Source organism: Hafnia paralvei ATCC 29927 (assembly GCF_001655005.1).
Lineage (GTDB): Bacteria > Pseudomonadota > Gammaproteobacteria > Enterobacterales > Enterobacteriaceae > Hafnia > Hafnia paralvei.
Genome location: NZ_LXET01000010.1, coordinates 115343 through 173013 on the forward strand (window position 1 = coordinate 115343; position 57671 = coordinate 173013).

Consider the following 57671-nt stretch of genomic DNA (forward strand, 5'->3'; position numbering starts at 1 on the left):
GACGACCTTCGGGTTATGAGCCCGACGAGCTACCGGGCTGCTCCACCCCGCGTCCGATGAGGGCGAACTATACACTCGATAGAATTTGATGCAAGAATTTTTTGACAAACATCACTCATTTATCAATTTGATGCATGTTTTTTAATCATGCAGGGCTATTTTTAATCGATGTTGCCGACTTCTCGTTTTTTTAGTGGGGAGAATTCCTTTCGTGCGGCGGGTTTGTTATCGTGCGGCGGTGGTTATTTGGTTTCTAGAGAGCGTGAGATGAAAGGTCGTTGGGGACAATATGTAGTTGGTGGACTGTTGGTTGCGTTGCTGGCGGGGTGTTCGTCCCGTCCAACGGATAAAGGCCAGCAATATAAGGATGGGAAGATTAACGATCCGTTGGAGCTCGTTAATAGGCCGAACGCAAAAGGAAAACCGGTTAACGGAAAGGATTTCTCCGATCAGCTCACCGCAATCCAGCGTGCTTCGCCTTCTCTCTATAATAGAAACAACGATACTTTCCAAGCGGTCACTAACTGGCTACGTGCGGGAGCCGATACACGTCAGCTTTCCCAGTTTGGGTTGAACGCCTACCAGATGGAAGGTATGGATAATTTTGGTAACGTGCAGTTCACGGGCTATTACACGCCGGTGATTGAAGCGCGCTACACGCGTCAGGGCGAGTTCCAGTATCCGCTCTATCGTATGCCGAGCAAAGGTAAGAACCGCCGTTTACCGGAGCGCTCTGCTATTTATTCCGGCGCATTAGATAACCGAAATCTTGAAATCGGTTATAGCAATTCGATTATGGATAATTTCATGATGGAAGTGCAGGGGAGCGGTTATGTGGATTACGGCGATGGCCGTCCGTTAACTTTCTTTGGTTATTCCGGCAAAAACGGCCATGCCTATCGCAGTATTGGGAAGGTGTTGATTGACCGTGGCGAAGTTGCACGCGAAGAGATGTCGATGCAGGCAATTCGTAAATGGGCTGATAATCATTCTGCGGCTGAGGTTCGTGAGCTGCTGGAACAGAATCCTTCTTTCGTGTTCTTTAAGCCAGAAATGTATGCGCCAGTGAAAGGGGCGAGCGGTGTGCCTTTAGTCGCTAAGGCCTCCGTGGCTTCCGATCGTTCGCTTATTCCGGCAGGGTCTACGTTGCTGGCAGAAGTGCCACTATTGGATAACCAAGGCAAATTTACCGGAAAGTATGAAATGCGTTTGATGGTGGCTCTGGACGTGGGCGGGGCGATCAAAGGACAACACTTCGATATCTATCAAGGTATTGGACCAGAAGCAGGCCATGCGGCTGGTTTCTATAATCACTATGGCCGTGTCTGGGTGCTGAAAACGCCACAAAGCGGTGGACCGCTGTTCAGCGCGTATAATCGGTAATAAAATCATCTATCGTAATGACCCCCTCTTTCTCTGATAACGAGAAAGAGGGGGGGATCAAGAATTTCTAAGGTAATAAATCCAATGACAGCATCTTTTTCCGACGCTTATCTGCAGCGCTTTAGCGGTATCGCTCGTCTATATGGCCAGCATGCGTTGGGTGTTTTCTCTCAGGCGCACGTATGCGTTATCGGTATTGGTGGCGTGGGATCGTGGGCGGCAGAGGCGTTAGCGCGCACAGGGATTGGTGCTATTACGTTGATCGATATGGACGATGTCTGCGTGACGAATACCAATCGGCAGATCCACGCTTTACGTAGCAATGTTGGGCAGGCGAAAACGGAAGTGGTGGCTGCGCGCATTCGAGAAATTAACCCAGAGTGCCAAGTGACCTGTATCGACGATTTCATTACACCAGATAATGTTGATCAACTGATTGATAGTCGTTTTAGCTATGTCATTGATGCTATTGATAGCGTACGTCCTAAAGCTGCTCTTTTGGCCTATTGCCGCCGATTTAAGATCCCGATAGTCACCACCGGCGGTGCAGGTGGACAGATTGATCCTACGCGGATTGAAGTTGCCGATCTTGCCAAAACGATTCAGGATCCTTTGGCAGCTAAACTGCGTGAACGCTTGAAGAATGATTTCAACGTGGTGAAAAACAGCAAAGGAAAGCTGGGAATTGACTGCGTATTTTCGACGGAACCGCTGGTATACCCACAGCCTGACGGAAGCGTATGTGCTTCGCGTAGCACGGCTGAAGGGCCAAAACGGATGGATTGTGCTTCAGGTTTTGGTTCGGTCACGATGGTGACGGCAACGTTTGGTTTTGTTGCCGTCGCGCATGCGATTAAGAAGATGTTAGCGAAAGCTGAGCGTGAGGCCGCGTTATAGATAGTTTTTCGCGATACTTTTGATACCCGCTGCCAGCGAATTTAAACCGCTGGCGCGTGATGAGCTCAGCTGTTCCAAAATATTAAGCTGTTGGAATAGCGTCAGCGGATCGTTGTCTATGATTTGCTGTGGCGTTTTGCCTTCAGCGCCGGTCAGTAATATAGCCAACAGGCCTTTCACAATTCGGCCATCGCTATCGCCGTAGTAGTGCATCGTCCCATCTTCAAGCAACTCTCCGCCCAACCATACCTGATTTTCACAGCCGGCCAGTTCGGTCTTTTGTTGCTTCAACTCTGGCGGCAGTGGTGGTAATTCCCGTGCCAGCAGAATGATTTGGCGGTAGCGTTCTTCCCACAGCTTCAGCGCATCAAAACGTGCGATTAACATATCTGGGGTCAATATGCGGCCAAAAGAGTGTGGGGCGATCATGCGAGATCCTCGTCGTTCAAGATAGATAGTGCGTAGTTTACCGCTTTTACTAATGCAGTAACGTCTTCTGGCCGATTATAAGGCGCAAACGAGGCGCGCAGGGAACCCGTGATGCCTAATGCTTGAATCAATGGTTGAGCGCAGTGCTGGCCTGCACGAAGAGCGATACCTTGCTCTGCCACTAACGTGACCAAATCGCTGTGATGAACTCCCTCAATATTGAAAGCGAGCAGCGCAGAATTTGGGGCGCGGTAGCTGGTAAAACCGGTTATCTGCCTAAGCTGCCGTTCAGCGTCTTCTGCTAGCGCTACGCTGTAGGTTTCTGCGGCGTTTAAATCAAACTGCTGTAGCCACTCTAATACCGCTGAAAATCCGATAACTCCGGCGATATTTGGCGTTCCTGCTTCGAAACGGTGTGGAATTCTTTGCTCTGTAAAGCCCTCAAATCCGGCTTTAGTTAGCATTTTTCCGCCACCTTGCCATGCGTGCATCTGCTCGAGATATACCGTTTTTCCGTACAACACGCCGACGCCCGTCGGGCCATACATTTTATGAGCAGAAAAAGCATAGAAATCAACATCGAGTTCGCTGACGTTCAGTGGGTGATGAACCACCCCTTGAGCTCCATCGATCATCACCGGCGTACCATTCTGATGGGCGAGCTGTAACGCATAGGTAAGATCGGGGCAGCCGCCGGTAACGTTCGACATTTGCCCTAAGGCCATTAGCTTCGTGCGAGGTGAAAGCAGTGCGGGTAACAGGCTTAAGTCCGGCAAACCCTGCGCATTAACGGGAAGTTTGATGACGTTGGCATCGCACTGTTCAGCCACCATCAGCCAGGGGATCAGATTCGCGTGGTGCTCAGCTTCGCTCACCAAAATTTCGTCACCGGCACGTAGAATTGGGCGTAGGTAACTCTGCGCCACCAAATTAATCGCCTCGGTGGTACCTTTGGTCCAGACGATGTCATTGGCACTTGGCGCATGCAGTAGTTCGGCAACGTACTGACGTGCTGACTCATAGCGCTGAGTCAGTCTGAGAGCCGCTTGATGCTGGCTGCGGTGAACGGTAGCGGCACTACCAGCGTAATAGTCCTGACTCGCATTTATCAACGTCTGAGGCTTGAGAGCGGTGGCGGCGCTATCGAGATACACCGCGTGTTGCTGGCTATCGCTGGTGGCGAGAGCAGGAAAGTGGCCGCGAAAGGCTAAATAATCGAAGGATGTCATGCGGAATAATTCCTCGTTGCAGGCCGCTTTGTTATTGAGCCAGATGATGGTACAGCAAGATTAATCTGAATAATCCGACAGTTTTCTGGCAAAGCTGAAATAGCTTGTTATGCTTTTAACTACTGGCAAATGAATGTGCCGGAGATAAAAAGAGCGTTAGTAGCGCATTTTAAACTGCAAGGAGTAAATCATGAAGAAATTAGGTGCTGTTTTATCCGCCGTGATGTTTACCTTCGTACTGGCTGGGTGTTCAAGCAATTATGTCATGCACACCAACGATGGTCGCACCATTGTGAGCGATGGTAAACCTCAGGTGGATAACGAAACCGGAATGATTAGCTACAAAGATGCTAACGGCAATCAGCAGCAAATTAACCGTAACGACGTAAAAGAAATGACTGAGAGTAACTAATTAAATTTATCTAAATCAACGTCGTAGCAAGAAAAAACGCTGGCCTTGGCTGGCGTTTTTGCTAAAAAAAAGCACCGCAATTTGCGGTGCTACTAATCACTATGGACAGACAGGGTAAATGTACAGGAAGTGAAAAAAAGAGTAGCAGAGCTACTATGTCTGAAATCGTCAGACAACTTGCAAACACAACATCACAACCACAAAGCCAAAAGCATTCAGGAACTCAATCCACAAACACTTTTTCGTTCCGGCTCGGGAAGTGGCGCCACTATAGGTATTTGCTGGCCTATCCTCAACGGACAATTTATAATGGCTCGGATAAAAAAAACTAATGGGTAAATAAACGGTTAATTATCTGCAACCGTTTGATAAAAAGTGGCCAGCCATGTCTAAACGATTACCACCACTAAACTCACTGCGCGTGTTTGATGCGGCAGCCCGACATCTCAGCTTTACCAAGGCTGCAGAGGAGCTGTTTGTTACTCAGGCGGCGGTCAGTCATCAGATAAAATCATTGGAAGATTTCCTTGGGCTGAAGCTATTTCGCCGGCGTAATCGTTCGTTACTGCTAACGGAAGAGGGCCAAAGTTATTACCTCGATATCAAAGAAATTTTCTCATCTCTTAACGAAGCCACGCGCAAACTACAGGCACGCAGTGCAAAAGGCGCATTGACAGTCAGCTTGCCGCCAAGCTTCGCTATTCAGTGGCTTGTGCCACGCCTTTCAGGTTTTAATACGGCGTATCCTGGTATCGACGTGCGTATTCAAGCTGTAGATCGTGAAGAAGGTAAATTGGCTGACGACGTCGATGTCGCGATTTTTTATGGACGCGGGCATTGGCCAGGGCTGCGCGTAGAGCGTCTCTATGCTGAATATTTGCTCCCAGTTTGTTCACCACAGTTATTATTGAGCGAACATCCGCTAAAAGATCCGGCCGATATGGCTTATCATACACTTCTGCATGATACGTCACGTCGAGACTGGTTGGCTTACACCCGTCAATTAGGGTTACAGCATATTAATGTTCAGCAAGGCCCGATCTTTAGCCACAGTGCTATGGTCGTTCAGGCTGCGGTGCATGGCCAAGGTATTGCGTTGGTCAATAACGTGATGGCACAGACTGAAATTGAGGCAGGCCGGTTGGTTTGTCCATTTAACGATGTATTAATTAGCAAAAATTCGTTCTATTTGGTTTGTCAGGATAGTCAGGCGGAGCTCGGCAAAATTGCGGCCTTCCGTCAATGGATCCTTGCTCGTGCTGCCAGCGAGCAGGAAAAATTCCGTTTTCGTTATGAATCTTAGTTATTTTTTGCAGGCAGTTAAAAGCAGCGTACAGCGGCTTAATGTAAGGTAATCGGGATGAGTAGTCGTTCAATGATGATTTTTGCCGCGATTAGCGGTTTTGTTTTTGTCGCACTTGGGGCATTTGGCGCTCATGTATTGAGCCGCACCTTAGGCGTGGCGGAAATGGATTGGCTGCATACAGGATTGCAGTATCAGGGGATTCACACGTTGGCAATTCTTGGGTTGGCAGCCTTAATGCAGCGTCGTAAGAACCTATGGTTTTATTGGAGCAGCGCTTTATTAGCATTGGGCACTGTGTTGTTTTGTGGAAGTCTTTATTGTCTTGCGCTGTCGCATCTTAAATTGTGGGTGTATATCACGCCTATCGGCGGCGTTTGCTTTTTAGTCGGTTGGGCCTTGATGCTTGTTGGGGCTCTACGCATGAGGAAAAGGGCGGAACGCCATGAATAAATTAGCTTTATATTGCCGCCCAGGATTCGAAAAAGAATGTGCAGCAGAAATTACCGAGAAGGCTGCAGCTCTGGAAGTTTTTGGTTTTCCAAGAGTTAAAGAGAATAGTGGTTACGTAACTTTTGAATGCTATCAGCACGAAGATGCCGATAAGCTTGCTAAGAATCTGCCTTTTCGCGAGCTGATTTTTGCTCGCCAGATGATTGTAGTGGGCGAACTGCTGAAAGATCTGCCAACCGATGACCGCGTGTCGCCGATTGTTGGCATGCTGATGAATGTGGTTGAAGGTGCGGGCGAACTGCGCGTAGAAGTGCCTGATACCAACGAAAGTAAAGAGCTGATGAAGTTCTGCCGTAAGTTTACGGTTCCGCTGCGTGCTGCGCTGCGTGAGCAAAAGATCTTATTGAAGAATGAAAACGCGCATCGCCCTGTGGTACATGTGTTCTTTATTGCGCCAGGCTGTTGCTATGTGGGGTATTCCTACAGTAACAACAATTCGCCGTTCTATATGGGAATTCCTCGTTTGAAATTCCCCTCTGATGCGCCGAGCCGTTCTACGCTTAAGCTGGAAGAAGCGCTGCACGTATTTATTCCACACGATGAGTGGGATGAGCGGCTAGCTGGAGGCATGAAAGCCGTCGATTTGGGCGCCTGTCCAGGGGGCTGGACCTATCAGCTAGTGAAGCGCAGCATGTGGGTGCATTCTGTGGACAACGGCCCAATGGCACCTAGCTTGATGGATACCGGTCAAGTGACACATCATAAAGCCGATGGTTTTAAATTCGAACCACCGCACACTAATGGCGTTGATTGGCTGGTCTGTGACATGGTTGAGAAACCCGCGAAGGTTTCTAACTTAATGGCGCACTGGCTGGTTAATGGTTGGTGCCGTGAGGCGATCTTCAATCTTAAATTGCCTATGAAGAAGCGTTATGAAGAAGTGAGCCAAAATCTGGCGATACTTGCGCAAACGCTAAAAGATAATGGCATTAATGCGCAAATTGCAGCGAAGCAGCTCTATCATGATCGCGAAGAAATTACGGTACACGTGCGCCGAATTTGGGGCGCCATTCCTGGTCGTCGGGATGAGCGTGAACTTAATCGTCGTATGCAGCTTAAGAATAGCCATAACGGTTAAGTGATATATCCAGCATTTCTTTGATACACGAAAGGAGCCGAAAGGCTCCTTTTTGCTCGGTGAGCTGAAAACTACTGCTTTATGTGCAGGTGATAACTTAAGGTAATCTCAGTTGCTGCAAATTGCCGCTGATGGTGAGGTTAGTTTGCAACGTGGCCACTTTCTTGCAAAGTTCGGCTTGTTCGCGATGTTCTTCCAGCTTTTTTCGCCATTTACTTGGCACGTTTTCAATCTGTTCAAAAATCGCAGAGAGTGAACCAAACTCATTAAGTAGCGTAGCCGCTGCTTTAGGGCCTATACCGGGTATTCCTGATATCTTGCTGCTGCTGATCCCTGCTAGCCCCCAATAGTCTGTAAGCTGCTCGGGCTCCACGCCAAACTCTTTTTTTACGAAAGGTAAATCGAGCCAGCGTTTTTGAAAATAGTCGCGGATTTGAATCGTAGGCGCTAATAATTGGCAATAACCTTTATCCGTCGAAACAATAGTGACCTGATGCCCTGTTAACGCGATTTTATGAGCCAAAGTCGCTGCGAGATCGTCAGCTTCGTTACCAGCCGAGTGCCAACTCTGCACGCCAAGTTTAGCGAAGGCCTCACGGATGGCTGGCATTTCCGTTGCGAGGTTTTCAGGCATAGCACTGCGGCCCGCTTTGTAATCGGGTAATGCCTGATGACGCCAACTGTTATCCCGATCGTCCTCATCGAAAACCGCTACGGCATGTGTTGGTTGGCTATGAGCCAATAGCTGCTGTAACGCGTGCTGGCAGGCAACAACGCAGGGGGAGCCTTGAACGGCATGAATGCGGCGAATGAGATTTAAGGCATCAACGATCAGAAGGTGTATTTGCATGGTAATTACTGATGAACAGAGAAAATGGGCGGCATTCCACCGCCCAGAGTGTTAATGATGATTATTTGATAATCTCATAACAAGGTACATAGGCGGTTCCCGGCAGTTTCATACGATGCTGCGCGACAAAGCCTTGTAGCAGATGATCCATGTGCTGCATCATCTTAGCGTCACCGTGGATTTTAAACGGGCCATGTTTTTCAATTTCGGCGATGCCTATTTCTTTCACATTACCCGCCACAATCCCTGAGAATGCTCGACGTAACGATGCGGCTAGCTGCTCTGGAGGTTGATCTGGATACAGATTGAGATCGGCCATATTCGCGTGCGTTGGCTCAAACGGTAGCTGTAAGTCTGGAGCAATCTTTATCGACCAGTTGAAGCTGTAGAAGTCTCCGGTTTGACGACGATTCTCCTTCACCTTCGGCATCGCACGTTTCATCTGGCGGGCGACTTCAGCCGGATCGTCGATGATAATGGTGTAATGCTTACGCGCAGTTTCGCCTAGCGTGCTCATGATGAATTCATCCAGTACGCGGAAGTAATCTTCGCTCTCTTTTGGGCCGGTCAGGATCAGCGGCAATACCTGATCTTTGTTCTCCGGATTCATCAAAATGCCGAGCAGATAGAGTAATTCTTCCGCAGTACCTACGCCGCCAGGGAAGATGATGATCCCATGACCAAAGCGAACAAAGGCTTCTAGACGTTTTTCGATATCTGGCATGATCACCAGTTCATTCACCAAAGGATTTGGTGGCTCAGCCGCGATGATGGATGGCTCTGTCATACCGATAAAGCGACTATCTCTGTAGCGTTGCTGCGCGTGACCCACGGCGGCACCTTTCATTGGCGCTTCCATGGCGCCTGGCCCACAGCCTGTACAGATGTTTAATTCACGCAGTCCCAGTTGATTGCCGACTTTACGAGCATAGAGATACTCGATTTCGTTAATCGAGTGTCCGCCCCAGCACACAATCATATTGGGTTCTTCACCCACATGAAGCGCTCGGGCGTTGCGCAAGATAGAGAACACCATGTTCGTAATATGAACTGGATTTTTACTATCGAGATGTGGGTAGCGGCCATTACTGCTCATCTGTCCGTTAACGAACAAAATATCTCGCAGGACGGCAAACAGATTGGCCTGTAGAGAGCGGATGATTTGTCCATCAACAAAAGCATCTTCAGGTGGATTGACCAGCTCCAATTTTACGCCACGTTCGCGTTGTAATACGTTGATATCAAAACTTTCAAATCGCGATAGAAGCTCGGTGCTGTTATCGGTTTGTGCGCCAGAGTTAAGAACGGCGAGGGAGCAGTTGCGGAATAGACGGTATAAATCGCTGCTTGCTGTACGCTTTAGCATGTCAACTTCAAGCTGCGACAACAAATCCATAGACCCAAGTGGGCTGATATGTGTAATCAAAGTCACTCCTATACATCTACCGATGCGGTTACCGCGTTTGTATCAGGATTAGCATGTCTGTTCAGTGGCGAGGCCGTTGATTTCCGTTGTTCCTGACACGTTTTGCAATGGAATTAATGAGCTACTTTACCTTTTACATTATTCTTCAAAGCTGGCGTAAAACTAGCGTATCAACCAAGCAGGTATCTTGATTCATCAGTAGTTTATTGTGGTACAACGCGTTTTACGCCCCTCAATCACCTTACCGTTGTCTTTTGGATTTTGCCAATACTCTTACGTAAGAGTCGGTAAGCTTCTGCGATTTTTGCGAAGCTTATTGGCGAACCAGTCGGCTTTTTGGTGCAACGAACGGAGTATTTGTGCGCCAAGGGTTGATATCTAGGCCACCGCGACGGGTATAGCGAGCATATACGCTGAGCGTTTCTGGCTGACAGAAGCGCTGAATATCACAGAAAATGCGTTCAACACACTGTTCATGAAATTCGTTGTGATGACGAAATGACACCAAATAGCGTAGTAATGCTTCGCGATCGATTTTTGGACCACGATACTGAATCATCACGGAGCCCCAATCAGGCTGATGAGTAATAAGGCAGTTGGATTTTAACAGGTGGCTCACCAATGTTTCTTCAACGATAGCCTGCTTGTTGGCGGCGTTTTTAAGGAGTTCAGCGTTAAATTCGTAGTGGGTGATTTCAATATCTTGATGATCAATACATTCGCCGTCAAATGATGCGATGGCTTGGCCTTCGACGCTATCAAGCGACATTAACTGTACGCTAACGTTGCCCTGTGCACAGTGTGCCAGATCGCGCTGTAACGTGGTTTGTACTTCATTCCAGTCTGCAAAGCGCGTCTGGTTGAAGCTGTTGAGGTAAAGCTTAAAGCTTTTTGATTCAATCAGATTGTGGCTGAAGGCATCCAGTTCAACATCGGCAATGGCCACCTGAGGCAAGCCTTTGGCATTGAGCCATGACAGCTCATACAGCGTCCAAATATCGCCACCACGGAAAGGCAGAGTTTCTGGATAAAGTCCTAATGGCTCGCGGTTCATGCTGCGAGGAACCGGCTGGAGCAGGGTTGCGTCGTATTGATCGCGGTATTCGGTTTCTTTGCCAAGGGTTAAGCCGGAGAGCGCCTTGTGATCTTGGTATGACATTATGTGGCCTATGTTTGAATAAGAACGGTACAATCAGCAGATACTTTATAGTTTACCTTAGTGAGAGAAAACATGGTGCATGATGTTTCTGCCGCATTAGCGGAGTTTACCCACCGTTTTATCAATGTTTGGCAGAATGAAACCGGCGATTTTCCTTATAGTGAAGCGCTATACGGTGTCGCTTCGCCCTGCGTTGTACGCACCGAGAACGAGAAAGTCTATTGGAAAGCTCTGTTGGCGACAGCTCCCGACGGATTAAACGGTATTTCCCGTGCTTTAGATATTCAATTGCATAAAGATATTGTTCCCTTTTTTACCTCACAATACGCCGGTGATATGAGCGCCACGTTGGATGATCTGCATTTGGATTTAGTTCAGGTGTGGAGTGAAGATGATTTGCAGCGTTTGCAAGAGAATCAAATTGGACATCTTGTGACGCAACGCCGTTTGAAACTATCGCCAACGTTGTTTTTAGCGACTACAGATTCAGAGCTGCAGCTAGTTTCCCTCTGTAACCTCACGGGCAATGTTTTGCTGGAGCAGTTCGGTAGTAAACAGCGAGAAGTGCTGGCTGAATCATTGTCGGAGTTCCTTTCTCGTTTGCAGCCAGTCATCAAAAAGTAAGGTTGGCTTACACGGTTGCCCGTCGCCGTGTGAGAGATCTCTCACACGGCGTGTAGGATATATCGCTTATTTATGCAGAGTTTGCGTAAGTTGTATTTTACTTATTCTTATACATCAATGGATTACGTTTTTAATTTGATATTTTCCACCGTGTAAGCCATCTGTGAGCCTTAAAGCCTTATTGTTTTAAGGGAAAGAATCAGCGATATTAGTTTCACCGGAAGGGAAGACGGTTGGAGCAGGACACATCAGGATGATGTTGCTTCGGGAAGGAGCTAGGGACACACTCAGGAAGAGTGATAAAGGATGTGCCACAGGATGTTGGCCAAGGACACTTCAGGATTGAAGTAAAGGACACCTCCAGGACGGAGATTGAGAGCCGGTTAGGATAACAGGCGGGTCAGGAAGACTGAGGAACAGCATCTGGATGATGCAGGATGAAACGTCAGGACGAAAGTAGGACGAGTCGACGGATTGTTGGGAAATGGATAGCCATACGGAAAAGTTTTCATGGATGAGCAGGGAGCACAATGAGTAGCTGGATTGCTATAAAACGAACCGGGCGTACTGTGTAAACAGTACGCCCTTTTTCTTTGCCCATACAGAATCGTTATATCCCGCAGTACCCTATCAAGAGAGCCTATTGGGGGGAACTCCCTTCAATGCTATCCTTTGCCCCCATTTTGTATCCCGCCTGTAGAGATGAGTGAGAAAAGCATGAGCGAATACGCTAAAGTCAGACAACATTTGCTGCAAATAGAGCAACAGTTGGACAGTTTAAATCTGTCTCAGGAATGTGCGCCTGATGCTCAGGCATTTGAAAGCAAAGAACCTTTTTGTGTAGATACCATGGCGCCAGAACAATGGCTGCAGTGGATATTGCTACCACGCATGTTTGCTTTGCTCGATAGTCAATCGCCATTGCCACGTCGTTTTGCAATTGCCCCTTATTTTGAAGTTGCCTTTAAAGAGCGTCTGCAGGAGGTTCAGCCCTTAATCGTATTGCTTCAGCAGTTGGATGACATGCTGAATCAAGAAGATGCTAATTGATGCTTAATATTATTTATCAGGACGAGCATCTTGTTGCGGTCAATAAGCCTGCGGGCTGGTTAGTTCATCGCAGTTGGCTTGATCGCCATGAAACGGTATTTGTGATGCAAACGCTGCGTGATCAGATTGGTCAACATGTATTTCCCGTGCATCGTCTAGATCGGCCGACATCTGGCGTATTGCTGATGGCGCTATCCAGCGAGGTGGCACGTATGCTGTCTGAGCAGTTTGAGCAGCGTGAAATGAATAAAACGTATCATGCGGTGGTGCGAGGCTATTTAGAAGGTGAGGCGGTTATTGATTATGCCCTGACACCTGAGCTGGACAAGATTGCAGATAAGTTCAGCTCTCCTGATAAAGCACCACAAACGGCTGTTACTCACTATCGTTCTTTGGCTACGGTGGAAATGCCGGTTGCGGTAGGTAAGTATCAAACCGCGCGTTACAGCTTGATTGAGCTAAAACCGGAGACAGGCCGTAAACATCAGCTACGTCGTCATATGGCACATCTGCGCCACCCGATTATTGGCGATACCAAACATGGGGACCTACGCCAGAATCGCGCGATGTCTCAGCACTTTGCCTGTTCTGGTTTGATGTTGCACGCCAGTGAGCTGTGTTTAGAGCATCCGATTACCGAAGAGCCACTTTGCCTACAGGCTGGGCTTGACGATCGTTGGCAACGAATGATGGCGCATTTTGGTTGGGAAGAGTATCTCCCTGACCTTGAAAGGGTTGAGTTTCTCGTGAGTTACGGTCAGGATGAGTAAGACAACGTCGGCGTAAATTCTTACTAAAAGGGAAAGCATTATGGCGCAGGTTGGCATTTTTGTTGGAACGGTTTACGGCAACGCATTGATGGCTGCAGAGGACGCGGAGAATATCCTCAAGGCACAGGGCCACGATGTGAAATTGTTTGAGGAAGGAACGCTAGAAGAGTGGCAGTTCTACCGCAATCATTATGTATTGATCGTCACGTCAACAACGGGGCAAGGCGATTTACCTGATTCTATCGCACCGCTGTTTCATGCGGTGAGAGATAACGTTGGCTACCAACCAGAACTGCGCTACGGGTTGATCGCGCTAGGCGACAGTAGTTACACCCATTTCTGTGGTGCTGGCCACCAGTTTGATGAGTTGCTGCAAGAGCAAAAAGCGACGCGCATCGGCGAGCTTCTTGAAGTGGATGCACAGGTAGATGCAGAGCCCGAGGTCGTGACAGGGCCGTGGGTGGAGAAGTGGGGGTTGTTGGTTCAGTAGATTGTAGGTGGGGCTTGATTATGTTCCTACAGTGTAATATTTCGCCCGCCCGTCTATGCCGAGCTTCATTGATACACTGATGAAGGCGTACGTGCAGAGACCACCTGCGCGTGGTCTCTGCACTCGCGCGCTTTTATTCGAGATGCCATCTCCGCTCCGGTTTGGTATCGGCCATCCAGGCTGCCCCAAACTCCGCCGATACATCCTTGTATCGGCGGCTCTCCCTACCAAGACTTAAACAATTAAAAAGACACAAACAAAACAATATTGCTTTGTCTTTTTCGTGTTGAATGAAATGCATGATAGGACCGCTATCAGGAAGATGGCGGTAGGTCGAAGGCGCACAGGGATGTGCGCTCTGAGACCGGTCGGCCAAACGACGCGGTAAAAGTGCGAGAGTCGAGAGGTTGCGCGCTGGCAACCTCTCGTCGGACGACGCCTACACTAGCGGGTTCATAGAAACACAAATGCTGATGGGCGGACGAAACCCTTCACTGCTCTAGTATAGAAGTGTCGTCTTACTTGGATGCCTACTTCTGCGTCAACTTCTCCAGATCAGCCTCAATCTCGGCGATTTTATTCGCCACTACGCTTTCAAGATGACGTAGATCGTCCAAGATCTTATGTTTCAGATCGACTTCTACCTGATCGCGTTTGCAGATCTGATCGAGCTCATCAATGACATAGCGAAGGTTAGGATTAATTTCGTGGATCTCTTTGTAACCTTGCCCTGCATTATCGGCCACGATAGTTTTGCGTTGGCGTGGATATTTGAACTTCACGCTTTTGGCAAAAAACTCGCCTTTATCTTTACGGAAATAAATCTTCAGTATGTCGTTATTGGCCTCCTGACGAAGGCTGTAGCGGTCAATCTCTTCGGGTTGATTAATCCCCAAGCTTTTCAGGTTGTCATACATAGAGGCACCTTTGGTATCTTTCATGAGAAGATGAAATATAGACTAAATAACGGCATCCATTAAATCTGCGTGGCGTATCACTCTGTCAGTGCAAAGTGACAGATAAAAAAATAGCGGGCTGATGGCCCGCTATCAATGTTGTGTTAGTCGATACTGCGTAACAGCTCGTTAATACCGACTTTACCGCGAGTTTTCGCGTCTACTTTCTTCACGATAACTGCACAGTACAGGCTGTATTTGCCATCTTTAGACGGTAGGTTGCCAGAAACAACCACCGAGCCTGCCGGAACGCGCCCGTAATGAACTTCGCCAGTTTCACGGTCGTAGATCTTAGTGCTTTGGCCCAAGTAAACGCCCATGGAAATCACCGAGCCTTCTTCAACGATAACGCCTTCAACGACTTCGGAACGTGCGCCGATGAAGCAGTTATCTTCGATGATGGTAGGGTTAGCCTGTAAAGGCTCTAAAACGCCGCCAATACCTACGCCGCCAGACAGGTGAACATTCTTACCAATCTGCGCGCAAGAACCTACGGTTGCCCAAGTATCAACCATGGTGCCTTCGTCAACGTAAGCACCGATATTCACATAAGAAGGCATCAGCACGGTGTTGCGGGCGATAAATGCACCTTGGCGGACGCTTGCTGGTGGCACGACACGGAAGCCTTCGCGCTGGAAACGAGCTTCATCGTAGTCAGCAAACTTCATTGGAACTTTATCGTAAAAGCGAGTCTCAGCGCCTTCCATCAGCTTATTATCGTTGATGCGGAAAGAGAGCAGTACGGCTTTTTTCAGCCATTGATGAGTAACCCATTCACCGTTAATTTTCTCAGCGACGCGGAGTTCGCCAGAGTCTAATAGTGCAATAACCTGATTAACCGCTTCACGCGTGATGTTGTCTACGTTAGCCGGAGTGATATCCGCGCGGCGCTCGAAGGCATTTTCAATAAGAGTTTGCAACTGCTGCATATTTGTTCTATTCCCGAAGATTAATTGACGTATACCCTTGATACTTCAAGTTGTCGATGCGTTGTTCCCCAGTGACATCGTTAGCGATGCTGCTGGGGACTCACAAATTTGCCGTATCACTTCAACTCGAATTATTTAGGCATATATCACAAAAAATACATCATCCTTTATCGGTTGGATCGAGGGCCTCTGTCAACCGCTGAGCCAATTCTGACTGCATTTTAATGCTTAATGCTTTACGTTCGCCGTCTGCCAGAATAAATAAATCCTCAACCCGCTCGCCGATGGTGGTAATTCGAGCACTGTGTAGCGACAACCCCATTTCGGCAAATACTTCTCCCACCTGCGCCAATAATCCAGGCTGATCCAAAGCGACCAGCTCCATATAACTACGGCGCTCGTTGTGCATCGGCAGGAAACTGACCTCAGTAGGCACCGTAAAGTGACGGAGTTTTGGTGATGGGCGGCGCGTGCGCGGGTGGCGGTAATGTTGTTGAGTTAACGCCTGCTCTAGCGAGTGTTTGATGGTGGCGTGACGATCCTGTGCTAGAGGGCTACCGTCTGGCTCAAGCACGACGAAGGTGTCCATGGCAAAGTTATCGCGGTTAGTGAAGATCTGCGCGTCATGAACACTCAGGTTGCGGCGATCTAGCTCACCGGCAACGGCAGCAAACAGATAAGGGCGATCGGGGCTGTAGATAAAAATCTCGGTGCCGCCACGTGTGGCCAAATGGCTGACGAGGACCAGCGGCTTGCTAGCATCATGCTTGAGCAAATGACGAGCGTGCCACGCCAGTTGGTTGGGATTGTGGCGCAGGAAATAATCAGCGCGGCAGCGGCTCCAGATGTGGTGCAGTGCCTCCTCGTTAATATTGTCCATACGCAATAATGCCAGCGCCTGTAAGCGGTGATGGCGAACCCGCTCACGCATGTCTGGCGTATTTTGCATGCCGCGGCGTAGCTGTTTTTCGGTGGCGAAATAGAGCTCGCGCAACAGGCTTTGTTTCCAGCTATTCCATAGCGTTTCGTTGGTGGCACAAATGTCGGCCACGGTGAGACTCACCAAATAGCGCAGTCGGGTTTCACTCTGTACTTCAGCGCTAAATTGCTGGATGACCGCAGGATCTTGAATATCGCGGCGCTGAGCGGTGACCGACATGAGTAGGTGACAGCGTACCAGCCATGAAACCAACTGCGTTTCGCGAGAGTTTAGGCCGTGTAGTTGGGCAAATTCGAGCACGTCCTGTGCGCCGAGAATAGAGTGGTCGCCACCGCGTCCTTTGGCAATATCGTGGAAGAGCGCAGCGAGAAGTAACAATTCTGGCTGTGGTAAACGCGGATAAAGCTCTACGCACAGCGGATGGCGCTGGCGTGTATTTTCATCGGAGAAACTTTCTAGTTTGAGTAGCACGCGCATGGTGTGCTCGTCCACCGTATAGGCATGAAACAGATCGAACTGCATTTGACCGACGATTTTTCCCCACTGCGGCATATAAGCCCACAGTACGCTGTGGCGGTGCATTGGCAACAGAGCACGATTCACTGCCCCGGGATGACGCAGTATCGCCATAAACAGTTTGCGTGCCTCAGGTAAATCACACAGCGGCTGAGCAAGGTGACGACGGGCGTAACGCAGATGCCGCAGGGTTGTTGAATAAATCCCGGTTATCTCCTGATTTTTTGCCATCACGTAGAACATTTGTAAAATGGTGACAGGATTGCGCATGAAGGTTTCTGCATCGCGAAGATCGATAAGGTTGCCGCGTAGCTGGAAGTGATCATCGAGTGGGCGTGGTTTTTCATTGGTTTCCAGCGCGAGAATAGCTTCATCGAACAGCTGTAACAGCATTTGGTTGAGCTCGCCAACGCGACGCGTCATGCGATAAAAATCCTTCATCATGCGCTCAATGGGCGCATTACCTTCGCCTTCGTAGCCTAATAGCTGTGCGACGCTAAATTGGCGATCAAACAGCAGGCGGTTATCGTAGCGATTGAGAACCAAATGCAGGGCAAAACGGATGCGCCATAGAAAGCTTTGGCATTCGTTGAGCTCATCGCGCTCGGCTTCGGTGAGAAAACCGAAACCGACCATTTCATTCATGGAGGTCGCGCCGAAATGACGATGTGCAACCCACAGCAAAGTATGAATATCACGCAGCCCGCCGGGGCTGGTTTTGATATCCGGTTCAAGGTTATAGCTGGTGCCGTGGTAGCGCTGGTGGCGGTCTTTCTGCTCTTGAATTTTGGCATCGAAAAACTTAGGTGATGGCCAGAATTCGTCGCTGAAAATTTGTTTTTGCAATTGTAAGAATAACGCTACGTCGCCATAAACCAGCCGCGATTCAATCAGGTTGGTTGCCACCGTGAGGTCAGAAAGGCCTTCTTGCAGGCATTCATCTAGTGTACGTACGCTATGTCCGACCTCCAACTTGAGATCCCATAACAGCGTAATCAATTCGCTGATGCGCTGTGCGTCGGGGTCATCCAGTGAGGTTTGGCTCAGAATGAGAAGGTCAATATCAGAAAGTGGGTGTAATTCGCCGCGGCCATAACCCCCAACCGCGATCAGCGCTATGCCTTGGCGTTCTTTAAAACCGAGATGGATCCACAAACGTGTCAGTAGACGATCGATATAGAGAGTACGAGCGGCAATCAATGATTCCGCAGACTCTCCAGCCTGAAATGCGGCAGACATCCACTGCTGAAAACGCTCAAGCGATTGTTTTAGTGGTGCACACTCAAGGTCGGACGCCGCGAAGTTGTCAGGGGAGGGGGGCTGAATCAGTGGTTCAATCATGGGATCCAATAACGTTGGATGTGGAATGGGCATCGCATCTCCCCTAGTCGTCTTATTCGGGCTATAGAGTATAATAAGACGTCACAAATTATCTGTGTAGTCTTTTAAAAACAGAAGGTTATTAGCCTCATATTCAATACACTGCATTAAGCTGAATATAAAGCAAACTATAATATACTCGGTTTTAGCCCTCAGTGGACGCTGATTTAGTTCGCTACAAGACAAGATATAATGGTATCAATCTGAAGTCTGGTTTAGAGGATGATGCCAAAGCCGATGGGACTGTACGAGGGGCTCCAAATAGATGTGACACAATAAAAAACGCTCGAGGGCGATACGGAGCGTTTTAAGAGGTAAAAAGTTCAGCGCTAGCGGGATGTATTACATCACATGCTTGATGCCTTTTTTGCACAGTAATCCATTGACTGGGTAAGCGGTCATAAAGCCAAATATCATAGCAATCTGCATCATGAACCAATAAACGGCGCTGTCACGCGGCATCGTTGGTGTAAAAATACCGAACAGCACGATTGCCATCCAGATATACATCCCTATTTGCCAACTGATTAGTGACAAAATATCGGCCTGAATGGCTTTCTTCAACGCCGTTTTTGGCGCTAGCCCCATTTCCCTGCCTGGTAAATATTGAAAGAATATACCCAGTAGCAGCGCTAAAACGAAATCGAGCCCCCAGCTACCGAAAACGGCGCTGCCTGCCAGCGTCACGGGTATGAAGAATACGAGGACCTCACCGATAATATCGGCCAATGTACACCCCGCGCCGCAGTGGGTACTTACTGTGAATATGCCTTTCCAAGTAATGGGTTTGCTTGGCATATCCATATCCATCCCCTGCATATGATGTTCCATCATTGGCATCGTATGAGGTTTAGCACGCCCAAACCAAAAGTAAGCAACCAAAGCAATAACGCTGAAATACAAAGCATTAATTGACCATGCAAGCACCATTATTTTCATGGGTTGCGGGCGATTAAACGTAATGTCCAAATAAATAATAACTGACGAAATTAATGCGCTGAATAACCAAAATAGAGCTAATGATTGTAGCCAGTCAGGAAACATAAGTTTGCCCCTCCTAAATAAACATACAATAAAAGTAATCGGTTTAAATTGGTAAATCCACTCGCGACTTAATTTAAAGAATGGAATTAATTCTTTACGTATCAGTGAATTATAAATATTAGGTTTAATAATGTCAGTTTAGTGTTTTTTTTATGGGGGGATGTTTGGGATACAAAAAGATAAGCGTTTTTCTTTGGCTTTGATGGCGTATGGAATTATTTATCGATTTATTATAGACACAAAAAAAGCCGCTCTGAGGCTAACTCCGTTCGGTTGAGTGATCGAAATACACGGGGCTAGCACACCACGGGGCGGTTTACGCCGCTACGACCCCATCGGTGTGCTCCCCCTAAAATCGAGCTTAAGTGAACGGTGTTAGCTCTGTGACGGCAATTATTTGTCAGCGATTTTGTTTGAGCTGAATTTGACCCGTTGAGAGCTCGGCGAGTTATACGTTCTCGTGAACGATAACGCGTGGGAGATCGGTTTCTTCCTCGCGTAGGGTCAAAATCTCACAGCCATTATCTGTCACCACAATAGTATGCTCGTACTGTGCCGACAGGCTGCGATCTTTGGTTTTCACCGTCCAGCCATCTTTCATGGTACGGATGCGGTAATCACCAGCGTTAACCATCGGCTCAATGGTAAAGGTCATGCCTTTCTGTAGTACTACTCCGCCATCATCAGCATTGTAATGTAGAACCTGAGGCTCTTCATGGAACACTTCGCCGATGCCGTGGCCGCAGTATTCACGTACGACGGAGAAACCATGAGATTCAACAAACTTCTGGATCTCGGCACCGATGGTGCGCAGGCGGATACCTGGTTTAACCATTTTCAGCGCTAAATAAAGGCTTTCCAGCGTGATGCGGCATAGACGTTCACCAAGAATGGTTGGCTTGCCAACGATGAACATCTTGGAAGTATCACCATGCCAGCCGTCTTTAATAACGGTAACGTCGATGTTGACGATGTCACCGTCTTTCAAGATTTTTTCATCGCTAGGAATACCGTGGCAGACCACTTCGTTTACAGAGATACAAACGGATTTCGGATAGCCGTGATACCCCAAGCAGGCGGAGATCGCTTGCTGTTTTTGGGTAATGTAATCATCACAGATACGATCGAGTTCACCGGTGCTAACACCGGGAACCACGTATGGCTCGATAATTTCTAGAATTTCCGCCGCCAGTCGCCCAGCAACGCGCATTTTTTCGATTTGTTCAGGTGTTTTTATTGAGATTGCCATGAAATATATGTCCGCAGGTGTCGTGAAATCGACAATGAGAATCAATTGCTGAACATGGTAACAGTCCTCGTAACCGCTGCCAAATCCTACGATAACCGTGGGCTCAAAATGCAACAAAAGGTGGAGTCTGTGGCTGGTTTATGGTATAAAGCGCGCCGCAGTTCTTATATCTGTTTTCATTAATGAGGCCGATAGGGAAGCTGTAAATCTCAATTGTGTTATTTGTATTCTTTGCAAAGAAACGACAACAACACACACATATCGGCACGTGCGCCGGGGTGCCTTGCAGGATGAGTCTTCGGACAAATGCCTTGCTGGGTCGGCTCATGGGATATGTGGAGGCTTAACCCCAAACTTTATATAGAGGTTTAATCATGGCAACTGTTTCCATGCGCGACATGCTCAAGGCTGGTGTACACTTTGGTCACCAGACCCGTTACTGGAACCCGAAAATGAAGCCTTTCATCTTCGGTGCACGTAACAAAGTTCACATCATCAACCTTGAAAAAACTGTTCCAATGTTCAACGAAGCTTTGGCTGAGTTGCAGAAGATTTCTGCTCGTAAAGGCAAAATCCTGTTCGTTGGTACTAAGCGCGCTGCAAGCGAAGCGGTAAAAGAAGCTGCTAACAGCTGCGACCAGTTCTTCGTGAACCATCGCTGGTTGGGCGGTATGCTGACTAACTGGAAAACCGTTCGTCAGAGCATCAAGCGTCTGAAAGATCTGGAAACCCAGTCTCAGGATGGCACCTTCGAAAAACTGACCAAAAAAGAAGCGCTGATGCGCGCTCGTGAACTGGCCAAGCTGGAAAACAGCCTGGGCGGTATCAAGGACATGGGTGGCTTGCCAGACGCTCTGTTCGTAGTTGATGCCGATCACGAACACATCGCGATTAAAGAAGCCAACAACCTGGGTATCCCGGTATTCTCTATCGTTGATACCAACTCCGATCCGGACGGCGTTGACTTCGTTATCCCTGGTAACGATGACGCAATCCGTGCAGTAAGCCTGTACCTGAACGCTGTAGCGGCAACTGTTCGCGAAGGCCGTTCTCAGGATCTGGCTACCCAAGCGGAAGAAAGCTTCGTAGAAGCTGAATAATAAGGCAAGCGCAAGCTTATACCCAAGAGCTTTGGAGTTGCCGCCAACACAGCAGCAGCGCCAAATAAGAAGGTATAGCCCTTATTAACCAGGTATTGAAATATGTTGGTTAGGGGGCCTTTATGGCCCCCCCTTTCTTTGTAAAAATCGCCTTTTTATCACGGCGATATAAAGAACCAATCCCTAGATGAGAGAACCAGTCTCCGTGAGGTTCGCTCTTCACGACGAGACCACCGAGGAAAATACAATGGCTGAAATTACCGCCACCCTGGTAAAAGAACTGCGTGAACGTACTGGCGCAGGCATGATGGATTGTAAAAAAGCGCTGACCGAAGCCCAAGGCGACATCGAGCTGGCAATCGAGAATATGCGCAAATCTGGCGCAATCAAAGCTGCGAAAAAAGCAGGCAACGTCGCTGCTGACGGCGTGATCAAAACCAAGATCGTTGGCAACTACGGTGTGATTCTGGAAGTTAACTGCCAGACTGACTTCGTTGCTAAAGATGGTGGTTTCCAGGCATTCGCTGAGAAAGTGCTGGATGCTGCTGTTGCAGGCAAAATTACTGACGTTGAAGTTCTGAAAGCACAGTTCGAAGAAGAACGTGTAGCGCTGGTTGCGAAAATCGGTGAGAACATCAACATCCGTCGTGTTGCCTCTCTGGAAGGCGACGTACTGGCTAGCTACCTGCACGGTGCTCGCATCGGTGTTCTGGTTGCTGCTAAAGGCGCTGATGAAGAACTGGCTAAGCAATTGGCAATGCACGTTGCTGCAAGCAAGCCTGAATTCGTTAAGCCAGAAGACGTATCTGCTGAAGTGGTAGAAAAAGAGTACCAAGTTCAGTTAGACATCGCGATGCAGTCTGGTAAGCCGAAAGAAATCGCAGAGAAAATGGTTGAAGGCCGCATGAAGAAATTCACCGGTGAAGTTTCTCTGACGGGTCAAGCTTTCGTTATGGACCCAAGCAAAACTGTGGGCCAGTTGCTGAAAGAGCACAACGCTGACGTTACCAATTTCATCCGCTTCGAAGTGGGTGAAGGTATCGAAAAAGCGACCGTAGACTTTGCTGCAGAAGTTGCATCAATGACTAAAGGCGCTTAATCGCCTTCAAATGGAACCGCCGTGATGGTGGTTCCATTGTTTTATGTAACGTTGAATAAACCTGAAAACGTTCGACGAAGTTCAATGTAGAAAGGTTTACACTAGTAAGTATCCAGCCAGCACTAGAATGTATCCCAATGATCGGTTACGACCGTGCATTGAAATACCTCCGACAATTTATTGACTGCTTCTTAGGACAGAACACCATGGCAACCAACTCCAAACCCGTATATCAGCGTATCCTGCTCAAGCTTAGCGGTGAGGCCCTGCAAGGTGCAGAAGGTTTTGGCATCGATGCAAGCGTACTGGATCGTATGGCTCAGGAAGTGAAAGAGCTGGTCGAATTAGGAATTCAAGTCGGTGTTGTGATCGGCGGCGGTAATCTGTTCCGTGGTGCCGGTTTGGCTCAGGCGGGTATGAATCGCGTTGTTGGCGACCACATGGGGATGTTGGCAACGGTGATGAACGGTTTGGCAATGCGTGATGCGCTGCATCGTGCCTATGTTAACGCGCGTCTGATGTCTGCAATTCCGCTGAATGGCGTTTGTGATAACTACAGCTGGGCTGAAGCTATCAGTCTGTTGCGTAACAACCGAGTGGTCATATTCTCTGCCGGTACGGGAAATCCATTCTTTACAACTGACTCTGCTGCTTGCCTGCGTGGCATTGAAATTGAAGCTGACGTTGTACTGAAAGCGACAAAAGTTGATGGCGTATACTCAGCCGATCCGGTAACTAACCCAGACGCAACGCTGTTTGATCAGATGACCTATCAGGATGTCTTGGAAAAAGAACTGAAAGTCATGGATTTGGCAGCTTTCACTCTGGCTCGTGACCATAACCTGCCGATTCGTGTATTTAACATGAATAAGCCGGGAGCTTTGCGTCGCGTCGTCATGGGTGAGAAAGAAGGTACGCTGATTTCTAAATAATCGGTGTGACTTTTTAGCAGCATAACGGCGCTCTACGAACGAGGAAGGTTCGGTTTATAAGGCTCTCTGGCAGTTTTACTGTCATGAGCATTGTGCAGGACTTTCTTGCCAGTTACGCTGGATTGAAAATATATCGACGTTTCTCACGATGAAGCGTCAGTTTAATTAACCGTTTTCAAGGGTTCGCAACGTGATTAACGAAATCAAAAAAGATGCTGAAACACGCATGGATAAATGTGTTGAAGCATTTAAATCAAACATCAGTAAAATCCGCACCGGTCGTGCTCATCCGAACCTGCTGGATGGCATCTCTGTAGAATATTATGGTTCTGCGACACCTCTACGTCAGGTTGCTAACGTTGTCGCTGAAGACTCTCGCACATTGGCCATTACGGTGTTCGACCGTTCTCTGTCTGCTGCAGTAGAGAAAGCGATTATGGCATCTGATTTGGGCCTGAACCCAATGTCAGCGGGTGCAGTTATTCGTGTGCCATTGCCAGCACTGACTGAAGAGCGCCGTAAGGACCTGATTAAATTGGTTCGCGCTGAAGCAGAGCAGGGCCGCGTATCTGTACGTAACGTACGTCGTGACGCTAACGATAAAGTCAAAGTTCTGCTGAAAGATAAAGAAATCAGCGAAGACGAAGATCGCAAATCTCAGGACGAAGTGCAGAAAATGACTGACGTGATGATCAAAAAGATTGATTCCGCGTTAGCTGACAAAGAAAAAGAGTTGATGGAAGTTTAATTCTGCTCTGGCTTGAAAAAAGCGTCGCTCCGGCGGCGCTTTTGTTTTTTTGGCTATTCGGGAAATACCAGACTATTGCTGAAGACGGGCTAATTCTCATAGACAAGCCGCGACCTTCGTTTCAGACTGATGTATCTCCTGTTCTAAACAGTTATTCAGAAGACCCTCATGAAGCAACTGACTATTCTTGGTTCTACCGGTTCTATTGGCACTAGCACGTTGGCTGTAGTGCGAGCAAATCCCGATGATTTTAGCGTTACCGCGCTGGTAGCGGGTAAAAACGTTGATGTCATGTTCCAGCAGTGCGTCGAGTTTGCTCCGCGCTACGTATCGATGGCTGACGAAAATGCTGCTCAGGCTCTCCGTCTGCGTCTCATCGATGCAGGGTTAGGGGATATTGAGGTTAGCGCTGGCGAACAAGCTGCGTGCGATCTAGCCGCTCTGGATGATGTCGATCAGGTCATGGCTGCCATTGTGGGGGCTGCCGGTCTGATGCCGACGTTGGCTGCTATCAAAGCAAACAAGCAGGTTCTGCTTGCTAATAAAGAAGCCTTGGTAACCTGCGGTCGGCTGTTTATGGATGCGTTGAAGCAGAGTAAGGCTCAGCTTTTACCTATCGATAGCGAGCATAACGCTATTTTCCAAAGCCTGCCTGAAGGGGTACAGCACAATCTTGGCTTTGCTTCGTTAAGCGATCACGGTATTTCACGTATCGTTCTTACCGGATCTGGCGGCCCATTCCGTCAGTTACCGCTGAAGGACTTTGCAGCCGTTACTCCAGATCAAGCCTGTGCACACCCCAATTGGTCGATGGGACGAAAAATATCTGTCGATTCAGCAACCATGATGAATAAAGGCTTGGAATATATTGAGGCTCGTTGGTTGTTTAACGCCTCTGAATCAGAGATGGAAGTGATCATCCATCCCCAATCTGTGATTCATTCAATGGTACGTTACCGCGATGGTAGCGTGATCGCGCAGTTAGGTTCTCCTGATATGCGCACTCCGATTGCCCATGCGATGGCTTACCCAAACCGTGTTGAAACGGGTGTTGAACCTCTCGATTTCTGTAAAATTGGTGCATTAACATTCGAGCAACCTGATAGGGTGCGCTATCCTTGTCTCCAACTAGCAATTGATGCTTCACGTGCAGGACAGGCGGCGACGACGGCGCTAAACGCAGCGAACGAAATCTCCGTTGACGCGTTTTTGCATGAAAAAATTCGCTTCACTGACATTGCGGCGCTGAACCAAGATGTATTGTCGGCGTTATCTTGCCGTGAGCCACAAAGTGTGGCGGAGGTTTTGGATATTGATCGCCAAGCTCGAGAGGTTGCTGGCAGATTGTGTGCAAACTTTCGGATATAGATCAGCTATTCACTGTGTAGGTAGTTTGTGGCCTTTCGGGTGAAATGATATAGTTTGCGGCGACTTTCAGCGGGTCGAGATGTTTAGTCTGTTAAGTATTTTGATTTTGCTGCTGATTTATTGGTTAGCCGTGACTTGTACACGGCTTTTTTGCGCATGAAACACTTGGTTGTTTAATACTCGGTTCAGTTTGTGCAATTGATGTCGCGTGGGCTAGGTTGAGCTTGCAGATGAGTTTTACTTTAGCACCATGCTTTTGAGGAATTGATTACACGTATGTCTTCCACTCAATCACCAATGACTGACGGGATAGTCTGTGGTCCACAGCACGTCGCTATCATTATGGACGGCAATGGACGTTGGGCGAAGCGTCAGGGCAAAATGCGTGTATTTGGTCATAAAGCTGGGGTGAAATCGGTACGTCGTTCCGTACGTTTCGCCGTTAGCCATGGCATCAAGGCGTTAACGTTGTATGCGTTTAGCAGTGAAAACTGGAACCGCCCTGAGCATGAAGTGAGCGCTCTAATGGAGTTGTTCATTCGTGCATTAGACGGTGAAGTGAAAAGCTTGCATAAGCACAATGTGCGTCTGAAAATTATCGGTGATATTGGTCGCTTTAGCTCTCGCTTACAGGAACGCATTCGTCGTTCTGAGCAATTAACTGAAAATAATGATGGGCTAACGTTAAATATTGCCGCTAATTATGGTGGGCGATGGGATATCATGCAGGGCGTGAAAACGTTGGCTGCTCAAGTTAAGGCCGGAGTTCTTCAGCCTGACGATATCACTGAAGACTTGTTAAGCCAGCAAGTTTGCTTACACGATCTGGCTCCGGTTGACCTCGTCATTCGGACCGGTGGAGAGCATCGGGTCAGCAACTTTTTGCTGTGGCAAATTGCATATTCCGAGTTTTATTTTACGGACGTGCTGTGGCCTGATTTTGATGAACTTACCTTTGAAGGTGCACTTAATGCATTTGCACAACGCGAGCGCCGCTTCGGAGGAACTACACCTATCAACGCACCTGATGCGCCATAGGGGGATCTCTTGCTGAAGTCTCGCATTATAACCGCTTTAATTTTGGTGCCAATTGTCATTGCGGCGCTGTTTTTATTACCTCCCGTTGGTTTTGCGATAGTGACTTTAGTCATATGTATGCTGGCCGCTTGGGAGTGGGGACAACTTGCTGGGTTTACGACAAACTCGCAGCGTATCTGGGGGGCGGTGATCTGTGGCTTAGTACTGGCTGCAATGCTGCTTAGCCTGCCTGAATTCAACCGTAGCGTGCATCTTCCGCTCATAGCCGGTTCGCTATGGACAGCCGTTGTCTGGTGGATTGTTGCGTTGTTACTCGTGTTGTTCTATCCAAAATCTGCAAGCTGGTGGAAGCATTCACGCGTGCTGAAAATTATTTTTGGCGCCGCGACGATTATCCCGTTCTTTTGGGGAATGATTGCGCTACGCCAGCATGGCTATGAAACCGATCACTACCAAGGGGCATGGTGGTTGCTGTATGTCATGTTCCTTGTGTGGGGCGCAGACTCTGGTGCTTACATGTTCGGCAAGCTATTTGGCAAAAATAAGCTGGCACCAAAAGTTTCCCCAGGCAAAACATGGGAAGGTTTTATTGGTGGTTTGATCACCTCAGCGCTTATTTCCTGGGGATTTGGTTTGTATGCACCGCTCTCCATAAATCCCAAAACCCTACTGATTTGTTCAATTGTGGCCGCATTAGTGTCGGTGTTAGGCGATTTGACTGAAAGCATGTTCAAACGCGAGGCCGGTATTAAAGATAGTGGTCATCTGATCCCTGGACATGGTGGTGTTCTGGATCGTATTGATAGTTTGACTGCGGCAGTACCAGTGTTTGCATGTCTTATGCTGTTAGTGTTTTACTAGTCTGCTTGAGACAGGGAGCTTGCCAATGACCAATATACTCTGGAGCCTGATTGCGTTTTTAGTGGCGCTTGGGGTGTTGATCACGGTTCATGAATTCGGCCATTTTTGGGTCGCTCGTCGCTGTGGGGTGAAAGTAGAGCGCTTTTCTATTGGCTTTGGTAAAGCTTTATGGCGACGCATTGACCGCAGTGGAACCGAGTACGTAGTTGCGCTGATCCCACTTGGTGGCTATGTCAAGATGCTCGATGAGCGGGTAGAGACTGTTGCCCCAGAGTATCGCCACCAAGCGTTTAATAATAAAACGGTTTGGCAGCGAGCAGCGATCGTGAGCGCAGGGCCTATTGCTAACTTCCTATTTGCCATCGTCGCTTACTGGTTAGTTTTTGTCATCGGAGTCCCCAGTGTTCGTCCGGTTATTGGTGAGATTGTTCCCCAATCTGTCGCTGCTCAGGCAGATATTTCACCAGGATTGGAACTAAAGTCCGTTGCAGGTATCGAAACGCCTGATTGGGATGCAGTTCGCTTGGCACTGGTGGGGAAAATCGGGTCTAAAGAGACGACGGTTGAAGTCGCTCCGTTTGGCAGCGAAAATACGACGCGGAAAACTCTGGATTTAACTCATTGGCAGTTTGAGCCAGATAAGCAAGATCCGGTTGTTGCGTTGGGTATTATGCCACGTGGGCCACAGATTGAGCCGATTTTAGCTGAAGTTCAGAAGGACTCTGCTGCTCAGAAAGCGGGTTTGCAAGTCGGCGATAGGATCGTTAAAGTCGATGGTCAGCCATTAAAAAACTGGTTAACTTTCGTTAAGCTGGTTCGCGAAAGCCCTAACGAAAGCATTGCGGTGGAAGTCGAGCGCAATGGAAATACCCAATCAGTGCATTTAACACCAGACAGTAAATCTGTTGGTGCAGGTAAAATCGAAGGCTTTGCTGGCGTTGCGCCAAAAGTGATTCCATTACCTGAAGAGTATAAAACGATTCGACAATATGGGCCGTTTATGGCGATTTATCAGGCCAGTGATAAAACTTGGCAGTTGATGAAGCTTACGGTCTCTATGATAGGCAAACTAATTACTGGTGATGTAAAGCTGAATAACCTGAGTGGGCCGATTTCGATCGCGCAGGGCGCAGGGATGTCAGCGGAGTATGGGTTAGTGTATTACCTAATGTTTTTGGCGTTAATCAGCGTCAATTTAGGAATTATTAACCTGTTCCCACTCCCAGTACTTGATGGTGGTCACTTGCTCTTCTTAGCGATTGAAAAGCTAAAAGGGGGGCCGGTTTCCGAGCGAGTTCAAGACTTCAGTTACCGCATCGGTTCTATTTTACTGGTGTTGTTGATGGGGCTTGCACTTTTCAATGATTTCTCGCGCCTTTAAGGGACGGGATTTAGGTTAGGAAGAACGCATAACAACGATGGCGATGAAAAAGTTGCTCATAGCGTCGCTGCTGTTTGGCAGCGCAACCGTATACGGTGCAGATGGATTCGTAGTGAAAAATATTCATTTCGAAGGCCTGCAGCGGGTCGCCGTCGGTGCGGCGTTACTTAACATGCCGGTTCGCGTTGGCGATACCGTCAGCGATGAAGATCTCAGTAACACTATTCGCGCATTATATGCGACCGGCAACTTCGAAGATGTTCGGGTGCTGCGTGATGGTGATAACTTGATCGTGCAGGTTAAGGAACGTCCTACGATCGCGAGTATTACCTTTTCGGGTAACAAGTCTGTAAAAGACGACATGCTGAAGCAGAACCTTGAGGCTTCTGGCGTGCGTGTAGGCGAAGCTCTGGACCGTACAATGCTTTCCAGCATTGAAAAAGGTTTGGAAGATTTCTACTACAGCGTCGGTAAATACAGTGCGTCGGTTAAAGCGGTGGTTACCCCTCTGCCACGTAACCGTGTTGACTTGAAACTGGTCTTTACCGAAGGTAAATCCGCTCAGATTCAGCAAATCAATATCGTGGGGAACCATGCGTTCACCTCTGAAGAATTGATTGCTCGTTTCCAACTGCGCGACGAAGTTCCTTGGTGGAACTTGGTTGGTGACCGTAAATATCAAAAACAAAAACTTTCGGGCGACCTCGAAACACTGAGAAGTTTCTATTTGGATCGTGGCTATGCTCGCTTCAATATTGATTCGACTCAGGTCAGCTTAACGCCAGATAAGAAAGGCATCTATATCACCATTAACATTACCGAAGGCGATCAGTACAAACTGACCGGCGTTGAAGTCAACGGTAATATGGCTGGATACAGTACTGATATCAATCGCTTGACTACAATTGAACCAGGCGAGCTGTATAACGGTGCGAAAGTGACCAAGATGGAGGATGACGTTAAGAAACTCCTCGGTCGTTATGGTTATGCTTATCCTAAAGTTCAGACTCAGCCTGAAATCAACGATGCGGATAAAACCGTTAAGTTGCATATGAACGTAGACGCGGGTAACCGTTACTACGTACGTAATATCAAGTTTGTCGGTAATGACACAAGCAAAGACTCTGTTTTGCGCCGTGAAATGCGTCAGATGGAAGGTGCGTGGCTGGGTAGCGACTTAGTTGATCAAGGCAAAGAACGTTTGAACCGTACCGGTTACTTTGAAACCGTTGATGTTGATACACAACGCGTTCCAGGTGCACCGGATCAGGTCGATGTGACTTACAAAGTGAAAGAACGTAATACCGGTACTTTCAACTTTGGTGTTGGTTTCGGTACTGAAAGTGGTGTCAGCTTCCAAGTCGGTGTTCAGCAGGAAAACTGGTTGGGTACAGGTAATACCGTTGGTATTAGTGGTACCAAGAACGATTACCAGACCTATGCTGAACTCTCGATGACCAACCCGTACTTCACGGTTGATGGTGTCAGCTTGGGCGGTCGTATTTTCTATAACGACTTTAAAGCTGATGATGCGGATCTGTCTGACTATACCAACAGCAGCTATGGCCTTGATGGTACCTTAGGGTTCCCAATCAACGAAAATAACTCGCTGCGTACTGGTTTAGGTTATGTCCATAACTCCCTGTCTGACATGCAGCCACAGGTTGCGATGTGGCGTTACTTGAAGTCTGTTGGCCAGAATCCTAATGATACGGATAAGGCTGACTACACGGCAGATGACTTCACATGGTCTCTGGGGTGGACGTACAACAACGTTGACCGCGGCTTCTTCCCAACTCAGGGTACGAAGGCTTCTCTAAACGGTAAGGTGACGATTCCAGGCTCCGATAACGAGTACTACAAACTCACCTTCGATAGCCAAAGCTATCTACCGCTGGATGATGATCGTTCTTGGGTCGTGATGGGACGTTCTCGCTTAGGTTACGGTGACGGGCTTGGCGGTAAAGAGATGCCATTCTATGAAAACTTCTATGCCGGTGGTTCTAGCTCGGTACGTGGTTTCCAATCGAATAACATCGGTCCTAAAGCCGTTTATCTGAATCCTAATGGTTCTGTTGATCAGAGCAAAACGAGTGATGATGATGCCGTGGGCGGTAACGCGATGGCTGTGGCCAGTGTTGAGCTGATCACTCCAACGCCGTTCGTTGGCGAGAAATATGCTAACTCTCTGCGTACTTCAATCTTTATGGATGCCGGTACCGTTTGGGATACTAATTGGGATAAGAGCGCTTATCCTAATCAGCCAGATTATAGCGATCCAAGCAATATTCGTGTTTCTGCTGGTCTGGCTCTGCAGTGGATGTCTCCACTGGGTCCATTGGTATTCTCGTACGCGCAACCAGTTAAGAAATACGACGGTGATAAAGCGGAACAGTTCCAGTTTAACATCGGTAAGACTTGGTAATAAGCTACTCTATAAAAGCTACTGTATAAGGTATGGGGATACGTCCTCATACCATAATGCATAAGTTCCACTCAGAGCGTTCTTTTATAATGGACGTTGTGAGAGACACTATGGGTCGGTGCCTATGCGGTATACGTGTCGTCGACACATATGGGTGATGGTAAGGAGTCTAAATTGAAAAAGTGGTTATATGCGGCAGGTCTGGGCATGGCATTAGCGGTTTCTGCTAACGTACAAGCTGCTGATAAGATTGCAATTGTTAACGTATCCAGCATCTTCCAGCAGTTGCCACAGCGTGCAACCGTTGCTAAGCAACTGGAGAATGAGTTCAAGAGCCGCGCAACTGAACTGCAGAGCCAAGAACGTGATCTGCAGTCTAAAATGCAAAAACTGCAACGTGACGGTTCTACAATGAAAGCCAGCGATCGTACCAAGATGGAAAAAGACATCATGGCACAACGTGATGCTTTCTCTCAGAAAGCACAGGCTTTTGAGCAGGATAATCGTCGCCGTCAGGCTGAAGAACGTAATAAGCTGTTGAGCCGCATTCAGGATGCTGTTCGTACCGTTGCTAAAGACAAAGGCTACGATCTGGTTATTGATGCAAATGCTGTCGCTTATGCTGATTCTTCCAATGACATCACTGCACAAGTGCTGAAACAGGTTAAATAAGGCATGGCTTCAATTCGACTTGCTGACCTTGCTCAGCAGTTGAATGCAGAGCTTCACGGTGATGGCGATATCGTCATCACCGGCGTTGCTTCTATGCATTCAGCAAAATCGCACCAAATCACTTTTTTATCTAACAGCCGCTACCGTGAACAATTAGCTGCTTGCAATGCAGGCGCTGTGGTGTTGACTGAAGCGGATCTGCCTTTCTGTACATCAGCAGCACTGGTGGTAAGAAATCCTTACCTGACCTATGCATTGATGGCACAGATTATGGATACAACCCCTGCTCCGGCAAAAGATATTGCGCCGAGTGCGGTGATCGATGTGACGGCTCAGCTAGGCAACAATGTTTCTGTTGGTGCCAATGCGGTGATTGAAGAAGGCGTTGTTTTAGGCGACAACGTTATCATCGGTGCAGGCTGTTTTGTTGGTAAATTTACCAAAATTGGTTCCGGCACGCGTTTATGGGCCAACGTTAGCGTTTATCATCAAATTGACATTGGTGAGAATTGTCTGATTCAGTCAGGAACAGTTATCGGCGCTGATGGTTTTGGTTATGCTAACGATCGCGGTAATTGGATTAAAATCCCTCAGCTTGGCACGGTGCGTATCGGCGATCGCGTTGAGATCGGTGCCTGTACCACGATAGATCGTGGAGCATTAGATGATACGATTATCGGTAACGGTGTAATTATCGACAATCAATGCCAGATTGCGCATAACGTTATGATTGGCGACAATACAGCGGTGGCTGGTGGTGTTATCATGGCCGGCAGTCTTAAGATTGGTCGCTATTGCCAAATTGGCGGTGCAAGTGTGATTAATGGTCACATGGAAATTTGCGACAAAGCTGTGGTAACTGGAATGGGTATGGTGATGCGTCCTATCACTGAACCTGGCATTTATTCCTCTGGTATTCCGCTGCAACCCAACAAGGCATGGCGTAAAACGGCAGCTCTAGTGATGAATATTGATGAAATCAATAAGCGTCTGAAAGCCGTGGAAAAGAAAGTCAATAATGACTAACGACTAAAGCTATGCCTTTGTCAGTGAATACAAATTCCTGGCATTTATCCTGTTTTACTGGGTATATACCCAAATAATTCGAGTTGTATTGAAGGCGGCAAGTGAGTGAATCACGATGAGCTTACCCGAGTAAGTGATTCGGATAAGTGAACGTAGCCAACAAAAATGCAGCTCGAAGTATGACGGGGATAAAACGATTTGCGGCCTGCATCATTGTCCTTTGCTGACGTGAGGCGGGCCGTGTTGTTGATGACAATTAGTTTTCCTACAGGAAGAGTATTTTGACTACTGACACTCATACTCTCAATATTTCCGAGATTTTAGAGTTACTGCCGCACCGTTTTCCGTTCCTCTTAGTGGATCGTGTTCTGGATTTCGAAGAAGGTAAATTCCTGCGCGCAGTGAAAAACGTGACTTTTAACGAGCCGTTCTTTCAGGGCCACTTCCCTGGTAAGCCTATTTTCCCTGGTGTTTTAATTCTGGAAGCGATGGCTCAGGCCACCGGTATTCTGGCATTCAAAAGCGTCGGTAAATTGGAACCAGGTGAGCTCTATTATTTTGCTGGTATTGATGATGCTCGCTTTAAACGCCCAGTTCAACCGGGTGACCAGATGATTCTGGAAGTTGAATTCCTCAAAGAGCGCCGCGGCGTAGCTCGCTTTAACGGTGTTGCCAAAGTTGATGGTAAGATTGTTTGCGAAGCTTCAATGATGTGTGCCCGTAGCCGGGAGGCCTAATACGTGATTGACCCAACCGCCTTTATCCATCCAAGTGCCATCGTTGAAGACGGCGCAGTCATTGGAGCCGGTGTTCATATTGGCCCGTTTTGCTATATCGGCTCCCAAGTGGAAATCGGCGAAGGTACCGTGCTGAAGTCCCACGTCGTCGTCAATGGCATAACTAAAATTGGCCGCGATAACGAGATCTATCAGTTTGCCTCTATTGGCGAAGTGAATCAGGATCTGAAATATGCTGGCGAACCAACCCGCGTAGAAATCGGCGATCGTAACCGTATTCGCGAGAGCGTCACTATTCATCGTGGTACTGCGCAGGGCGGTAACCTGACGAAAGTGGGTAGCGATAACTTGCTGATGATCAATGCGCACATTGCGCATGACTGTGTGATCGGCAATCGTTGTATCTTCGCTAACAACGCTACGTTAGGTGGTCATGTTACGGTTGACGATTTTGCCATCATCGGCGGAATGACGGCGGTTCACCAGTTCTGTGTTATTGGTGCTCATGTCATGGTGGGCGGCTGTTCTGGCGTTGCTCAAGATGTGCCTCCGTATGTTATCGCTCAAGGTAACCACGCTACACCGTTTGGCCTCAATATTGAGGGGCTGAAACGCCGTGGTTTCGATAAAGAGTCTCTACACGCGATCCGTAATGCGTACAAGATCCTTTATCGTAGTGGTAAGACACTGGAAGAGGCTAAGCCAGAAATTGCCGAGTTGGCTCAACAGCATGCCGCTGTGCAGCTGTTCGTTGATTTCTTTGAGCGTTCTACGCGCGGCATTATTCGCTAAGCTATGACGTTATCTCAGAACGCCTCTGACTCATTGCCAGCGGATCGCCACTCGCGGCCGCTGACAATCGGTTTGGTCGCCGGGGAAACCTCCGGCGATATTCTTGGCGCGGGGTTAATCCGTGCCTTGAAATCCCGCCATCCTAATGCTCGCTTTGTAGGCGTCGCAGGACCTTTAATGCAAGCCGAAGGCTGTGAAGCTTGGTTTGAAATGGAAGAGCTGGCGGTGATGGGGATTGTTGAAGTCCTCGAACGTCTGCCTCGCCTATTAAAAATCCGTCGTGAGCTAACACAGCGCTTTAGCGAACTAAAGCCCGATGTGTTCGTTGGTATTGATGCACCTGATTTCAATATCACGTTAGAAGGGCGTTTAAAGCAGCGCGGTATTAGAACGATTCATTATGTCAGCCCTTCTGTTTGGGCATGGCGCCAGAAGCGTGTTTTCAAAATTGGTAAAGCAACGGATTTAGTGCTGGCATTTTTACCTTTTGAAAAAGCGTTTTATGACAAATTCAATGTTCCTTGTCGCTTCATCGGTCATACCATGGCGGACGCCATGCCGCTTAACCCTGATAAGCAAGCCGCGCGTCAAGCATTGGGAATAGCCCCAGATGCCTTGTGCCTCGCGTTGTTACCGGGAAGTCGCAGTGCTGAAGTGGAAATGCTGAGCGCTGACTTCTTGAAAACAGCGATGATTTTGCGAGAGAAATATCCTGCGTTAGAGATCGTCGTGCCTTTGGTTAATGCGAAGCGCCGTGAGCAGTTTGAGCGCATTAAGGCTGAGGTAGCACCTGACTTAACTGCGCATCTGCTGGATGGTCAAGCCCGTAATGCGATGTACGCTAGCGATGCAGCTTTGCTGGCATCGGGTACCGCGGCGTTAGAGTGCATGCTAGCTAAATGTCCTATGGTGGTGGGTTATCGAATGAAGCCTTTCACCTTTTGGCTGGCTGAGCGCTTAGTGAAAACCGACTATGTTTCTCTGCCTAATCTGCTGGCACGCCGTGAACTGGTTCAAGAGTTGTTACAGCATGACTGCCAGCCAGATAAATTGGCTGCGGCATTACTGCCATTGCTTGAGGGTGGTGAGTCCACCAAAGCTTTGCAGAAGACCTTCCTCGAATTGCATCAAAGTATCCGCTGTGGCGCTGATGAACAAGCTGCCGATGCGGTGCTGTCATTGGTCAATCAATAAGCTAGTCAATCAATGGGCCGTAATTCAATGAGTGCCAATTTAATTAATGACATTTTTGTCTATCCATCTGCACAGTTTATTGCTGGTGTTGATGAGGTCGGGCGTGGCCCTTTGGTTGGTGCGGTAGTCACCGCTGCGGTTATTCTCGATCCTGCTCGTCCGATTATTGGCTTGGCTGATTCGAAAAAGCTAAGTGAAAAGCGCCGGAATGCGCTGTATGAAGAAATTGTTGAGAAAGCCTTGAGCTGGAGCTTAGGCCGTGCGGAACCGCATGAGATAGATGAGTTAAATATTTTGCATGCGACCATGCTGGCCATGCAAAGAGCCGTCGCGGGGTTATCCGTTGAACCCGATTATGTACTGATCGATGGTAACCGATGCCCTAAACTGCCAATGGCCTCTCAAGCTGTCGTGAAAGGCGATAGTCGGGTTGCAGAGATTAGCGCGGCGTCCATTTTGGCTAAGGTCACACGCGATCGCGAAATGGAAGTTTTAGATGCGCAATTTCCTGAATATGGATTTGCCCAGCACAAAGGTTATCCAACCGCTTTTCATCTTGAGCGTTTGGCCCAGTTAGGCGCAACAGTGCATCATCGCCGTAGTTTTGGGCCGGTTAAACGTGTTCTTGGAATCTGATTGAAACCTCTATATCCGTCATACTTGAAGCCGCATGTGTGGTGACTAAAATTGTTCCTCCTCGTGACGGAATTATCTATTCTGCCAAGAGCTCATGAACTGGACGTCTTCATGCAACGCCAATGATTTAGGGTATAGTGTTCCACGATGAGTAACTGCTTTTTATACGAGTAATTGATTTATGGCTGAACCACGTTTCATACATCTGCGCGTACATAGTGACTATTCCATGATTGATGGGCTGGCGAAAGTCGGCCCATTGGTTAAGAAAGTTGCTGCGCTAGGTATGCCAGCCTTTGCGATTACTGACCACACTAACATGTGTGGGTTAGTCAAATTTTATGGTTCGGCGCACGGCGCGGGTATTAAACCGATCATCGGCGCAGATGTATTTGTCAAAAGCGAATTGTTAGGGGATGAGCTTTCTCATCTCACTATTCTGGCAGCCAACAATACCGGCTACCAAAATCTTACTCTATTGATTTCGCACGCCTATCAACGTGGGTACGGTGCCGATGGCCCAGTTATTGACCGTGACTGGCTGGTTGAATATCGCGAAGGGCTCATCTTGCTCTCCGGTGGTCGCCAAGGCGACGTCGGTAAAATGTTGCTGCGTGGTAATCAGCAACTGGCGCATGAGTGCGTCGATTTTTATCAGCAGTATTTTGCCGATAGTTATTATCTCGAACTGATCCGGACCGGCCGTCCAGATGAAGAGAGCTATCTCCATTTTGCTGTAGCACTGGCTGAGGAGCGCGAGCTGCCGGTAGTGGCAACTAACGACGTACGCTTCTTGGAGCCCGGTGATTTTGATGCACATGAAATTCGCGTGGCGATTCATGACGGTTTTACCTTGGACGATCCTAAACGGCCTAAAAACTACAGCGCTCAGCAATATATGCGCAGTGAAGAGGAAATGTGTGAGCTATTTGCTGACATTCCTGAAGCACTGGAAAATAGCGTAGAAATTGCCAAGCGCTGTAATGTCACGATCCGTTTAGGTGAGTATTTCCTACCGCAGTTCCCAACCGGCGAAATGTCGACGGAAGACTTCTTGGTTGCCAAATCCAAAGAAGGTTTGGAAGAGCGTCTGGAGTTCTTGTTCCCCGATCCGGAAGTACGCGCTAAGCGACGCCCTGAGTATGATGAACGTCTGGACGTTGAGCTAAAAGTTATCAACCAGATGGGATTCCCCGGCTACTTCCTGATCGTCATGGAGTTTATCCAGTGGTCGAAAGATAACGGTGTTCCGGTTGGGCCCGGTCGTGGTTCTGGTGCGGGTTCTTTGGTGGCCTATGCGCTGAAAATTACCGATTTGGATCCGCTGGAATTTGACCTGCTGTTCGAACGATTCCTGAACCCTGAACGTGTATCCATGCCCGACTTTGACGTCGACTTCTGCATGGAGAAACGCGATCGGGTTATCGATCACGTGGCGGAAATGTATGGCCGTGACGCGGTATCGCAGATTATTACCTTCGGAACCATGGCGGCGAAAGCGGTAATCCGCGACGTTGGTCGTGTGCTCGGGCATCCATACGGTTTTGTCGATCGTATATCAAAATTGGTGCCGCCAGAGCCGGGAATGACGTTGGCGAAGGCTTTTGAAGCCGAACCCCAGTTGCCTGAAATCTACGAGGCTGATGAAGAGGTTCGCGCGCTGATCGATATGGCGCGTAAGCTGGAAGGGGTAACACGTAACGCCGGTAAACATGCTGGTGGTGTGGTTATCTCGCCAACCAAAATCACCGATTTTGCGCCGTTATACTGTGACTCTGAAGGTAATCATCCGGTTACCCAGTTTGACAAGAGCGACGTAGAGTACGCTGGCCTAGTCAAGTTTGACTTCTTAGGACTGCGCACGCTGACGATTATCGACTGGGCGTTGGAGATGATTAACGCCCGTCGCGCTAAAGCGGGTGAAGATCCTATCGATATCGCGGCTATCCCGCTCGACGATAAAAAAAGTTTCGACATGCTGCAACGCTCGGAGACCACGGCGGTATTCCAGCTTGAATCGCGCGGCATGAAAGATTTGATTAAACGCCTGAAGCCTGACTGCTTCGAAGATATGATCGCATTGGTGGCGCTGTTCCGCCCAGGACCTTTACAGTCAGGGATGGTTGATAACTTTATTGACCGTAAGCACGGGCGCGAAGAGGTTTCTTATCCTGATGTTCAGTGGCAGCATGAGTCGCTGAAACCGGTACTGGAGCCGACCTACGGCATTATTCTGTACCAAGAACAGGTCATGCAGATCGCACAGGTGCTGTCTGGCTATACGCTGGGCGGAGCGGATATGCTGCGTCGTGCGATGGGTAAGAAAAAGCCGGAAGAGATGGCGAAGCAGCGCTCGGTGTTTAAAGAGGGCGCAGAGCGGATGGGGATCGACGGTGAGCTGTCGATGAAAATCTTTGACTTGGTAGAAAAATTCGCCGGTTATGGATTCAACAAATCTCACTCCGCAGCCTATGCCTTGGTTTCATATCAAACGTTATGGCTTAAAGCACATTATCCTGCTGAGTTTATGGCAGCGGTAATGACCGCCGATATGGATAACACGGAAAAAGTTGTTGGCTTGGTGGACGAATGCTGGCGAATGGGGTTGAAGGTGCTTCCGCCGGATATCAATAGTGGCCAGTATCACTTCCATGTTAACGATGATGGTGAGATCGTTTACGGTATCGGTGCAATTAAAGGCGTAGGTGAAGGGCCGATTGAGGCGATCATCGACGCACGTAACGAAGGCGGACATTTCAAAGAGTTATTTGATTTGTGTGCCAGAACAGACACCAAAAAGCTAAACCGGCGTATGCTGGAAAAGCTGATTATGTCTGGCGCATTTGATCGCTTGGGGCCGCATCGCGCGGCGCTGATGAACTCGCTTAATGACGCATTAAAAGCCGCTGACCAACACGCTAAAGCTGAGGCTATTGGTCAGGTGGATATGTTCGGTGTGCTGGCTGAGGCACCTGAACAGGTTGAGAAATCCTATAGCAGCGTCGCGCCGTGGCCTGCTCAGGTGGTATTGGATGGCGAGCGTGAAACGTTAGGTTTGTACCTAACCGGACACCCCATCACCCAATACCTTAAGGAGATAGAGCGCTACGCCGGTGGCATGCGCCTAAAAGATATGCATCCGACGGATCGGGGCAAAATGACCACTGCGGTTGGTCTCGTGGTAGCTGCACGAGTGATGACCACCAAGCGGGGTAATCGTATTGGCGTTTGCACACTGGATGACCGTTCCGGTCGTCTCGAAGTGATGCTATTTACCGATGCGTTAGATAAATACCAACATTTGCTGGAAAAAGACCGTATCCTGATTGCCAGCGGACAGGTCAGCTTTGATGACTTTAGCGGTGGGCTTAAAATGATCGCCCGCGAGCTAATGGACATCAGTGAAGCACGCGAAAAATATGCGCGTGGGCTTGCTATCTCGCTGACTGACAGGCAAATTGATGACCAGCTTTTAAACCGTCTCCGCGACTCGTTGGAACCACATCGGTCGGGGACGATTCCAGTGCATTTATACTATCAACGTGATAATGCACGCGCTAAGTTAAGATTTGGCGCGGCCTGGCGGGTAACGCCGACAGATCGCCTGCTAGTTGACCTGCGTACTCTGGTGGGTAACGAACAGGTCGAACTGGAATTTGACTAATATAGGAATACTATGAGTCTGAATTTTCTGGATTTTGAACAGCCGATTGCAGAACTTGAAGCGAAAATTGACTCGCTAACTTCAGTCAGCCGTCAAGACGAAAAATTAGATATTAATATCGACGAAGAAGTACAGCGCCTGCGTGACAAGAGCGTTGAGCTGACTCGTAAGATATTTTCTGATCTGGGTGCCTGGCAGGTTGCGCAATTAGCGCGCCATCCGCGTCGTCCGTACACGCTGGATTATATCGAGCATATTTTCACTGACTTCGATGAGTTGGCTGGCGACCGTGCCTACGCCGATGATAAGGCGATTGTTGGCGGTATGGCTCGTTTGAACGGTCGTGCGGTGATGATCATTGGTCATCAGAAAGGCCGTGAAACCAAAGAGAAAATCCGTCGTAACTTTGGTATGCCTGCGCCGGAAGGCTATCGTAAGGCTCTGCGCCTGATGGAAATGGCTGAACGCTTTAAGCTGCCAATTATCACTTTTATCGACACACCAGGCGCATACCCTGGCGTTGGCGCTGAAGAGCGTGGCCAGTCAGAAGCTATTGCACGTAACCTACGTGAAATGTCTGGTTTGACCGTTCCAGTTATCTGCACCGTCATCGGTGAAGGTGGTTCGGGCGGGGCGCTGGCAATTGGGGTGGGTGATAAAGTCAATATGCTGCAATACAGCACCTATTCCGTTATTTCTCCAGAAGGCTGTGCTTCGATTCTGTGGAAGAGCGCTGATAAAGCGCCACTGGCCGCAGATGCGATGGGCATTACCGCTCCTCGTCTAAAAGAGCTAAAGCTGATTGACTCTGTGATCCCTGAACCTTTAGGGGGCGCACATCGTGATGTTCCTGCGATGGCTGCATCACTGAAAGCTCAGTTGCTGGCTGATTTGAGCGATCTGGACGTGCTGGAAACTGAAGAGCTGTTGAATCGTCGCTATCAGCGTCTGATGAACTACGGCTACTGCTAATATCCGCCACACCTCATCTCTATTGTAAAGCCCGGTTATGCCGGGCTTTGTTGTTTTTATCAATCATTCAAATATTGCATTTTTCGAGTACCCTTTATAAGGGCACAATTATCACTGTAGAATTGCTTTCTGCTGAGTAAGGGGGTAATTTCCCTGAGAATCATTAGCATCTGGAGGATGTGTGAAACTCAATAAAGTCCACCATATCGCAATTATCGCGTCTGATTACCCACGCAGTAAGTCATTTTACTGCGATATTTTAGGCTTTACGTTATTGAGTGAGGTGTATCGTGCGGAGCGAGATTCCTGGAAAGGGGATTTGGCACTTAATGGTGATTACACGATTGAGCTGTTTTCGTTTCCACAACCTCCTGCGCGTGTTTCGCAGCCCGAAGCCTGTGGGTTGCGACATCTTGCGTTTAGCGTAGATGATATTGATAGCGCAGTAACCCATTTGGCGCAGCACCAGATTCGTTGCGAACCGATACGCATTGATCCATACACTGAACGACGATTCACGTTTTTCACTGACCCTGATGGCTTGCCGCTTGAGCTTTATCAGGCGACCAATAGGTTAAAAAATAGTACCAATTGTTGAAATTATAATACCAATAGGGCGTAGGGTGCTGCGGTTTACTGTGTAACATCTTCCGCTGTGCTACTATTGCGCGCTTCTTTCCATTTCCCTCTGAGCCTTAGCACACCATGCAAGAGCAAACTTTCCGCGTTGGCGAATGGTTGGTTTTAGCCGCTGATAATAAGATCACCCGTGATGGTCGGTTATTAGTGCTAGAGCCTCGCCTCATCGATATGTTGAGCTACTTTGCTCATCATCCCGATACGGTACTAAGCAGGGATGAACTAATTGATAACGTATGGAAACGTAATATTGTCACCAACCATGTGGTGACTCAGTGTATCTCCGAGCTGAGGAAATATCTCAAAGACGGTCGCCCTGATGCGCCGGAATACATCGTCACCGTGCCTAAGCGCGGCTACAAGCTGGTTGAGCCCGTTATCTGGTGCGAAGAGGGCGGTGCAGATTTTACTATGCCAGCTCAGGCGCCTGTAAAAGTCGTTATCGATCATGAGCCAGAAGACGGCAGTGGTCAGCTTCCACTGAGCACGACTGTGGCTGAATCTCAGCGACAACAGGCTGACGCGCTGAATAGCCCAGCAACCGCAACAGAAACCGTTACCAAGAGTAAGGGTGAAAAAAAACGGTTGTCTAAGCTATGGCATTCGCGTTTTTGGGTCTGGGTGGCATTTCTTTCTTCACTGTTGCTGTGTATTTCTTTGGTCGGCTTGGCGGTGTTTAACCAGCGAGTGCCTGTTGCACCGGCGCCAATGTTGCTAAACCCACGCGACATTGATATTCGTATTCAGGGGGGCAACAGCTGTACCAACTGGACAAATCAGCTTTCTTACGTTGTCGGCCTGAGCGAAATGCTGGCGCAGGGCTTGAATACACACTCAACGTTTTTGGTGCATGATCAGACGAACTATAACTATGGTGGACCGAGTAGCTCTGGTAAGTCCATGTATATTGAGTTTGTGAATCAGCGCCACTATCGCGCGCAGCAGTGTTTTCTGTCAGTCCGCTTGATCGATAACGCTGATAGCTCAGTCATGTTGGAAAAACGCTACTTTATTACTACGGATAATTTGCTGACGGTACAGAAGGATTTCATCGATAGCATGTTCCAAACGTTAAAAGTCGTTCAACCTTCGAGTATGGTGCAGAGAATAGAAACGCTAGTACCGCAACATAGTCAGGTGTTACAGCTTTACTATCAGGCGCACCAATTATTGATTCAGGGCGACAGTGACTCACTGAACCAAGCCAGTGTCCTGCTTGCTCAGATTACAAAACAGTCGCCAGAGTTTATCTACGCGCGTGCGGAAAAAGCATTGGTTGATATTTTGCTGAACTCATATCAACCGTTTAATGCATCAGACTTGGCGGATCTCCGTAAAGAGATTACGGACGTTGAGGCTATTCCGTTATTGCAGAATAGCGCAATTATCCAGCAGATATATACGGTTGATTATTTAAGTCAGGGCAAAGTTGATGAGGCCTTTAAGATGATAAATAAAGGTATCGATTTAGAAATGTCTTGGCTGAACTATGTATTGCTTGGAAAGGTGTACGAATTGAAAGGTCAGAATAACCTTGCCGCTGATGCTTATATTACGGCATTCAATTTGAGGCCTGGAAATAACACATTAGACTGGATAAAGAATGGGGTTTTCCAGACTAACGTTATCCGTGTAGCACCTTATCTTGCCAATTACGATTTCTCTAACAACAATTAATTTGTATGATATTTAATCTAGCCTGTCTTCTTATAAAGGACAGGCTTTTTTTTACCTCCAAAGAATTATAAACCTCTCCCCAAAATCCTGCTGACAATGAAAAATATATGCATTAAATGTGTTGTTTTTTTGTGTGTTTTCATGTGTTAATTTTGTTTCTTTATGTTGATTGTTTGCTTGAAATTCTTTGGGTAAATTTTATATCAACACTCTGTTTTTATTGAATAAAATCTATGTTTCTTGATGTTTTTTTACTTGTTGGATAAAAATGTCAAGATGTCATTTATTGGGACACGCTGATAATTTAACTTTACCTTTAGGACTTTTATTTTGCCGGTCAGTACCATGCATCCCATCAAGTCGGTCACCTAACTGCGGTAATGAGTGAATGCGACTTTTCTGAAAATTAATCAGGAGCAACTGACCATGTCATCAAGCAAGAAAATCGGGCTAATTGCCTGCACCGGCGTAGTAGCTGGTAATATGATGGGGAGCGGTATTGCACTATTACCTGCGAACCTGGCGAGTCTCGGTTCCATCGCAATATTTGGTTGGATCATTTCTTTAATCGGTGCAATGTCACTAGCGTATGTATATGCACGTTTGGCTACTAAAAACCCTCAAGAAGGTGGCCCAATTGCTTATGCTGGTGAAATTGGTCCGGCATTTGGTTTCCAAACCGGTGTTCTTTATTACCATGCAAACTGGATTGGTAACTTAGCAATCGGTATTACCGCAGTTTCTTATCTTTCTACTTTCTTCCCAGTATTGAATAGCCCAATCGCAGCCGGTATAGCCTGTATCGCGATTGTGTGGATCTTCACCTTCGTTAACATGTTGGGTGGTACTTGGGTAAGTCGTTTAACCACTATCGGTCTGGTTCTGGTATTAATCCCAGTCATTGGTACTGCTATCGCTGGTTGGGCTTGGTTTGACCCTGCGACTTATCACGCTAACTGGAACACTTCTGGTGGTACTGATAGCCACGCAGTTATCAAAAGTATTCTGTTGTGTCTGTGGGCGTTCGTCGGTGTTGAATCCGCAGCAGTAAGTACTGGTATGGTGAAAAATCCATCTCGTACCGTTCCACTGGCTACCATGTTAGGTACTGGTCTGGCAGGTATCGTGTATATCGCGGCAACTCAGGTTATCGCCGGTATGTACCCAGCTCACGAAATGGCTGCTTCTGGTGCACCGTTCGCAATGAGTGCTTCAACAATGGTCGGTGGTTGGGCTGCTCCTGCAGTATCTGCTTTCACCGCATTCGCATGTTTAACCTCTTTAGGTTCTTGGATGATGCTGGTGGGTCAAGCCGGTGTTCGTGCTGCTAAAGACGGTAACTTCCCTAAAGTGTACGGCGAGCTGGACAAAAACGGCATTCCTAAGAAAGGCCTGTTGTTAGCCGCAGTGAAAATGACCGTACTGATGATTCTGATCACTGTAATGAGCGCCAGCGGCGGTAAAGCGTCTGACCTGTTCGGTGAACTGACTGGTATCGCGGTACTGCTGACTATGCTGCCTTACTTCTACTCTTGCGTTGACCTGATTCGTTTCGAAGGCGCCAACGTGAAAAACCTGTTGAGCTTGGTTGCATCGGTTCTGGGTTGTTGCTTCTGCTTCATCGCTCTGATGGGTGCGGGTTCATTCGAACTGTCCGGTACCTTCATCGTGAGCCTGGTTATCCTGATGTTCTATGCACGTAAAATGAACTCACGCAAACCACAAGCTAGCGCAGACAGCAACGCATAAGTGACTTGGCTAACGCCACGAACACAACGAATTGAGTAATCCTCGCGATTACACACAGCAAGACAAATTAATTTATCCAGCCTCTCTCTGTTTGAAGTACTTCTACTGAAAAGTAGGGAGGGGCCAGCTTTTTGCCTGGAGAATTAGAGTATGAATATTATTGCCATCTTGAATCACATGGGCGTCTACTTCAAAGAAGAGCCTATCCGTGAACTGCACAAGGCACTGGAAGCACTGGATTTTCAGATTGTTTATCCAAACGACCGTGAAGACCTGCTGAAACTCATCGACAACAATGCACGTCTGTGCGGTGTTATCTTCGACTGGGATACTTATAATCTCGACCTGTGCGAAGAAATCAGCGCGATGAACGAACATCTGCCGGTTTATGCTTTCGCCAACACCCACTCCACTCTGGATGTTAGCCTGAACGATCTGCGTTTGAACGTTGAGTTTTTTGAATACGCACTGGGCGCAGCTCAGGATATCGCGCAAAAAATCCGTCAGAGCACCGATGCATACATCGACGAAATCCTGCCACCGCTGACCAAAGCACTGTTCAACTACGTTAAAGAAGGTAAATACACCTTCTGTACTCCGGGTCACATGGGCGGTACTGCGTTCCAGAAATCCCCAGTGGGTAGCATCTTCTATGATTTCTTCGGCGCTAACGCGATGAAATCTGATATCTCCATCTCTGTGGGTGAACTGGGTTCTCTGCTTGATCACTCAGGTCCACACAAAGAAGCTGAAGAATACATTGCGCGTACTTTCAACGCAGAACGCAGCTACATGGTGACTAACGGTACTTCTACCGCGAACAAAATCGTTGGTATGTACTCTGCACCTGCTGGCAGCACCGTTCTGATTGACCGTAACTGCCATAAATCTCTGACTCATCTGATGATGATGAGCGACATCACTCCTATCTACTTCCGTCCAACCCGTAACGCTTACGGTATTTTGGGTGGTATTCCTAAGAGTGAATTCCAGCACGACACCATCGCTGAACGCGTTGCACAAACTCCAAATGCAACCTGGCCAGTTCACGCCGTAGTGACTAACTCCACTTACGACGGTCTGCTGTACAATACTGATTACATCAAAGAAGCGTTGGATGTTAAATCCATCCACTTTGACTCTGCATGGGTTCCTTACACCAACTTCAGCCCGATCTACAAAGGTCTGTGCGGTATGAGCGGTGGCCGTGTTGAAGGCAAAGTCATTTATGAAACTCAGTCTACTCATAAACTGCTGGCTGCATTCTCTCAGGCTTCAATGATTCACGTTAAAGGTGATATCAACGAAGAAACCTTCAACGAAGCCTACATGATGCACACCTCTACTTCTCCTCATTACGGCATCGTGGCTTCTACCGAAACCGCAGCAGCAATGATGAAAGGTAATGCCGGTAAACGTCTGATCAACGGTTCTATCGAACGTGCGATTCGTTTCCGTAAAGAAATCAAACGTCTGAACTCCGAGTCTGAAGGCTGGTTCTTCGACGTATGGCAGCCAGAAGGTATCGACGAAGCGAAATGCTGGCCTTTGGATTCCAAAGACAACTGGCATGGCTTCAAAGATATCGATAACGACCACATGTATCTGGACCCAATCAAAGTCACTCTGTTGACTCCAGGGATGCAGAAAGATGGTTCAATGGCTGATACCGGTATTCCAGCGTCTATCGTCTCTAAATACCTGGATGAGCACGGCATCATCGTTGAGAAAACCGGTCCATACAACATGCTGTTCCTGTTCAGCATCGGTATCGACAAAACTAAAGCGCTCAGCCTGCTGCGTGCACTGACCGACTTTAAACGTTCATACGATCTGAACCTGCGCGTTAAGAACATGCTGCCTTCACTGTATCGTGAAGATCCAGAGTTCTATGAAAACATGCGTATTCAAGAACTGGCACAGGGTATCCATGCGCTGATTCAGCACCACAACCTGCCGGACCTGATGTACCGTGCATTTGAAGTGCTGCCAACCATGGTGATGAACCCACACGCTGCGTTCCAGATGGAACTGCGTGGCCAGACCGAAGAAGTTTATCTGGAAGAGATGATCGGCAAAGTGAATGCCAACATGATCCTGCCATATCCTCCAGGAGTTCCTTTGGTCATGCCAGGTGAAATGCTGACCGAAGAAAGCCGCCCAGTTCTGGAATTCTTGCAGATGCTGTGCGAAATCGGTGCGCACTACCCAGGCTTCGAAACTGATATCCACGGTGCATATCGTCAGGCTGACGGTCGCTACACTGTTAAAGTTATCAAAGAACAGAAGTAATAGACTGACTGAGGGGGCGTCCTAATAAAGGGCGCCCCCTTTTATTATGCAACCCCCTTAAATGGGAGATGACATGAAAACACCCTCACAACCGCGCGCTATCTACTATGTCGTAGCATTGCAAATCTGGGAATATTTCAGCTTTTACGGCATGCGTGCGTTACTCATTCTTTATCTCACCCATCAGCTAGGGTACAACGATACCCACGCTTTCAGTCTTTATAGTGCTTACGCCTCACTCGTTTATGTCACGCCAATCATCGGCGGGATCCTAGCAGACAAATTGTTAGGTAACCGGATGGCTGTGATTGCAGGGGCGATCCTGATGACGCTGGGCCATGTGGTCTTGGGCGTTAGTGCGGTTTCACCGTCTTCTCTCTATTTAGCCTTAGCCATCATTGTGTGTGGTTACGGGCTGTTCAAATCCAATATCAGCTGCTTGCTGGGAGAACTTTACTCTCCCGAAGATCCACGCCGCGACGGCGGTTTTTCACTGCTCTATGCAGCTGGGAATATTGGTTCGATCGTAGCGCCAATTGCCTGCGGTCTGGCTGCCGAACAATACGGCTGGCACGTCGGCTTTGCGCTGGCGGGGATCGGTATGTTTGCCGGTTTGATTATCTTCTTATGTGGGCACAAACATTTCCGCCATACCATTGGTGTGAACCATCAGGGGATGAAAAATACAACGCTGCGCATCCCAAACTGGGGGTGGTTGCTGGCGGCGGTGATTCTCTCTCCTCTGTTTGTTGCAGTGCTCTTCTGGCGCGATTGGTCGAGCTACGCTTTGGCTCTGGTGTGTGCTGGTGCCATTATTATTCTGGCCGGAATCTATCGTCGAGCAGAGCCTGAGCAGCGCAAAGGTCTGCTACAGATCGTGATCCTAATGTTGCTGGGAACGTTATTTTGGGCATTTGCTCAGCAGGGCGGAAGCTCGATAAGCCTATTTATCGATCGTTTTGTCAATCGCCAGTGGTTCTCTTTCACCATTCCGACGGCGGTATTCCAATCCGTGAATGGCTTTGCCGTGATGCTAAGCGGCGTGGCACTAGCTTGGCTGGTACGTGAAAATAGCAACGGCAATCGTATATTGCGCATCTGGGGTAAATTTGCATTAGGCCTTGCGCTGATCAGCGCAGGGTTTGGCATTCTTACTTTTAATGCTCGTTGGGCCGCGGTTCATGGGCAGGGTTCCATGGCGCTGACCGTATTGGGCTTAGCGGTTATGGGATGCGCAGAACTGTTTATCGATCCAGTTGCGATGGCACAGATCACACGTCTGAAAATACCGGGAGTGACGGGCGTCCTGACCGGTATTTATATGCTCGCGACTGGATCGATAGCTAATTATCTAGCAGGAATTATTGCCAACCAAACGGCAGAAGTTTCATTTGAACAGGGTGGAGAAGCAACGGCGCATTCCGTTATGGCTTATGTGAGCGTCTTTAGCGATATCGCCTGGGGCGCGCTTGGCTGCGTGGGATTAGTCGCGTTAATCTGGCTGTGCCATATGTTGATGGTACGCCGTAATGCAATTGCCGCCGAGTCGTGCGAATAAGGACTTGCTTCCAACAGAGCGGATGGTTAACGTTCTGATATTCAATCGTTCAGGGCGGTGACCGCGCCGTAAAGTTTCATGAATAGCTCAGAAATCCAGATGCGAATTGCCAGCAAGCTTCAGGGGCGTTCGCAACTGATGGTTGCTTTTAGCGGTGGACTTGATTCCACCGTACTTCTGCATGCGCTAGCACAACTGCGCATGCAGAATTTTCCTCATCTACAACTGCGTGCAGTCCATGTACATCATGGACTAAGCCGCTATGCCGATTTATGGGTCGATCATTGCGAGTCCGTTTGTCGCCAGTGGCAGGTTCCCTTGAAGGTGCTACGCGTTAAGGTTGATTCCCAACGCAGCGGAGTAGAGGCGGCAGCGCGCGACGCGCGATATCACGCCATTGCTGACGAAATAAGTCATCATGAAACGTTGCTCACGGCTCAGCATCTCGACGATCAGTGCGAGACGTTTTTGCTGGCGCTTAAGCGTGGCAGTGGTCCAACCGGACTCTCTGCGATGGCGAGCCATATGCCATTCTTCAGTACTGAACAGCTCCGTCCTCTGCTGGATATCAGCCGTGCTCAGCTTGAGGAATATGCTGCTAACTACGATCTCAAATGGGTCGAAGACGACAGCAACCAAGACGATCGCTTCGATCGCAATTTCCTGCGCTTGCGCGTCATTCCGAATCTACGCGATCGCTGGCCGCATTTTCCCGAAGCGGTTGCTCGTAGCGCCAGCTTGTGTGCAGAGCAAGAACAACTGCTCGATGAGTTACTGCTAGAGTCGCTGCAATCGCTCATGAGTGAAGATGATTCGCTCAATATTGACGGCCTATTACCTATGTCGGAGGCCAAACGTTATGCGCTATTACGGCGTTGGATCGCCTGCTTTGGTGTCATGATGCCGACCCGAGAGCAACTCCAATTGCTCTGGTCTGAAGTCGCCATGGCACGCGAAGATGCCGAGCCTCAGCTTCAGCTTGGCAAAAGCCAAATCCGTCGTTACCGCCAGCATCTTTATCTATTGCCGCCGCTGCGTTCCCTAAAAGATCAGGTGATAGCATGGGATCCGCGAGAGTCGTTGTCGCTGCCCGATGGGCTCGGTGAACTACAGCTCGGTAGCCGAGGAATATGTGTACGCGCCCCGAAATTCGATGAAGCTGTCTCAATTCGCTTCGCCGCCCATGGCACACTACGCATCGTTGGCCGCCGCCATTCGCGACCAATAAAAAAAATCTGGCAAGAACACAATATTCCACCATGGGAACGCGAGCGAACGCCTATGCTCTACTATGGTGAAACGCTCATCGCCGCTCTCGGTGTATTCATCACCCAGAATGGGCAGGCCGTGGCGGATGAGCCTGTATGGAATATTCACTGGACCAAAGACTGGATGTAAATCTCCGTCATAATTCAGGCCACAGATGCGTTGGCTGCACGCGTTCACCCTGGTCACTTACCAGTGTAAGCTCCTAGGGATAGTTCGTTCATGAAAGAATAAATAGCGCGGGTTGACGTGATTGCAATGTCGAGGAACATAACAATGATGAAAAAATTAATGGTTGCGGTCGTGCTGACGGCGGTGGCTTCTTTGCCAGTGCTGGCGGCGGGTGATGCGGCAGCAGGTAAAAGCAAGGCGATGACCTGTGTCGCCTGTCACGGTATGGAAGGTAAAGTGACGGTGCCGATGTATCCAAATCTGGCAGGTCAGAATGCGATGTATCTTGAGCAGGCGCTGAAGGATTATAAAAGCGGGGGACGTTCCGGCGGGCAGGCTGAGGTGATGAAGGCCTACGTTGGCAATCTTTCTGAACAGGATATCAGCGACTTAGCCGCCTACTATGCAAGTCTTAAACCCTAGCCAGCCTAAAATCCAAACTTAAATCCAAAATAGAAAGGGCGATGATTTCATCGCCCTTTCTATATCTGTGGCTGGAGATGTGTGCCGAAAGGGGTTAAGAAATGCTTACGTTGACGGTACCAATTTCAGGGTGACTGAAGCTGGCTATATGGTCTAAACGTAACTCCCGTGGCTCGCCGTCTTGCTCAATGATCAGATACTCTACGTGTTTACGCGAAATCAAATCATTGGCTTTAGCTTGCAACTTCTCTCCGTTGCGCAGTTCTAGCGCCAGTATCAGATGATGCTGGCAGGCGAGTTCCAAATTGTCGTAATCGTCACAGTTGATTGGCTGATACTCTTCAATTTTCGACATAATCACTCACCAATAAGTTAGCGGCGGCATAGGCCGCCTGTTCCCTAACGGCAGATGGCAGCGCTTCATTGGCTGCAACCTCATCCAGAGCTTTTAAAACACAACCTAACGCATCAGGTATATACCCCAAATCTCCACTGCCAATCTGGGCATACATACGGCGTACTAACTCAGAATATTGCTGCAAAGTTATCCTCCTATAAAGCTTATCCCAATGACGGGCAGTTGGTAAAAACCGGCATGAGGATAAGCTCTGCTTATCTCAACGACTATAGCACAGTCGCTCTCACTAGAAAGCAGCTAGAGCCGTTGCGCAACGCAATTAATTCGTTCTTTACACGTGACAATCCCCAGCCGACTAGTTGGCTGGAAGGGGATACGGTACACTGTAAATAATTATACGAGAGGATTTTATGGCATTAAAGGCAACGATTTACAAAGCTAACGTCAATATTGCAGATATGGATCGTCATTTTTATCATGATGCTTCTTTGACGTTGGCACAGCATCCCTCAGAAACCGAACAACGAATGATGCTGCGACTTTTGGCCTGGATTTGCCATGCGAACGAGCGTTTGACGTTCACTAAAGGTCTATGTGCCGACGATGAGCCAGAGTTATGGTTGCGCAACGATTACAACGGAATCGATTTGTGGATTGAACTCGGTTTACCCGATGAGAAACGTCTTAAAAAGGCCTGCTCGTTATCGCAGGAAGTGGTGCTCTACGCTTATAGTGAACGCGCGGGACGAGTGTGGTGGCAGCAAAATCAGGCAAAACTGAGTGGTCTTAAGGCGCTTTCCATTCGTTTTGTCAGTGATGACATCATGGCTCAGTTGCCAAAATTTGCTAGTCGCACCATGGATCTACAGGCCACGATACAGGAAGGCGCCATTTGGCTGTCTGATGCGCAACAAAACGTAGAGATCCAGTTTGACCATTGGAAACCTGCGGGAGTTTAAGATGTTGCAGATAACCAATACCGTTTCTATTGCTGATGACGAAATTGAACTCACCGCGATCCGTGCGCAGGGTAACGGGGGGCAGAATGTGAATAAGTCATCCACGGCGATTCATCTACGTTTTGATATTCGTACCTCCAGTTTACCTCCGTTGTATCAGGAGCGTTTATTGGCGATGAGTCATCATCTGATTACTTCTGACGGTATCGTGGTGATTAAGGCGCAGGAGTATCGTAGTCAGGAGTTAAACCGAGAAGCGGCGCTAGCGAGATTAGCTGAATTGATTAAATCGGCGGGGGTGGTTGAGAAAGTTCGCCGTCCTACTAAGCCGAGCCGAAATGCAAAGCGTAAGCGGGTCGAAAGCAAAACCCGACGCGGGGTGACCAAGTCTTTACGCGGTAAGATCAGTGCTGATTAATATTAGTACTTTACGTGCGGCTTAAGACAAACATGATAAAGATCCACAGTAGGAGAATAACTGTGAAAAAATTGGCTATTTCGCTGTTTCTGGCAGCGGGTGCGATGGCACTGTTCGGGTGTAATGCTCGTTCTCAATATGTAGAACAACCTCTCCAGCCGATGGCGCAAAGTTTTCAGGGCGTGTTGCCTTGTGCTGATTGTCAGGGTATGGATACGTCGCTGTTTTTGGAAAAAGATGGCACTTTTGTTCTAAAAGAAGTTTACCGTGGTACACGTGACGGCGATCAGGCCTTTGCGGAATACGGTAGCTGGCAGCGCACCGCCGATAAACTGGTGCTTATCGGTACAGACGGCAGCAAGCGTTATTTTCGTCCTAAAGGCAATGATTTAAACATGCTGGACGCCAGCGGCAACGATATCGACTCCGCGTTGAATTACACGCTGAAAGCGACAGATGCGCCGCTGCCAGTTACGCCGATGACGTTTAAAGGCATGTATGTTTACATGGCCGACGCGGCGACCTTCCATGATTGCGCTACAGGCAAAAATTTCCCGGTGAGCAATAACATTGCTCTGGAGCAGGGGTATAGCCGCGCTCAGGGCGAAGCCGGTCAGCCGGTATTTTTGGAAATTCAGGCGCACTTCGCCATAACGCCATCGATGGAAGATGGGATGGTTGAAAAAGCGATTGTCCCTGACGGTCAGCCTCGTTTTGATGCTAAAGGCGCTTGTGCTAACTGATATCGTTTAATAAGACCTCAGGGCGAGAGCCCTGCGGTCATTAAATTTTGTCTGAGTGATGCAGTACCACGAACTTATCCCACAGCTGTTCGTTGCTTTCTAAATGTGCCGGATCGCGAATAATTGTATTATCGATGGGGCAAACCTTCATGCAGGTTGGCTCATCGTAGTGACCCACGCACTCGGTGCAGCGTTCGGCATCAATCTCGTAAATATCCATTCCCATGGAAATCGCTTGGTTCGGGCACTCCGGCTCGCACATGTCACAGTTGATACATTTTTTTGTGATCAGTAGGGCCATAACTCTCTCATAACGTTGCTGGGTGGTCGCGAACCAAGTCGGCTAAACCACTCGTGTGGGGCGGATAAATACTCGCGGGGGCGCGATTATACCCCCTCCAGCGACAGACACCAATTTTTTACTCAGGTTATTCCTTTGCGGTGAGCTTTGGTTTAGCTCGGTGCAGTTTATGGGATGCCATAGTTGTATCTTGAAGAGATGCTGGTTACCGTTATGACAGGATTTTTGTCTAGAGGATGGGATTTCGCTTTCCCGAGGAGCCATTTTGACCGATAACCCGTCAGCGAAAAATACACACCGCGTGGTCTTTTTTGACCTTGATGGCACTCTGCATCAGCAAGATATGTTTGGGCGCTTTTTAAGATTTCTGATTTGGCATATGCCGCAAAATTTGCTGCTAGTGATCCCATTATTACCCGTGATTGCTTTTGGCTTGATCGTGCAGGGCAGAGCCACGCGTTGGCCGATAAGCCTGTTGCTTTGGGCGATCACTTTTGGTCATCGAGAATCGCGCCTGAATGCGCTAGAACGTCAGTTTGTTCAAGCCTTCAAGCGTGATGTTGTTCCTTTTCCCGTAGTTCTGGGGCGGCTGAAAGAGTATCTCGGCAGCCAAACCGCAGAGGTGTGGTTGATTACCGGATCGCCACAGCGTTTGGTTGAACAGGTTTATGCTGATGAACCTTTTATTCATCAGGTGAGGATGATCGGCAGTCGCATGGTGCGTAGAAACGGCGGCTGGGTGATGCCGCTGCGCTGTTTAGGGCAGGAAAAAGTGGTTCAGCTAGAAATGCAGTTGGGTAAACCTCTTAAGTTATTCAGTGGATACAGTGACAGCCAGCAGGATAATCCACTACTGGCGTTTTGCGAGCACCGTTTCCGCGTGAGCCCAACGGGAGAACTCCAGCAACTGGAGTGAATGAGAAAGCCTCTACGGGGGCGTAGAGGCTAGGCTAAATTAGCTACGTTGCGAGTCTAACACTTCGTTATCGCGCGCCGCCTGTTGTGCGCGTGTATGGCTTTCGATCAGCAACTGATAATGAGGCATTGCCTGCGCATACACTTCAGCCCACTGTTCCGCGTCAGGGCGATTCCAAGTACCTTGTAGCTCTGAAATAGTGCCCATGGTGTCGATAGGGACAACGCCTGCCTGCGTTAAGCGTGCAATCGTTAAATCACTGGCCATTTGTGAAACGGTGCCTGAAGCATCAACAACGGCAAAGACTTTATATCCCTCATAGATAGCGCTGATGCACGGGAAGGCCAAGCAGACGCTGGTAATCGTGCCAGCGATAACCAAGGTTTTCTTGCCGGTTGCTTTCACTGCATCAACAAACTCCTGTGAATCCCACGCGTTAATTTGCCCTTTACGCGCCACGTAGGTAGCGTGCGGTGCGGCTGCGTGAATTTCTGGGATTAACGGGCCATTAGGTCCTTGCGGTACAGAGGCTGTGGTAATGACCGGAATTTGCAGTAAATTTGCCGCCTTTGCCAGCGCGATGGCGTTGGCTCGCAGTTGGGGTAAATCGATATCTTTAACCACCTGAAACAGACCGCTTTGGTGGTCGATAAGTAAGAGCGCGGTATCGTTAGGATCGATAGTCGGCTTAGCGCCGTTAAAGTTAGCAATATGGTTATTCATAGGATGACCTTTTAGTTTTATGACAGGGGATCTATCTAATTGAAAAGTAGGGACGTCCTTGTCCATGACGACTACTGGCTCGTCATTCGTCCAAAATGACCGGTTTGAAAATCACTCAATGCCTGAACAATTTGCTGTTGGCTGTTCATGACGAACGGGCCATAACCCACGATGGGCTCATCGAGTGGCGCGCCGCTGAGCAGTAATGCCACGGAGTCGCTGTGTGCGGTCAGGGTGATGCTCTCGCCTTCAACAGAAAACAACGCCAGTTCCGCATCATGCAGTAGCTTTTGCCCATTCACTTCCACCGCACCTTTCAGTACCACCAGAATGGCATTGCGCCCAGCGGGTAGCGTGAAGTTCGTTGTCTTGCCGGCATTAAGCTTTATGTCCCACACATCGAGCGGTGAGAAGGTATGCGCTGGGCCTTGGTGCCCGCTGAACTCACCGGCGATAACGCGTAGCTGTCCTGCATTATTTTCAAGATCGAGCTGTGGGATCTGGGCTTTCAGCAGCGTTTGATAACCTGGTTCTGTCATCTTGTCTTTCGCGGGCAGATTAACCCACAGCTGTACCATCTCTAACGTGCCACCCGTGGCTGCAAATGACGGTGCATGAAACTCCTCGTGTAAAATCCCCGCGCCGGCGGTCATCCACTGCACGTCTCCTGCGCCAATAAAGCCGCCATTTCCGGTGGAGTCGCGATGTTCTAACTCCCCCTGATAAACAATGGTGACAGTCTCAAAGCCACGATGAGGGTGCTCACCCACGCCACGGCGTTTGTCCGTTGCTGAGAACCGTTGTGGGCCGGCATAGTCCAATAATAGAAACGGGCTGATGTATTCGCCTTGCTGGTTATAAGAAAACAGGCTGCGAACCGGAAAACCGTCGCCCACCCAATGTGAGCCAGGAGCGCTGTAAACGCCGATAATCTTTTTCATGATTTTGCTCCGCTTAGCCAAATTCGATGTAATAAGTCTAATTCAGCGCAAGTTGGTGCAGTAGTAGGCGTAAATGTGTTTCACTGTTCTAAATTTGGAACAATTGGAGTTGTACGATGTATGACTTAAATGAAATGTTTTTATTTGTTCATGTCGTCGAAAATCAGGGCTTTGCCGCTGCTGGACGTGCGCTAGGTATGCCGAAATCTAAAATCAGTCGCCGAATTGCCCAGTTGGAAGAGCGTTTAGGTATCCGGTTAATTAACCGCTCGACGCGCCGTTTTTCGGTAACGGATTTGGGCCAAGAGTATTACCACCACTGTCGTGCGATGGTGGTGGAAGCCGAGGCGGCAGAAGAGTTGGTTGCACGCCGCCACTCAGAGCCCTGTGGCACGATTAAGATAAGTTGCCCGACTTCACTGTTGGATTATTGGGTGGGGTCTATGCTGTCGCGTTTTATGCTGCGTTATCCACGCGTGAACTTGCAAATAGAGAGCACCAACCGAAAGGTTGATGTGATCCACGAAGGGATTGATATTGCCATTCGTGTGCGGATGTCTCCGCTGGAAGACAGCGAATTGGTGGTTAAACGACTGGGGAATAGCCGACAGATGCTGGTGGCAAGTCCGGCGCTGATTGATGGGAGAAACATGACGCCTGCAGCGCTCAGTGAGCTTCCGGCATTACATTGGGGATGGGTGCAAAGTGATTATAGCTGGCGACTTCAAGGGCCTAATAGCGCGACGGCACACATTAGCTTCCAGCCTCGGATAGTCACCGATAATCTAAGTTTGCTCTGTCAGGCCGCCGTTGCCGGGTTGGGCGTGGTTCATTTGCCGTATGTCGTTGCGCGTAGTGCGTTGGCAAGCGGTCAACTGGTCGACGTGCTGCCGCAGTGGCATCCATCGTCGGGGCTAATTCATGCCGCTTATCCTAGCCGTAGAGGACTCCTACCGGCGGTGAAAACGTTGCTCGATTTTCTGGGTGAAGAGTTTCAGCACAGTGATTTGATGTAGAGCTAACTCGGGGCATAAAAAAGGTAGGCACTATGCCTCAATGCTTGTCAGTTAAGCCTGATTTTAGGGGAAGTACACCGATGGGGTCGTAGCGGCGAAGCCGCCGGAGTGCCCCGCGGTGTGCTAGCCCCGTGTATCTCGCTCCCTTAAATGAACAGCATTAGGCACTATGCCTACCTTTGTCTTTTTAACTCAGAAGGTTATTACATTGCTGCCTTAAAGATAGCGACGATTTCTTCGTGAGTTGCT

The 57671-nt window shown here is 48.6% G+C and carries 55 protein-coding genes and 1 tRNA gene (2 of these 56 running past the window's edge); 39 read left to right on the top strand and 17 right to left on the bottom strand.

Annotation, left to right across the window (positions count from 1 at the left end):
* A tRNA-Met gene (locus M988_RS03945) sits at positions 1–52 on the bottom strand; it reaches 25 nt to the left of the window's first position.
* Positions 53–267: 215 nt separating this feature from the next.
* On the opposite strand from M988_RS03945, the gene mltA reads away from it, so the two are divergent.
* The gene (gene mltA / locus M988_RS03950; protein ID WP_020303582.1) at positions 268–1383 is read left to right on the top strand and encodes a murein transglycosylase A; all 1116 of its coding nucleotides are present in this window, start codon (positions 268–270) and stop codon (positions 1381–1383) included.
* An 84-nt stretch (positions 1384–1467) separates the two neighbouring features.
* Positions 1468–2280, top strand: coding sequence for a tRNA cyclic N6-threonylcarbamoyladenosine(37) synthase TcdA (gene tcdA, locus M988_RS03955; RefSeq protein WP_008814532.1), 813 nt, complete (start codon positions 1468–1470; stop codon positions 2278–2280).
* On the opposite strand, the gene csdE is transcribed toward tcdA, so the two are convergent.
* Positions 2275–2709, bottom strand: a complete 435-nt coding sequence (gene csdE, locus M988_RS03960; protein ID WP_008814531.1) for a cysteine desulfurase sulfur acceptor subunit CsdE — start codon at positions 2707–2709, stop codon at positions 2275–2277. The genes tcdA and csdE overlap by 6 nt on opposite strands.
* Positions 2706–3938, bottom strand: coding sequence for a cysteine desulfurase CsdA (csdA, locus tag M988_RS03965; RefSeq protein WP_064572943.1), 1233 nt, complete (start codon positions 3936–3938; stop codon positions 2706–2708). The genes csdE and csdA overlap by 4 nt, the downstream gene beginning before the upstream one ends.
* Before the next feature lie 190 nt (positions 3939–4128).
* On the opposite strand from csdA, the gene M988_RS03970 reads away from it, so the two are divergent.
* From M988_RS03970 to rlmM, 4 genes are all read left to right on the top strand, one after another.
* Entirely contained in the window at positions 4129–4350 is a 222-nt protein-coding gene (locus tag M988_RS03970) for a YgdI/YgdR family lipoprotein (RefSeq protein WP_004094379.1), read from the top strand.
* Positions 4351–4735: 385 nt separating this feature from the next.
* Positions 4736–5653, top strand: a complete 918-nt coding sequence (locus M988_RS03975; RefSeq protein ID WP_008814529.1) for a transcriptional regulator GcvA — start codon at positions 4736–4738, stop codon at positions 5651–5653.
* A gap of 57 nt (positions 5654–5710) precedes the next feature.
* The gene (locus M988_RS03980) at positions 5711–6106 is read left to right on the top strand and encodes a DUF423 domain-containing protein (RefSeq protein ID WP_008814528.1); all 396 of its coding nucleotides are present in this window, start codon (positions 5711–5713) and stop codon (positions 6104–6106) included.
* Positions 6099–7244, top strand: a complete 1146-nt coding sequence (rlmM, locus tag M988_RS03985; RefSeq protein ID WP_004094376.1) for a 23S rRNA (cytidine(2498)-2'-O)-methyltransferase RlmM — start codon at positions 6099–6101, stop codon at positions 7242–7244. Before M988_RS03980 ends, rlmM begins: the two co-directional genes overlap by 8 nt.
* A 97-nt stretch (positions 7245–7341) precedes the next feature.
* Here the strand turns inward: rlmM and xni are convergent, their stop codons facing one another.
* The 3 genes from xni to queF all read right to left on the bottom strand — a co-directional run bounded on the left by xni (position 7342) and on the right by queF (position 10679).
* Positions 7342–8094 carry a flap endonuclease Xni gene (gene xni / locus M988_RS03990; RefSeq protein WP_064572945.1) on the bottom strand — a complete coding sequence of 251 codons (753 nt, stop codon included), beginning with the start codon at positions 8092–8094 and terminating at the stop codon, positions 7342–7344.
* Positions 8095–8155: 61 nt separating this feature from the next.
* On the bottom strand, positions 8156–9520 hold the full coding sequence (ppnN, locus tag M988_RS03995) for a nucleotide 5'-monophosphate nucleosidase PpnN (RefSeq protein ID WP_008814526.1): 1365 nt from the start codon (positions 9518–9520) through the stop codon (positions 8156–8158).
* A gap of 313 nt (positions 9521–9833) precedes the next feature.
* Positions 9834–10679 carry an NADPH-dependent 7-cyano-7-deazaguanine reductase QueF gene (gene queF, locus M988_RS04000; protein ID WP_064572946.1) on the bottom strand — a complete coding sequence of 282 codons (846 nt, stop codon included), beginning with the start codon at positions 10677–10679 and terminating at the stop codon, positions 9834–9836.
* Between the two features lie 72 nt (positions 10680–10751).
* On the opposite strand from queF, the gene syd reads away from it, so the two are divergent.
* The 4 genes from syd to M988_RS04020 all read left to right on the top strand — a co-directional run bounded on the left by syd (position 10752) and on the right by M988_RS04020 (position 13613).
* Positions 10752–11303, top strand: coding sequence for a SecY-interacting protein (gene syd, locus M988_RS04005; RefSeq protein ID WP_008814524.1), 552 nt, complete (start codon positions 10752–10754; stop codon positions 11301–11303).
* Between the two features lie 717 nt (positions 11304–12020).
* Positions 12021–12353 (top strand): YqcC family protein, encoded by a 333-nt coding sequence (locus M988_RS04010; protein ID WP_008814523.1) that lies wholly within the window; start codon positions 12021–12023, stop codon positions 12351–12353.
* On the top strand, positions 12353–13123 hold the full coding sequence (gene truC / locus M988_RS04015) for a tRNA pseudouridine(65) synthase TruC (protein ID WP_064572947.1): 771 nt from the start codon (positions 12353–12355) through the stop codon (positions 13121–13123). The genes M988_RS04010 and truC overlap by 1 nt, the downstream gene beginning before the upstream one ends.
* 40 nt (positions 13124–13163) lie before the next feature.
* Positions 13164–13613: a flavodoxin gene (locus M988_RS04020; protein WP_008814521.1), complete on the top strand. Its 450-nt coding sequence runs from the start codon at positions 13164–13166 to the stop codon at positions 13611–13613.
* A 530-nt stretch (positions 13614–14143) separates the two neighbouring features.
* Here the strand turns inward: M988_RS04020 and M988_RS04025 are convergent.
* The 5 genes from M988_RS04025 to map all read right to left on the bottom strand — a co-directional run bounded on the left by M988_RS04025 (position 14144) and on the right by map (position 20627).
* Positions 14144–14530: a DUF3461 family protein gene (locus M988_RS04025; RefSeq protein WP_008814520.1), complete on the bottom strand. Its 387-nt coding sequence runs from the start codon at positions 14528–14530 to the stop codon at positions 14144–14146.
* Between the two features lie 143 nt (positions 14531–14673).
* Positions 14674–15498 (bottom strand): 2,3,4,5-tetrahydropyridine-2,6-dicarboxylate N-succinyltransferase, encoded by an 825-nt coding sequence (gene dapD, locus M988_RS04030; protein WP_008814519.1) that lies wholly within the window; start codon positions 15496–15498, stop codon positions 14674–14676.
* Between the two features lie 160 nt (positions 15499–15658).
* The gene (gene glnD, locus M988_RS04035) at positions 15659–18295 is read right to left on the bottom strand and encodes a bifunctional uridylyltransferase/uridylyl-removing protein GlnD (RefSeq protein ID WP_371272863.1); all 2637 of its coding nucleotides are present in this window, start codon (positions 18293–18295) and stop codon (positions 15659–15661) included.
* Between the two features lie 381 nt (positions 18296–18676).
* On the bottom strand, positions 18677–19378 hold the full coding sequence (locus tag M988_RS04040) for a DUF4396 domain-containing protein (RefSeq protein WP_064572950.1): 702 nt from the start codon (positions 19376–19378) through the stop codon (positions 18677–18679).
* A gap of 448 nt (positions 19379–19826) precedes the next feature.
* Positions 19827–20627, bottom strand: coding sequence for a type I methionyl aminopeptidase (gene map / locus M988_RS04045; RefSeq protein WP_008814516.1), 801 nt, complete (start codon positions 20625–20627; stop codon positions 19827–19829).
* A gap of 374 nt (positions 20628–21001) precedes the next feature.
* Between map and rpsB the strand changes: the two genes are divergently transcribed.
* From rpsB to M988_RS04165, 24 genes are all read left to right on the top strand, one after another.
* A complete protein-coding gene (rpsB, locus tag M988_RS04050; protein WP_004094351.1) occupies positions 21002–21727 on the top strand; it encodes a 30S ribosomal protein S2 in 726 nt (241 codons plus the stop codon).
* Positions 21728–21974: 247 nt separating this feature from the next.
* Positions 21975–22826: a translation elongation factor Ts gene (tsf, locus tag M988_RS04055; protein WP_008814515.1), complete on the top strand. Its 852-nt coding sequence runs from the start codon at positions 21975–21977 to the stop codon at positions 22824–22826.
* A 206-nt stretch (positions 22827–23032) separates the two neighbouring features.
* Complete coding sequence (gene pyrH, locus M988_RS04060; RefSeq protein WP_020303583.1) at positions 23033–23758, top strand: UMP kinase; 726 nt, start codon at positions 23033–23035, stop codon at positions 23756–23758.
* Between the two features lie 190 nt (positions 23759–23948).
* Entirely contained in the window at positions 23949–24506 is a 558-nt protein-coding gene (gene frr / locus M988_RS04065) for a ribosome recycling factor (protein ID WP_004094336.1), read from the top strand.
* Between the two features lie 168 nt (positions 24507–24674).
* Positions 24675–25874: a 1-deoxy-D-xylulose-5-phosphate reductoisomerase gene (ispC, locus tag M988_RS04070; protein WP_039190033.1), complete on the top strand. Its 1200-nt coding sequence runs from the start codon at positions 24675–24677 to the stop codon at positions 25872–25874.
* 276 nt (positions 25875–26150) lie between these two features.
* The gene (ispU, locus tag M988_RS04075) at positions 26151–26912 is read left to right on the top strand and encodes a (2E,6E)-farnesyl-diphosphate-specific ditrans,polycis-undecaprenyl-diphosphate synthase (RefSeq protein ID WP_008814512.1); all 762 of its coding nucleotides are present in this window, start codon (positions 26151–26153) and stop codon (positions 26910–26912) included.
* A gap of 9 nt (positions 26913–26921) precedes the next feature.
* Positions 26922–27773: a phosphatidate cytidylyltransferase gene (cdsA, locus tag M988_RS04080; RefSeq protein WP_064572952.1), complete on the top strand. Its 852-nt coding sequence runs from the start codon at positions 26922–26924 to the stop codon at positions 27771–27773.
* A 25-nt stretch (positions 27774–27798) separates the two neighbouring features.
* Positions 27799–29154 (top strand): sigma E protease regulator RseP, encoded by a 1356-nt coding sequence (gene rseP / locus M988_RS04085; RefSeq protein ID WP_061059632.1) that lies wholly within the window; start codon positions 27799–27801, stop codon positions 29152–29154.
* 37 nt (positions 29155–29191) lie between these two features.
* The gene (gene bamA / locus M988_RS04090; RefSeq protein ID WP_008814509.1) at positions 29192–31579 is read left to right on the top strand and encodes an outer membrane protein assembly factor BamA; all 2388 of its coding nucleotides are present in this window, start codon (positions 29192–29194) and stop codon (positions 31577–31579) included.
* A 174-nt stretch (positions 31580–31753) separates the two neighbouring features.
* On the top strand, positions 31754–32251 hold the full coding sequence (gene skp, locus M988_RS04095; RefSeq protein ID WP_008814508.1) for a molecular chaperone Skp: 498 nt from the start codon (positions 31754–31756) through the stop codon (positions 32249–32251).
* A 3-nt stretch (positions 32252–32254) separates the two neighbouring features.
* Positions 32255–33277, top strand: a complete 1023-nt coding sequence (lpxD, locus tag M988_RS04100; protein WP_008814507.1) for a UDP-3-O-(3-hydroxymyristoyl)glucosamine N-acyltransferase — start codon at positions 32255–32257, stop codon at positions 33275–33277.
* A 281-nt stretch (positions 33278–33558) separates the two neighbouring features.
* Positions 33559–34014 carry a 3-hydroxyacyl-ACP dehydratase FabZ gene (gene fabZ, locus M988_RS04105; RefSeq protein WP_004094325.1) on the top strand — a complete coding sequence of 152 codons (456 nt, stop codon included), beginning with the start codon at positions 33559–33561 and terminating at the stop codon, positions 34012–34014.
* Positions 34015–34017: 3 nt separating this feature from the next.
* Positions 34018–34806, top strand: a complete 789-nt coding sequence (lpxA, locus tag M988_RS04110) for an acyl-ACP--UDP-N-acetylglucosamine O-acyltransferase (RefSeq protein WP_008814506.1) — start codon at positions 34018–34020, stop codon at positions 34804–34806.
* Between the two features lie 3 nt (positions 34807–34809).
* A complete protein-coding gene (lpxB, locus tag M988_RS04115; protein ID WP_061059633.1) occupies positions 34810–36000 on the top strand; it encodes a lipid-A-disaccharide synthase in 1191 nt (396 codons plus the stop codon).
* 42 nt (positions 36001–36042) lie between these two features.
* On the top strand, positions 36043–36636 hold the full coding sequence (gene rnhB, locus M988_RS04120; protein ID WP_039190216.1) for a ribonuclease HII: 594 nt from the start codon (positions 36043–36045) through the stop codon (positions 36634–36636).
* Between the two features lie 181 nt (positions 36637–36817).
* Entirely contained in the window at positions 36818–40300 is a 3483-nt protein-coding gene (dnaE, locus tag M988_RS04125; RefSeq protein WP_008814503.1) for a DNA polymerase III subunit alpha, read from the top strand.
* Positions 40301–40312: 12 nt separating this feature from the next.
* On the top strand, positions 40313–41272 hold the full coding sequence (gene accA / locus M988_RS04130; RefSeq protein ID WP_004094320.1) for an acetyl-CoA carboxylase carboxyl transferase subunit alpha: 960 nt from the start codon (positions 40313–40315) through the stop codon (positions 41270–41272).
* Between the two features lie 181 nt (positions 41273–41453).
* The gene (locus M988_RS04135; protein ID WP_008814502.1) at positions 41454–41870 is read left to right on the top strand and encodes a VOC family protein; all 417 of its coding nucleotides are present in this window, start codon (positions 41454–41456) and stop codon (positions 41868–41870) included.
* A gap of 107 nt (positions 41871–41977) precedes the next feature.
* Positions 41978–43588 carry a lysine decarboxylation/transport transcriptional activator CadC gene (gene cadC, locus M988_RS04140; RefSeq protein WP_008814501.1) on the top strand — a complete coding sequence of 537 codons (1611 nt, stop codon included), beginning with the start codon at positions 41978–41980 and terminating at the stop codon, positions 43586–43588.
* A 426-nt stretch (positions 43589–44014) separates the two neighbouring features.
* Positions 44015–45337, top strand: a complete 1323-nt coding sequence (cadB, locus tag M988_RS04145; protein ID WP_020303585.1) for a cadaverine/lysine antiporter — start codon at positions 44015–44017, stop codon at positions 45335–45337.
* Between the two features lie 150 nt (positions 45338–45487).
* Positions 45488–47629 carry a lysine decarboxylase CadA gene (locus tag M988_RS04150; RefSeq protein ID WP_004094314.1) on the top strand — a complete coding sequence of 714 codons (2142 nt, stop codon included), beginning with the start codon at positions 45488–45490 and terminating at the stop codon, positions 47627–47629.
* A gap of 73 nt (positions 47630–47702) precedes the next feature.
* Positions 47703–49187 (top strand): dipeptide permease DtpD, encoded by a 1485-nt coding sequence (gene dtpD / locus M988_RS04155; protein ID WP_008814499.1) that lies wholly within the window; start codon positions 47703–47705, stop codon positions 49185–49187.
* Between the two features lie 78 nt (positions 49188–49265).
* A complete protein-coding gene (gene tilS / locus M988_RS04160) occupies positions 49266–50585 on the top strand; it encodes a tRNA lysidine(34) synthetase TilS (protein WP_064572956.1) in 1320 nt (439 codons plus the stop codon).
* A 144-nt stretch (positions 50586–50729) separates the two neighbouring features.
* A complete protein-coding gene (locus M988_RS04165; protein WP_082919402.1) occupies positions 50730–51047 on the top strand; it encodes a c-type cytochrome in 318 nt (105 codons plus the stop codon).
* Positions 51048–51141: 94 nt separating this feature from the next.
* Here the strand turns inward: M988_RS04165 and rof are convergent, their stop codons facing one another.
* Both rof and M988_RS04175 read right to left on the bottom strand, forming a co-directional pair.
* Positions 51142–51402: a Rho-binding antiterminator gene (gene rof / locus M988_RS04170; RefSeq protein WP_004094310.1), complete on the bottom strand. Its 261-nt coding sequence runs from the start codon at positions 51400–51402 to the stop codon at positions 51142–51144.
* A complete protein-coding gene (locus M988_RS04175; protein WP_008814496.1) occupies positions 51389–51589 on the bottom strand; it encodes a YaeP family protein in 201 nt (66 codons plus the stop codon). Before M988_RS04175 ends, rof begins: the two co-directional genes overlap by 14 nt.
* 226 nt (positions 51590–51815) lie before the next feature.
* On the opposite strand from M988_RS04175, the gene M988_RS04180 reads away from it, so the two are divergent.
* The 3 genes from M988_RS04180 (at position 51816) to nlpE (ending at position 53525) form a co-directional block, all read left to right on the top strand.
* Positions 51816–52364, top strand: coding sequence for a YaeQ family protein (locus tag M988_RS04180; protein ID WP_004094307.1), 549 nt, complete (start codon positions 51816–51818; stop codon positions 52362–52364).
* Between the two features lies 1 nt (position 52365).
* Positions 52366–52782, top strand: a complete 417-nt coding sequence (gene arfB, locus M988_RS04185; protein WP_039190018.1) for an alternative ribosome rescue aminoacyl-tRNA hydrolase ArfB — start codon at positions 52366–52368, stop codon at positions 52780–52782.
* A 62-nt stretch (positions 52783–52844) separates the two neighbouring features.
* Positions 52845–53525, top strand: coding sequence for an envelope stress response activation lipoprotein NlpE (nlpE, locus tag M988_RS04190; protein WP_064572957.1), 681 nt, complete (start codon positions 52845–52847; stop codon positions 53523–53525).
* Positions 53526–53565: 40 nt separating this feature from the next.
* On the opposite strand, the gene M988_RS04195 is transcribed toward nlpE, so the two are convergent.
* A complete protein-coding gene (locus M988_RS04195) occupies positions 53566–53826 on the bottom strand; it encodes a YfhL family 4Fe-4S dicluster ferredoxin (RefSeq protein WP_004094302.1) in 261 nt (86 codons plus the stop codon).
* A 265-nt stretch (positions 53827–54091) separates the two neighbouring features.
* Here M988_RS04195 and yfhb point away from each other — a divergent pair, with 265 nt between their 5' ends.
* Positions 54092–54742 carry a phosphatidylglycerophosphatase C gene (yfhb, locus tag M988_RS04200; protein WP_008814493.1) on the top strand — a complete coding sequence of 217 codons (651 nt, stop codon included), beginning with the start codon at positions 54092–54094 and terminating at the stop codon, positions 54740–54742.
* A gap of 39 nt (positions 54743–54781) precedes the next feature.
* On the opposite strand, the gene M988_RS04205 is transcribed toward yfhb, so the two are convergent.
* Positions 54782–55465, bottom strand: a complete 684-nt coding sequence (locus M988_RS04205) for an isochorismatase family protein (RefSeq protein WP_008814492.1) — start codon at positions 55463–55465, stop codon at positions 54782–54784.
* A gap of 71 nt (positions 55466–55536) precedes the next feature.
* The gene (locus tag M988_RS04210; RefSeq protein ID WP_064572959.1) at positions 55537–56406 is read right to left on the bottom strand and encodes a pirin family protein; all 870 of its coding nucleotides are present in this window, start codon (positions 56404–56406) and stop codon (positions 55537–55539) included.
* Positions 56407–56522: 116 nt separating this feature from the next.
* Here M988_RS04210 and M988_RS04215 point away from each other — a divergent pair, with 116 nt between their 5' ends.
* Positions 56523–57422, top strand: a complete 900-nt coding sequence (locus M988_RS04215; RefSeq protein WP_064572962.1) for a LysR substrate-binding domain-containing protein — start codon at positions 56523–56525, stop codon at positions 57420–57422.
* Between the two features lie 203 nt (positions 57423–57625).
* Here the strand turns inward: M988_RS04215 and yiaY are convergent, their stop codons facing one another.
* On the bottom strand, positions 57626–57671 hold the final stretch of the coding sequence (gene yiaY, locus M988_RS04220; RefSeq protein WP_008814489.1) for an L-threonine dehydrogenase. It continues 1106 nt past the right edge of the window; the window shows 46 of its 1152 coding nt (coding positions 1107–1152); the start codon falls outside the window, past its right edge — the gene reads right to left on this strand; its stop codon occupies positions 57626–57628.

What these genes read in the sequence shown, in the direction of transcription:
- mltA (WP_020303582.1), top strand. Translation starts at nt 268, where the DNA reads ATGAAAGGTCGTTGGGGACAATATGTAGTTGGTGGACTGTTGGTTGCG.
- tcdA (WP_008814532.1), top strand. Translation starts at nt 1,468, where the DNA reads ATGACAGCATCTTTTTCCGACGCTTATCTGCAGCGCTTTAGCGGTATC.
- csdE (WP_008814531.1), bottom strand. Translation starts at nt 2,709, where the DNA reads ATGATCGCCCCACACTCTTTTGGCCGCATATTGACCCCAGATATGTTA.
- csdA (WP_064572943.1), bottom strand. Translation starts at nt 3,938, where the DNA reads ATGACATCCTTCGATTATTTAGCCTTTCGCGGCCACTTTCCTGCTCTC.
- M988_RS03970 (WP_004094379.1), top strand. Translation starts at nt 4,129, where the DNA reads ATGAAGAAATTAGGTGCTGTTTTATCCGCCGTGATGTTTACCTTCGTA.
- M988_RS03975 (WP_008814529.1), top strand. Translation starts at nt 4,736, where the DNA reads ATGTCTAAACGATTACCACCACTAAACTCACTGCGCGTGTTTGATGCG.
- M988_RS03980 (WP_008814528.1), top strand. Translation starts at nt 5,711, where the DNA reads ATGAGTAGTCGTTCAATGATGATTTTTGCCGCGATTAGCGGTTTTGTT.
- rlmM (WP_004094376.1), top strand. Translation starts at nt 6,099, where the DNA reads ATGAATAAATTAGCTTTATATTGCCGCCCAGGATTCGAAAAAGAATGT.
- xni (WP_064572945.1), bottom strand. Translation starts at nt 8,094, where the DNA reads ATGCAAATACACCTTCTGATCGTTGATGCCTTAAATCTCATTCGCCGC.
- queF (WP_064572946.1), bottom strand. Translation starts at nt 10,679, where the DNA reads ATGTCATACCAAGATCACAAGGCGCTCTCCGGCTTAACCCTTGGCAAA.
- syd (WP_008814524.1), top strand. Translation starts at nt 10,752, where the DNA reads ATGGTGCATGATGTTTCTGCCGCATTAGCGGAGTTTACCCACCGTTTT.
- M988_RS04010 (WP_008814523.1), top strand. Translation starts at nt 12,021, where the DNA reads ATGAGCGAATACGCTAAAGTCAGACAACATTTGCTGCAAATAGAGCAA.
- truC (WP_064572947.1), top strand. Translation starts at nt 12,353, where the DNA reads ATGCTTAATATTATTTATCAGGACGAGCATCTTGTTGCGGTCAATAAG.
- M988_RS04020 (WP_008814521.1), top strand. Translation starts at nt 13,164, where the DNA reads ATGGCGCAGGTTGGCATTTTTGTTGGAACGGTTTACGGCAACGCATTG.
- M988_RS04025 (WP_008814520.1), bottom strand. Translation starts at nt 14,530, where the DNA reads ATGTATGACAACCTGAAAAGCTTGGGGATTAATCAACCCGAAGAGATT.
- dapD (WP_008814519.1), bottom strand. Translation starts at nt 15,498, where the DNA reads ATGCAGCAGTTGCAAACTCTTATTGAAAATGCCTTCGAGCGCCGCGCG.
- glnD (WP_371272863.1), bottom strand. Translation starts at nt 18,295, where the DNA reads ATGATTGAACCACTGATTCAGCCCCCCTCCCCTGACAACTTCGCGGCG.
- M988_RS04040 (WP_064572950.1), bottom strand. Translation starts at nt 19,378, where the DNA reads ATGTTTCCTGACTGGCTACAATCATTAGCTCTATTTTGGTTATTCAGC.
- map (WP_008814516.1), bottom strand. Translation starts at nt 20,627, where the DNA reads ATGGCAATCTCAATAAAAACACCTGAACAAATCGAAAAAATGCGCGTT.
- rpsB (WP_004094351.1), top strand. Translation starts at nt 21,002, where the DNA reads ATGGCAACTGTTTCCATGCGCGACATGCTCAAGGCTGGTGTACACTTT.
- tsf (WP_008814515.1), top strand. Translation starts at nt 21,975, where the DNA reads ATGGCTGAAATTACCGCCACCCTGGTAAAAGAACTGCGTGAACGTACT.
- pyrH (WP_020303583.1), top strand. Translation starts at nt 23,033, where the DNA reads ATGGCAACCAACTCCAAACCCGTATATCAGCGTATCCTGCTCAAGCTT.
- ispC (WP_039190033.1), top strand. Translation starts at nt 24,675, where the DNA reads ATGAAGCAACTGACTATTCTTGGTTCTACCGGTTCTATTGGCACTAGC.
- ispU (WP_008814512.1), top strand. Translation starts at nt 26,151, where the DNA reads ATGTCTTCCACTCAATCACCAATGACTGACGGGATAGTCTGTGGTCCA.
- rseP (WP_061059632.1), top strand. Translation starts at nt 27,799, where the DNA reads ATGACCAATATACTCTGGAGCCTGATTGCGTTTTTAGTGGCGCTTGGG.
- bamA (WP_008814509.1), top strand. Translation starts at nt 29,192, where the DNA reads ATGGCGATGAAAAAGTTGCTCATAGCGTCGCTGCTGTTTGGCAGCGCA.
- lpxD (WP_008814507.1), top strand. Translation starts at nt 32,255, where the DNA reads ATGGCTTCAATTCGACTTGCTGACCTTGCTCAGCAGTTGAATGCAGAG.
- lpxB (WP_061059633.1), top strand. Translation starts at nt 34,810, where the DNA reads ATGACGTTATCTCAGAACGCCTCTGACTCATTGCCAGCGGATCGCCAC.
- dnaE (WP_008814503.1), top strand. Translation starts at nt 36,818, where the DNA reads ATGGCTGAACCACGTTTCATACATCTGCGCGTACATAGTGACTATTCC.
- accA (WP_004094320.1), top strand. Translation starts at nt 40,313, where the DNA reads ATGAGTCTGAATTTTCTGGATTTTGAACAGCCGATTGCAGAACTTGAA.
- cadC (WP_008814501.1), top strand. Translation starts at nt 41,978, where the DNA reads ATGCAAGAGCAAACTTTCCGCGTTGGCGAATGGTTGGTTTTAGCCGCT.
- cadB (WP_020303585.1), top strand. Translation starts at nt 44,015, where the DNA reads ATGTCATCAAGCAAGAAAATCGGGCTAATTGCCTGCACCGGCGTAGTA.
- M988_RS04150 (WP_004094314.1), top strand. Translation starts at nt 45,488, where the DNA reads ATGAATATTATTGCCATCTTGAATCACATGGGCGTCTACTTCAAAGAA.
- dtpD (WP_008814499.1), top strand. Translation starts at nt 47,703, where the DNA reads ATGAAAACACCCTCACAACCGCGCGCTATCTACTATGTCGTAGCATTG.
- tilS (WP_064572956.1), top strand. Translation starts at nt 49,266, where the DNA reads ATGAATAGCTCAGAAATCCAGATGCGAATTGCCAGCAAGCTTCAGGGG.
- M988_RS04165 (WP_082919402.1), top strand. Translation starts at nt 50,730, where the DNA reads ATGATGAAAAAATTAATGGTTGCGGTCGTGCTGACGGCGGTGGCTTCT.
- rof (WP_004094310.1), bottom strand. Translation starts at nt 51,402, where the DNA reads ATGTCGAAAATTGAAGAGTATCAGCCAATCAACTGTGACGATTACGAC.
- M988_RS04180 (WP_004094307.1), top strand. Translation starts at nt 51,816, where the DNA reads ATGGCATTAAAGGCAACGATTTACAAAGCTAACGTCAATATTGCAGAT.
- arfB (WP_039190018.1), top strand. Translation starts at nt 52,366, where the DNA reads ATGTTGCAGATAACCAATACCGTTTCTATTGCTGATGACGAAATTGAA.
- M988_RS04195 (WP_004094302.1), bottom strand. Translation starts at nt 53,826, where the DNA reads ATGGCCCTACTGATCACAAAAAAATGTATCAACTGTGACATGTGCGAG.
- M988_RS04205 (WP_008814492.1), bottom strand. Translation starts at nt 55,465, where the DNA reads ATGAATAACCATATTGCTAACTTTAACGGCGCTAAGCCGACTATCGAT.
- M988_RS04210 (WP_064572959.1), bottom strand. Translation starts at nt 56,406, where the DNA reads ATGAAAAAGATTATCGGCGTTTACAGCGCTCCTGGCTCACATTGGGTG.
- M988_RS04215 (WP_064572962.1), top strand. Translation starts at nt 56,523, where the DNA reads ATGTATGACTTAAATGAAATGTTTTTATTTGTTCATGTCGTCGAAAAT.